The following is a 54,842-nucleotide window of genomic DNA, read 5'->3' as shown; positions in this document are numbered from 1 at the left end:
CTGGAACACCAGCGCGTCGCACCAGAACAGCTTGTCCAGCTCCGCCCGCACATCCGGGGCGAAGCCGCCGGTCTCGCTGGCGTGCGCCTCCTCCTGCTGCTGCTTGAAATAGTCCGGGTCCAGCGCGCCGGTGAAGTTGGCGCGGTCGGAACGCGGATTCCAGCCCATGGCGTAGAGGTCGGAGACCAGCAGCTCGTGTCCGGCCTCGGTCAGGCAGCGCCGGGCGACATCGGTCAGCGCGCCGTTGAAGCTGCGCGGCTCGGGATGGGCATGGACGATCAGGATCTTCATGGCGGCCCCCTCGGTGTCCTGGGCAACAGGATGCGGCCTCGCTTCCTTGAAGAGAATGGCGTATAATCTTCAATGGCTTTGAAGGAAGCGATACAGAATGCGCGGCAGCGATTTCGCCGAGCTGAAGGCCTTCGCCGCGGTGGCGGAGGCGGCCAGCTTCTCCCGCGCCGCCCGGCATCTCGGCGTCTCGCCCTCGGCCCTCAGCCAGACTTTGCGCGGGCTGGAGGAACGGTTGGGCGTCCGCCTCCTGAACCGCACCACCCGCAGCGTCGGCCCGACCGAGGCGGGCGAGCGCCTGTTGGACCGGCTGCGGCCGCTCTTCGCCGAGTTCGATCAGGCGGTGCAGGAGGTGAACCGCTTCCGCGACACGCCGGCCGGGCGGCTGCGGATCAACGTGCCACGCCTCGCCGCCAGCCATTTCGTTGGGCCGATGCTGGGTCGGTTCCATAAGGAACATCCGGGCGTCGAGCTGGAGGTGGTGGTCGACGACACCATCACCGACATCGTCGCCAGCCGCTTCGACGCCGGCATCCGGCTGGGCGAGACGCTGGAGCGCGACATGGTGGCGGTGCCGCTGACCAGCGAGATGGAGCTGGCGGCGGTGGCGACGCCGGAGTATCTGGCCGCGCACGGCGTGCCGGAGACGCCGGCCGACCTCGGCCGTCACCGCTGCATCCGCTTCCGCTGGCCCGGAGGCGGCGACCTCTACCGCTGGGAGTTCGAGTGCGATGGCCGCGGTTTCGACGTGGCGGTCGAGGGCCCGCTGGTGGTCAACGACACCAGCCTGATGCTGCAGGCGGCGCTGGGCGGCGTCGGCATCGCCTATATGCTCGACTGCCAGGTCCGGCCCGATGTCGAGGCAGGGCGGCTGCAGCGCGTCCTGCAGGACTGGTCGCCGCGCTTCCCGGGCTTCCACCTCTATCACCCCAGCCGCCGGCAGATGCCGCCGGCGCTGCGCGCCTTCATCGAGGCGCTGCGCCGCCCGCAATAGGACGGCCATCCGCACGCCGGGATGGCGGCCCGATCCGGCAAACCCCGGCGACGTCAGCGCTCGGGATAGGGCGTGCCGTCCTTGTGCAGGAACCGGCCGTCGCTGCTGGGGCTCATCATGTCGATATCGGAGCACGTGATCACGTCGGCGGGAGAACGCGAGCCGACCTCGAGGTAGACCGCCGTCGTGCCGGACCGGTTGATCATGTGATGGCCGTTGCCCGAGTTCTTGGCGAAGGCCGCGCAATCGCCGGCCCGCAGCACCGTCTCGCCGTCATCCTCGATCAGCGTCAGCTCGCCTTCGAGCACATAGACGAACTCGTCCTCGGCCGAATGCCAGTGGCGCTGGCTCGACCAGTTGCCCGGCGGCAGGCGCATCAGATTGACCCCGAAATCGGTCAGACCGCCGGCATTGCCCAGCCGCTGCCGCACGCGCTCCGCACAGGGCGCGTCGAAGGGCGGCGGATACCCCGTGCCCTTGTGTTCCGGTACGGCGGCGATGTCGATCTTGGGCATGGCGGTCCCTCCCTACGGGTGCGGACCAGCATAGCCCGCTGCACGGCCGGCGGAACCCTCAGGCGGCCCCGCGGCGGCGGTTGGCCGAGGAGGCGATGGCGATCCCGCCCAGCACCACCAGGCCGCCGAGGATCTCGCGCGGGCCCACCGTCTCGTGCAGCACCAGGACGCCCAGCAGCACGGTCCAGACCGGGGTGAGATAGGCGTTCATCGACCCCAGCGTCGGTCCGGCCAGGCGCAGGATCTGCATGTACAGCGCGATCGGCACGGCGGTGGAGAAGACGCCGAAGGCCGCCAGCTCCAGCCCGTGCGCCGGCACCGCGGCGAAGGCGGAGGGGCCGGTGACGGCCAGCACCGCGGCCATGCTCGGCAGGCCGGAGAAGGCCTGCTGCCCCAGCGCCAGCCGCACCGGCTGCGGGGACGGGATGCTGCGGACATAGAGCACGCCGAAGGCATAGCTGGCGGCCGTCGCCGCCATCGCCAGCGGGCCGAACAGCCCGGCTGGACTGTCGGCGAAGGCCGCGGGGCCGAGCAGGATGGCCATGCCGGCGAATCCGACCAGCACGCCGGCGCCGCGCCGCCCGGTCAGCCTCTGGTCGGGGAAGATCAGATGCGCCAGCACCGCCACCATCAGCGGGCTCGACGCCGCGATCAGCGCCGCCAGCCCGGCCTCGGTGTCGGCCAGGGCGTAGGCGGTCAGCGTGTTCGGGACGATGCCCTGCAGGACGCCCAGCACCATCCAGTCGCGCCATTCCCGGCCGCGCGGCAGGATGCTTTGGCCGCGGGCCAGCAGCCACAGCGCCAGCAGCCCGCCGCCCATCACCCCGCGGATGGCGGCCAGCGGCAGCGGGGCGAAGTCCGTGCCCAGCACCTTCATCAGCAGATAGGCGGTGGCCCAGAGGAAGGAGCACAGCAGCAGCAGGCCCAGCAGCGGGGCGCTGCCGGAGGCCTTGGCGGCGACATCGGCGGACGAGCTCATCCGCGCCCGTCCGGCGTCGGCCTGGTGTCGAGTTCGATCATGCGTCGCTTCCTCCCGCTGGGCCGGCAAGGTGGCGGAAATCCGGTTCCGCGGGAAGAGGCTGGCTTCGTGGTGATCAGGCGGTGCGGCGGCTCAGGCCATCAGGCGGCCGACGGCGTCGCGGTCCTCCGCGCCTCGTAGGCCTTGCCCCAATGCGACATGGCGGTGACGGCGTCGTTCAGGGTCAGGCCGAACTCGGTCACCGAATACTCCACCCGCGGCGGCACCTCGGCGAAGACCTCGCGGCGGATGATGCCGTCGGCCTCCATCTCGCGCAGCTGCAACGTCAGGATCCGCTCGCTGATGCCGGGCAGCAGCCGCCTCAGCTCGCCGAATCGGCGCGGGCCGAGATGCAGCTCCCACAGGATATCGGTCTTCCACTTGCCGCCGATCACCGCCAGGGCGGTGCTCCAGCCGCAGCCGTCGCTTCGATGAGCCTTCATTTCCGTAATACTTACATCGGTGTGCGTGACTGATTTCATTGTAAGTACTTGATGAGGATCAAGTCGAGCGTAGATTTCGGGCCGATCTTTCATCCGGAGATTGCACATGAAGCCTGAGATTTCCGTCATCGGCACGGGGCGGATGGGATCCGCCCTGGTGCGCGTTCTGCTGCAGCAGGGCTATCCGATCCGGGTCTGGAACCGCACGGCGGAACGGGCGGTGCCCCTGCTGGCGCTCGGGGCACAGGCGGCGCAGACGGTGGCGGCCGCGGCGGACGCCGCGCGGATCGTCATCGTCAACGTCTCGGACTATGCCGCTGGCGACCGGCTGCTGCGGACGGCGGAGGTCGAGGCGGCGCTGCGCGGCCGGCTGCTGCTGCAGCTGACCTCCGGCTCGCCGGGCCAGGCGCGGGAGGCGGCTTCCTGGGCCGCGCGGCACGGCATCGACTATCTCGACGGCGCGATCATGGCGACGCCGAACTTCATCGGCGAGCCGGGCGCGACCATCCTCTATTCCGGCCCGGCGGTGCTGTTCGAGCGGCACCGGCCGGTCCTCCAGGCGCTCGGCGGCAACCCGCAGCATGTCGGCGAGGATCCCGGCCATGCCTCGGCGCTCGACGCCGCCCTCCTGGTGCAGATGTGGGGCGCGCTGTTCGGTGCCCTGCAGGGCATCGCGGTGTGCGGGGCGGAGGGGATCCCGCTCGCCGCCTACGAGGCGCAGATGCCGGCGTTCAAGCCGGTGGTCGACCTGGCCGTGGCCGATCTCGTCGGCCGCGTCCGGCGAGGCCGCCTCGCCGGCGACGAGGCGACGCTGGCCTCGGTCGGGGCGCATCACGCCGCCTTCCGGCAGCTGCTCGAGCTGTATCGCGAGCGCGGCCTGGACCGCACCGTGCCGGACGCCTTCGACCGGGTGTTCCGGGCGGCGATCGCGGCCGGCCATGCGGAGGACGATTTCGCCGTGCTCAGCCGGTATGTAGGCTAGGGCCAGGGAGGCCGAGGCCATGGACGATCGAGAGGAACGGACACGGGTCGCGTCCTGCGCGTGCGGCGGCCTGCGGGTGACGCTCGCGGGCCGGCCGCTGGGCGTCTATGCCTGCTGCTGTCTGGAATGCCAGCGGGCCACGGGCAGCGCCTTCGCGGTCCGGGCCCGGTTCGCGGAGGCCGCGATCGTGTCGGTCGAGGGGGAGCAACGGCAGTGGCGCCGCGGCAGCGAGGCCGGCCGCTGGCTCGAGCATGTCTTCTGCCCGACCTGCGGCGGCCTGGTGTTCATGCGCGCCGAAGGCCTGCCCGGCGCGATCTCGGTGTCGGTCGGCTGCCTCGCCGATCCGGGCTTCGAGCCGCCCGCACGGGCCTATTGGACGTCCCGGAAGCCGGGGTGGTGCACGCTGTCCGGGGTCAGCGAGATCGCCCGGCAATAGGCGGGGTCACTGGCCGGGGCAATCGGGTGAACGAATAATACCAGCGGCTCGAAACATTGACCCGTCATGGCGAGCCCCGAAGGGGCGTGGCCATCCAGTGGCACTGGCCCCCTGGATGGCCACGGCGCTGCGCGCCTCGCCATGACGGGGGAAGTAGCCAGCCAAGATGGTTCTGTCTCTTCGCCGGATCGCCCTAGCCGCCCGCCGCTCAGCCCTCCAGCAGCGGTGCCACGGCGACGCTGCGGCCGCTGTCTATGCTGTCCAGCGCCGCCACGCCGCACAGCACCGCCAGCGCCCCGGCGCGGGCGTCGGCGCGCAGGCCCAGCGGGTCCGGCAGCCCGGGTCGGAACAGCATCGCCTGCATCTTCGGGTCGCCACCCCAGTGGCCGCCATGCTCCTGCGGCACCCAGATGTGCTCGACCGCCCCGAAGTTGCGCATCAGCAGGATCTCGTCGGCCGGCGGCACGGTCCAGGCCTGGCGCTCGTACTGCCGCACCTCGATCCGGCCCCTGGTGCCGTTGAAGGCCAGGTGATGGCCCTCGATCGGCATGAAGGTGTTGAGCGAGTAGGAGACCTGGACGCCGTTGCGGTAGCGCAGCGCCGCGCTCATCGTGTCCGGGATGTCGATGTCCTCGCGGAACACGCAGGCGTCGCGGACATAGCCGTCCTCGCGCGACGGGTCCTCGTACAGCATGGTCAGCCAGGCATCGGCCGAGACGTCGAAATGGAAATCGCACTCATCGGCATGCGGGCAGGTCTTACAGCGCGGCCCGCGGAACGGGCCCTTGCGCCCGTAATGGCGCAGCTCGCCGCGGGCGAACACCTCCTCGGGCTCCGAGGCGAGATACCAGTTCAGCAGGTCGAAATGGTGCGTCGCCTTGTGCACGAACAGGCTACCGGAGTTGCGGCGATAGGCGTGCCAGCGGCGGAAATAGTCGGCGCCATGCTGGACGTCGAGATACCAGTGGAAGTCGACCGAGACGACGTCGCCGATGGCGCCGTCCAGCAGCAGCTGCTTGATCCGCTGCGAGGTCGGCGCGTAGCGGTAGTTGAAGGTGACGTCAACCCGGCGGCCGGTCCGTGCCTCGGCGGCCAGGATGCGGCGGCACTTCTCCGCCGTGGTCGTCATCGGCTTCTCGGTGATGGCATCGACCCCGGCCTCCAGCGCCGTGACGATGTGCTCGTCATGCGCGCTGTCGCGGCTGCACACGATCAGCCGGTCCGGCCGGGTCTCGCGCAGCATGGCGCCGAGATCGGTGAAGACCGGCGCCTCGACGCCGATCGCCGCCCGCGCCCGCTCCAGCCGCAGCGGGTTCTGGTCGCACAGCCCCACCATCTCGACCACGTCGCCGACCTGGGCCAGCAGCTCCCGCCCCCAGGTCCCGGCGCCGCGATGGCCGGTTCCGACCAGCGCGACCCTCGTCTTGCCTTCGCCCATCTCCGCCTCCAACCCCCGTTACAGGGTGCAATGCGTCTTATACCGCTCGACGCAGGTCCTCAGCACCTCGTCGCCGGGGCGCTTCCACCAGGTCTCGGCCGAGAAGATCTCGACCTCCTGCGGCCCGATGAAGCCGGCGGCCTCGATCGCGGCGCGGATGCCGCGCAGGTCGATCACCCCGTCGCCCATCATGCCGCGGTCCAGCAGCAGATCCTTGGTCGGCACCAGCCAGTCGCAGATGTGATGCGCCAGGATACGGCCGCCGGCCCCGGCCCGGGCGATCTGCGGCATCAGCTCCGGGTCCCACCAGACATGATAGACGTCGATGGCGACGCCGATGCCGCCGCCCAGCAGGTCGCAGATGTCCAGTGCCTGCTTCAGCGTGTTCACGCAGGCGCGGTCGGCCGCATACATTGGGTGCAGCGGCTCGATCGCCAGCGGGATGCCGCAGGCCCGGGCGTGCGGCAGGATGGCGGCGATGCCGTCGGCCACCATCTGCCGGGCGGCGGCGATGTCGCGCGACCCGGGCGGCAGGCCGCCCACCACCAGCACCAGGCAGTCGGCCCCCAGCTCTGCCGCCTCGTCGACCGCGCGCTTGTTGTCGTCGATCGCGGCCTGGCGCGCCTCCGGGTCGCCGGCCGGGAACATGCCGCCACGGCATAGGCCGGTGACCTGGAAGGCGTTGTCGCGGACGATCCGCGCCGCCTCGGCGAGGCCGATCTTCTGCACCTGGTCGCGCCAGGGGGCGATCGCGGTGATGCCGTGGCCCAGGCAGGCCTCGGCCGCCTGGCGCATGTCCCATTGCTGGCGGACGGTGGCGAGGTTGATGGACAGGCCCCCAATAGGCGTACCGGTGGCCATGGCTCAGATCTCCGTCGGTCCGTCGGCCATGGCCGACCAGTCTGGGGTGAGGGCGGTGCCCAGGCCGCGCGCGGCCAGCACCGAGCCGATGGACAGCCGCCCGCCGCGGATCGCCAGACGGGCGCGGCCGCCGGCCTCGGCGTAGAGGTCGGGGTGGGCGGACAAGAAGGCTCGCTGCTCCGCTGCCGGGGCGCCGGCCATGCCGTCGACATAGTGGTGGCCGTTGCGCTCGACATGGCCGGCGCCGCCCAGCGCGGCCAGCACCAGGTCCTGCTGCAGGGCGACGCCGCCCTGGGTGGTCAGGTCCTCGGCCGACAGGAAGTAGCGGCCGCCGTCCTCGGCGCTCCATTTGGCGATCCGGGCCCGGTTCAGCAGCGCCCGGTGAAAGCCCTTGCAGGATTTCGACGACACGCCGCGATAGCCCAGGGCCCGGGCGCGCGGGAACACGCCGATATCGGCGTCCGACTCGTCGATCTCGACCGGGATGCGCTCGGCCAATGCGTGGATCGGCTCGGCCAGCGCCCGGGCGCGGGCGATCGGCTGCTCCAGGAACAGCACGGCGGCGCGCAGCCGGGCGAGGGCGGGATCGGCCCTGAGGCGGTCCCAGAACTCGGCCACCGGCCCGGCCTCGGCGAAGGTCTCGTTGCCGTCCAGCGTGACGCGATAGTCCGGCAGCCGGTCCAGCACGGCGGCGATCCGGCGCAGCCGGTCCAGGTCGGCATCGGCCTGGCCGCTCAGCTTCAGCTTGAAATGGGTGTGGCCATAGGCGGCGATCGCTTGTTCCAGGCTCTGAGGCAGCCCGTCATCGAGGTGATCGGCGATCTCGGCAGTGGTGACCGGGTCGGCCAGGCCGACCGTGTGCCGGGCGTGGATATGGTCGTCCGGCGACAGCCCGGCCAGGAAACGGTCCAGATCGAAATCATCCAGGTCCGGCGCGGTGGCGGCGGTCAGGCCGACCCGGTTGGTCCGTACCGCCGTGACCGCGTCGATCCCCTCGATCCGGCACAGCGCGTCGATCGCGGCGCGGTCGAACAGGGCGAGGCCGAAGGAGGCGATCAGCCCGCCCAGCCCTTCCGCCGCGCAGGCGGCGTGCTGCCGCTCCTCGATCGCGGCGCTCAGGGCGAAGGCCGGGGCGGGCCGCTCCTCGAGATAGAAGGGCCGGGCAAGGGCAAGCGACCGGCGCAACTGGTCGAAGTTCTGCCGCTCGGTCAGGGCCGGATCCTTGTCGAACCATTTCGGCACCATCAGCTCGGCCGCCTGGCCCTCGGCCCGGCGGCCGTCCGCCGTCTCAACCGTCAGCCGCAGGAAGGCCTGCGGCGCGCCGGTGACGGTGGCGGCGCCGAAGCGGAAGGGCAGCCGGAACCGCACCGGCCGCTCGTAGAGCCGCGCCTCGACGACGCGCAGGCGGGGAGCGCTCACGGCAGCCTCATTCCACCCCACCCAGCGCCAGCACCTTGCGCATCCGGTGCACCGCCAGGTCCGGGTCGCGCAGCACGCGGGCGGCGTCGGCCAGGCGGAACAGCTCGGCCAGATGCGGCAGCGACCGTGTGCTCTGCTGGCCGCCGATCATCAGGAAGTGGTCCTGCAGCCCGTTCAGATAGGCCAGGAACACGACCCCCGTCTTGTAGAAGCGGGTCGGCGCCTTGAAGATGTGGCGGCTCAGCGGCACGGTCGGCGCCAGGATCTCGTGGAACCCGGCCTCGTCCCCGGCGGTCAGCCGCGCCAGACCGGCCGAGGCGGCAGGGGCGATGGCGTCGAAGATGCCGAGCAGCGCGTCGGAATAGCCCTGGTCGTCGCCCGCGATCAGCTCGGCATAGTTGAAGTCGTCGCCGGTGTACATGCGCACGTCCGCCGGCAGCCGGCGGCGCATCGCGATCTCCTTCTCCTTCGACAGCAGCGAGATCTTGATGCCGTCGACCTTGGCGGCGTTGTGGCGGATCACGGCGAGGCAGGTGTCCATCGCCCGGTCGTGGTCGGCGTCGCCCCAATAGCCGGCCAGCGCCGGGTCGAACATCTCGCCCAGCCAGTGCAGGATCACCGGCTGCTTCACCTGAGACAGGATCCGGCCATAGACGCGGACATAGTCGTCCGGCCCCTTGGCCGCGGCGGCCAGCGCCCGGCTGGCCATCAGGATCACCCTTCCGCCCAGCGCCTCCACCGCCTCGATCTGCTGCTCATAGGCGGCGATCACGTCGGCGATGGTCACGCCGGGGCCCGGCGGCAGGTGGTCGGTGCCGGCGCCGCAGGCGATCACGGCCCCCGGCCGCTCCTTCGCCCCGGCCAGGGCCCGGCCGATCAGCGCCTTCGCTGTCGACCAGTCGAGGCCCATGCCGCGCTGGGCGGTGTCCATCGCCTCGGCGACGCCGAGGCCGAGGTCCCAGAGATAGTGGCGGAAGGCGATGGTGCGGTCCCAGTCGACCGCGGCGTCGAGCCAGGGATCGTTGTCGGCCAGCGGATCGGCCACGACATGCGCCGCGGCATAGGCGACGCGGTTGAAGGCCGGGGCGCTGCCCGGCGCCGGGATCGGCAGCGGCGCGCTGCGGATGCTGTAGGTCTCGAGACCGCCGCCGGCGCGGGGGAGGGTGAGGGACGGCACGGCTCAGCCCTCCACCGCCGGCAGGTCGATCCAGCGCCGTTCGGCCCAGCTGCGGAGGCCGGCCTCGGCCAGCTGCACGCCCTTCACGCCCTGCCACAGGTCGTATTTCCACGGCGTGCCGGCGACAACGTGGCGGATGAAATCCTCCCACTGCGCCTTGAAGCCGTTGTCGTAGACGACGTTGTCCGGAACCTCGTCCCACTGGTCGAAGAAGTTCATCGTCTGCGGCTGGTCCGGGTTCCACACCGGGCGCGGCGTGTTCACCCGGTGCTGAGTCCAACAGCGGGTCAGCCCGGCAACGGCCGAGCCGTGGGTGCCGTCGACCTGGAAGGTGACCAGGTCGTCGCGCCGCACCCGGACAGCCCAGGAGGAGTTGATATGGGCGATGACGCCGCCTTCGAGCTGGAAGGTGGCGTAGGCGGCGTCGTCGGCATCGGCCGCGTAGCGCTTGCCGGCCTCGTCCACCCGCTCCGGAATATGTGTGGCGCCGAGGCAGCTGACCGACTTCACCTCGCCGAACAGGTTGTCCAGCACGTAGCGCCAGTGGCACAGCATATCGAGGATGACGCCGCCGCCATCGCCCTTGCGGTAGTTCCAGCTCGGCCGCTGCGCCGGCTGCCAGTCGCCCTCGAACACCCAGTAACCGAACTCGCCGCGGACCGAGAGGATGCGGCCGAAGAAGCCGGCATCGCGCAGCATGCGGATCTTCTGCAGCCCGGGCAGGTACAGCTTGTCCTGGACCACGCCGTGGCGGATGCCGAGGGCCGTCGCGTGCCGGGCCAGCTTGGTGGCCACCTCCAGCGTCTCGGCGATCGGCTTCTCGCAATAGACATGCTTGCCGGCATCGATGGCGCGGGTCAGCAGCTCGGCCCGCATTTGGGTCGAGCCGGCGTCGAAGAACACCGTGTCGTCGGGATTGGCGAGCGCGCGGTCGAGATCCGTGCCCCAGCGGGCGATGCCGTGGCGCTTGGCCAGGGCCTCGATCTTCTCGGCGTTGCGGCCGATCAGGATCGGGTCGGGCAGCACGCGGTCGCCATTGGGCAGCGGCACGCCGCCCTGGTCGCGGATGGCGCAGATCGAGCGCACCAGATGCTGGTTGTAGCCCATGCGGCCGGTGACGCCGTGCATGATGATGCCGAGGCGCTGGGTGGCCATGCCGGTCTTCCCTCCCGTTGCGGCACGGGCGTCGATCCCGGGCCTTGATTGTAACCAACTGGTTACTAGCGGATCACGGATCGGCCCTGTCCGTCAAGGGGTCGGCGAAGGGATCAGGGGCGCAGGGAAGCGAGGATCATATGGGCGATGTGCTCGCCCCAATCGGCCAGGGCCTTGGGCTCGGTCAGCTCGCGCCGGAAGATGGTCGACAGGGTGTAGCGGTTCGACAGGTAGAAGGCGCCGAGCGAGGCGATGCTGACATAGACCTTGACCGGGTCGGCATCGGCCCGGAACACGCCCTTGGCCGCGCCGCGCTTGAGCAGCTCGGAGATCACGGCGACCAGCGGCGAATGCAGGTCGAAGATGCGGGCGGAACGCTTCAGGTGCCGCGCCTTCATCAGGTTCTCGGTCTGCAAGAGGCTCAGGAATTCCGGGTGGTCGATGAAATAGCGCCAGGTGAACAGCGCCAGCTCGCGGATGCCGTCGACCGGGTCGTGGTCGGCGAGGTGCAGCTTGCTCTCGGCCGAGCGGATGGCGACATAGGCGCCCTCCAGCACCGCCAGATACAGCGCCTCCTTGTCCCCGAAATAGTGGTACAACATGCGCTTGTTGGCGCCGGCGCGCTTGGCGATTTCGTTGATCCGGGCGCCGCTGTAGCCCTTCTCGGTGAACTCCTTCACCGCGGCGGCGAGGATCGCGGCGCTGGTGCGTTCCGGGTCGCGCACGGCCTTGGCGGCGGGGCGTTTCGGCTTCTCGACGATCAGAGTGTCGGCAGTCTCGTCGCTGATGCTCACGGTTGGGCGGGCCTCGATTGCGGTCGGGGCGGCCGTGCCGCACCACCGGTGTTCGTGTTGACAGCCATCATCGCATCGATCAAGCTTGTAACCAACTGGTTATAACTTCACCTCCAGACGACGCATCGGAGGACGACGATTCGGCCGGGCGACCGGCCGCCCAGTGTCACGGTCCCTCGCGAAGAAGGGCACCAGCGCAAGGAGGAAACGAATGGCGACGCTGCGCATGAACCGCAGGCAGATTCTCGGATGGGGCGGAACCGCGGCCGGCCTGGCGCTGGCCGGCGCTCCGGGCCCCCTCTGGGCCCAGGACAAGCGCATCCGCATGTTCTGGTGGGGCTCCAAGGAGCGCGCCGACCGCACCAACAAGGTCAACAAGCTGTACGAAGCCGCCCACCCCGGCACCACCATCAACGGTGAGACGCTGGGCTGGCCCGACTACTGGCCACGCCTCGCCACCCAGACCGCGGGCCGCAACGCGCCCGACGTGATCCAGATGGACTACCGCTACATCGTCGAATATGCGCGGCGCGGCGCTCTGCTGCCGCTCGACGAGTACATGCCGTCGGTCCTGACGATCGAGGATTTCGGCAAGCCTGCAATCGATTGCGGCCGGGTCGAGGGCAAGCTCTACGGCATCAATCTCGGCAACAACTCGACCGCCATCGTCTACGACATCGACACGCTGCAGCAGATCGGCGCCGAGGAGCCGAAATGGGACTGGAGCTGGTCGCAATGGGGCGACTGGTCGCTCAAGGTCGCCCAGGCCTCCAAGCGCGACGGGTTCTGGGGCATCGGCGACTGCGGCGGCATCGAGCCGGCGCTCGACTGCTGGCTGCGGCAGAAGGGGAAGGCGCTTTACACCGCCGAAGGCAAGCCCGGCTTCGATGCGGAGGTGATGACCGAGTGGTTCAGCTTCTGGCACGAGCTGCGCCAGAAGAAGGCGATCCCGCCGGCCGACGTGCAGGCGCTGGACAAGCAGTCGCCGGAGACCAGCATGCTGGCGCTCGGCCATTCCGCCGCGATCATCACCAACTCGAACCAGCTGGTCGCGCATCAGGTGCTGAGCAAGACCAAGCTGAAGATGACGATGCAGCCGAGCGGCGGTCCGGGGGCCAAGCCCGGGCAGTATCTGAAGCCGTCGATGCTGTTCAGCATCTCGGCCCGCAGCCAGAACGCCGAGGAGGCGGTGCGCGTCGCCAATTTCTACGTGACCGACGTCGAGGCCGGGAAGGTGCTCGGGGTCGAGCGCGGCGTGCCGGCGTCGAAGGCGCTGCGCGAGGCGGTGGCGCCGACGCTCGACGAGCTCAGCCGGGCGATGCTCGACTACGTCACCTTCATCACCGACAAGGTCGGCGACCTGCCGCCGTCGCCGCCGAAGGGGGCGGGCGAAATCAACTTCCTGCTCAAGCGGGTCAACGAACAGGTCGGATTCGAGCAGGCGACGCCGGCGGACGGCGCCAAGCAGTTCGTCGACGAAGCCAACAGCATCCTCGAGCGCGGGTGACGACATGACTGTTGCGGTGCAGGCTTCGGGACGAGCGGCAGGGGTGCGGCGGGCGCGGCGGATGACCTCCCGCGCCCTGTCGGGCTACCTGTTCCTGACGCCCTGGCTGATCGGCTTCATCGGCCTGACCGCCGGGCCGATCCTGGTCTCGCTCTACCTGTCCTTCACCGATTTCGACCTGCTGCAGGCTCCGAACTGGGTCGGGGCGGCGAACTACGTCCGGATCGCCACCAACGATCCGAAGTTCCTGTCCTCGATGCAGGTCACCTTCCTGTTCGTGCTGTTCGCGGTGCCCTTGAAGCTGGCCTTCGCGCTCGCCGTGGCGATGATGCTGAACAAGGGCATCGCGGGCCTGCCGGTATACCGCGCCCTGTTCTACCTGCCGTCGCTGCTGGGCGCGAGCGTCGCCATCGCCGTGCTGTGGCGGCAGCTCTTCGCCGGCAACGGGCTGGTCAACCAGTTCCTGAGCCTGTTCGGCATCCACGGGCCGAGCTGGATCTCCAACCCGGACTACGCGCTGTCGACGCTCGTCGTCCTCAGCATCTGGCAATTCGGGTCGCCGATGATCATCTTCCTCGCCGGCCTCAGGCAGATCCCGCGCGACCTGTACGAGGCGGCGGCGATCGACGGCGCCAGGCCCTGGCACCGGTTCTGGCGCATCACCCTGCCGCTCCTGACCCCGGTCGTGTTCTTCAACGCCGTGATCCAGACGATCGAGGCGTTCAAGGCCTTCACCCCGGCCTTCATCATCAGCGAAGGCACGGGCGGGCCGATCGACTCCACCCTGTTCTACACCTTGTACCTGTACCAGGAAGCCTTCAGCAACTTCCGCATGGGCTACGCCTCGGCGCTGGCCTGGGTGCTGGTCGTGATCATCGCGCTGTTCACCGCCTTCTCCTTCCTGTCGGCGCGCTATTGGGTGCATTACGATGACTGACCTCGTCCTCAGCAGCCCCACCCGCCGCCCGCTGTCGCGGTCGCTCCTGATCCATGTGGCCCTCTGCGCCGCCTCGCTGGCGATGCTGTATCCGCTGCTGTGGATGCTCGCCAGCTCGTTCAAGGAGGATGCGCAGATCTTCTCCTCGGCCTCGCTGTGGCCGGAGAGCTTCAGCCTCGACGCCTATGTCCGGGGCTGGAGCGGGCTCGACATCAGCTTCGGCCAGTTCTTCTGGAACTCGGCCGTGATCTCGGTGCTGTCGGTGATCGGCAACGTCTTCGCCTGCTCGCTGACCGCCTTCGCCTTTGCCCGGCTGCGCTTCCCGGGCCGCAACTTCTGGTTCGCGCTGATGCTGGGCACGCTGATGCTGCCCTATCACGTGACCTTGATCCCGCAATACGTGCTGTTCCTGAACCTGGAGTGGGTCGACACCTTCCTGCCACTGGTGGTGCCGAAGTACCTGGCCTCCGACGCCTTCTTCATCTTCCTGATGGTGCAGTTCTTCCGCGGCATCCCGCGCGAGCTGGACGAGGCGGCGATGATGGATGGCTGCAAGCCCTGGACGATTTACTGGAAGATCATCCTGCCGCTGTCGAAACCGGTCCTGGCCACGGCGGCGATCTTCTCCTTCATCTGGACCTGGGACGACTTCTTCGCCCCCCTGATCTATCTGAACGACATGGGGTCCTACACGGTCCAGCTCGGCCTCCGGAACTTCGTCGATTCGACCGGCAAGTCGGACTGGAGCGCGCTGTTCGCCATGTCCGTCCTGACCCTGCTGCCGGTGTTCTTCTTCTTCCTGTTTTTCCAGCGCCTTCTGATCGAGGGCGTCGCCACCACCGGACTCAAACGCTGAACCGGGACCCCGAATGACCATCCGCTTCGCCGCCATCGGCATCAACCACAACCACATCTTCGGCCAGGTCGAGGCGCTGCTCGGCGCCGGGGGCGAGTTCGTCGCCTTCCACGCGCCGGAGGAGGATTTGGCCGGCCCGTTCCAGGACCGCTACCCGCAGGCAAAGCGCGTCTCCGACCCGCGCGCGATCCTGGAGGACCCGTCGATCCAGCTCGTCACCTCGGCCGGTATACCGGCCGACCGGGCGCCGCTCGGCATCGCCGTGATGCGGGCCGGCAAGGACTATCTCTCCGACAAGCCGGGCATGACTTCGCTGGAGCAGCTGGCCGAGGTGCGGCGGGTGCAGGCCGAGACCGGGCGGATCTATTCGATCTGCTACTCCGAGCATTTCCAGACCCGGTCGACCGTCAAGGCGGGCGAGCTGGTCCAGGCCGGGGCCATCGGCAAGGTCATCAACACGGTCGGCCTCGGGCCGCACCGGCTCAACAGCAAGCAGCGGCCCGACTGGTTCTTCAAGCGCGCCCGCTACGGCGGCATCCTGACCGACATCGCCTCGCACCAGTTCGAGCAGTTCCTGTTCTTCGCCGGCACGCTCGACGTCGAGGTCGCCTCGGCCGCGGTCGCCAACCGGGCCAACCCGGGAACGCCGGAGCTGCAGGATTTCGGCGAGGCGCTGCTGCGCAGCCCGGACGCCACCGGCTATATCCGGATCGACTGGTTCACGCCGGACGGGCTGCCGACCTGGGGCGACGGGCGGCTGACCATCCTCGGCACGGAGGGCTATATCGAGCTGCGCAAATATGTCGACCCGACCGGCCAGCCCGGCACGGACCATCTGATCCTGGTCGATCGGAAGGGCATGCAGCGGATCGACTGCAGCAACGTCGAGCTGCCCTTCGGCCGGCAGCTGGTCGCCGACGTGCTGAACCGGACGGAGACAGCGATGAGCCAGGAGCACTGTTTCAAGGCGATGGAGCTGGCGCTGACGGCGCAGGCGATGGCGGAATCGACCGCCGGGCGGAGGGCGTAAGAATGGCGGTCCGTAACGTTGCCGTGATCGGCCTGGGCGTCGGCCGCGGCCATATCGCCGAAGGCTATGCCGCCCATCCCGACAAGTTCCGGGTCGAGGCGATCTGCGACCTGAACCCGGAGCGCCTGGCCGAGATCGGCGACGAGTTCAACATCCCGGTGCGGACCACCCGCTTCGACGAGATCCTGCGCATGCCGGAGATCGAGGTGGTCGACATCTGCACCCCGCCGACGGTGCATATCGGCCAGATCCTGGCGGCGCTCGAGGCCGGCAAGCAGGTGATCTGCGAGAAGCCGCTGGTCGGGTCGCTGGCCGATCTCGACCGGGTGGTCGAGGCCGAGGCGGCGGCGCCCGGCCGGGTGATGCCGATCTTCCAGTACCGCTACGGCGACGGGCTGCAGAAGGCCAAGCGCATCGTCGAGGCAGGGATCGCCGGCAAGCCGTATCTGGCCACGGTGGAGACCGCCTGGAACCGCGGCGCCAAATACTATTCTGTGCCCTGGCGCGGCCGGCTGGACACCGAGCTGGGCGGCGTGCTGCTGACCCACGCCATCCATTCGCATGACATCATGACCTGGATGCTGGGGCCGGTGGCCTCGGTCTACTGCCGCACCGCGACCCGAGTGAACCCGATCGAGGTCGAGGACTGCGCCGTGGCCAGCGTGGTGATGCAGAGCGGCGCCCTGGTCTCGCTCGCCGCCACCCTCGGCTCGCAGGTCGAGATCAGCCGGCTGCGCTTCTGCTTCGAGAATGTCACCTTCGAGAGCGGCCTCAAGCCCTATGCTCCGGGTGACGCGCCGTGGCAGATCACCCCGGCCTCGCCCGAGATCGCGCAGCGGATCGAAGGCGCGCTGGCGGATTGGGAGCCGGTGCCGTCGCGCTTCGCCGGCCAGCTCGGCCGCTACCACAAGGCGCTGGAGACCGGCGGCCCGCTGCCGGTGACACTGGACGATGCGCGGCGGTCGCTGGAATTGGCGACGGCGCTGTTCCATTCTGCGGAGACCGGCCGGCCGGTCGAGCTGCCGATCGGCCGGGATCACCCCAAATACGCCGACTGGCGTCCGCAACCGAAGGCCTCCGCCGCATGAGCCTGCATCCGGATCGTCTGTTCTCGCCGGACCCGACCCAGCGGGCCATCGCCCGGCGCCTCTACGCCGAGGTCGCCGGCCTGCCGCTGATCAGCCCGCACGGCCACACCGACCCGGCCTGGTACGCCAAGGACGAGCCGTTCCCCGACCCGGCCTCGCTGCTGATCATCCCGGACCACTATATCTTCCGCATGCTCTACAGCCAGGGCGTGCGGCTGGACGATCTCGGCGTGCCGCGGCGTGACGGCGGGCCGGTCGAGACCGATCCGCGGGCGATCTGGCGGCGCTTCGCCGAGCATTGGCATCTGTTCCGCGGCACCCCGACCCGGATGTGGCTCGACCACACCTTCGAGACGCTGTTCGGGGTGGAAGAGCGGCTGACGCCGGCCAGCGCCGACCGGATCTATGACCGCATCGCGGAGCGGCTGGCCCGGCCGGAGTTCCGGCCGCGGGCGCTGTTCGAGCGTTTCAATATCGAGGTCATCGCCACCACGGAATCGCCGCTCGACCCGCTCGACCACCACCGGGCGATCCGCGACAGCGGCTGGAAGGGCAGGGTGGTCACCGCCTTCCGGCCCGACCCGGTGGTGGACCCGGAGTTCGACGGGTTCCGCGAGGGGCTGGAGCGGCTGGGCCAGATCACCGGCGAGGACACGTTGTCCTGGCGCGGCTATCTCGCCGCCCTGGCGCAGCGGCGTGCCTACTTCAAGAGCATGGGCGCGACCTCGACCGACCACGGCCACCCGACCGCGGCGACCGCGGATCTCGATCCCGTGCCGGCGGTGACGCTGTTCGAGAAGATCGTCTCCGGCCGGTTCGAGCCGAAGGATGCCGAGCTGTTCCGGGCCCAGATGCTGACCGAGATGGCGCGGATGAGCCTCGAAGACGGCCTGGTCATGCAGATCCATCCCGGCTCCTTCCGCAACCACAACACGGCGCTGCACCAAGAGTTCGGCCGAGACAAGGGCGCCGACATCCCGACCCGGACCGACTATGTCCACGCGCTGAAGCCGCTGCTCGACCGCTTCGGCAACGAACGGGACCTGACGGTGATCCTGTTCACCCTGGACGAGAGCACCTATGCGCGCGAGCTGGCGCCGCTGGCCGGGCACTATCCCTGCCTGCGGCTCGGGCCGCCCTGGTGGTTCTTCGACAGCCCGGAGGGGATGCTGCGCTTCCGCGAGCTGGCGACCGAGACGGCCGGCTTCTACAACACCGTCGGCTTCAACGACGACACCCGCGCCTTCCCATCGATCCCGGCCCGGCACGACGTGGCCCGGCGGATCGACTGCCGTTACCTAGCCCAGCTGGTCGCCGAGCACCGTCTGGACGAGGACGAGGCGGCGGAAGTCGCGGTCGACCTGGCCTACCGGCTGCCGAAGGCGGCGTACAAGCTGTGAGGGCGGCGGGCCCGGCAGGATCAGCCGGGCCCGGCCCAGGTCTCCTGCAGGTGCCGCCACAGCACCGTGTCGTCCCGCACCTCCAGGAGGGCGGTCGACCGCCGGAGGCTCTCGACGCCGCGAGCGCTCTGCCACTCGTCATAGGTGCACAGGCGGAACCCGCCGGGCAGGGCGACGCGCACGGCCGAATTCCGGATCTCGATCCGGAATGGCGCGGCCGGGTCGGCGTGCGCGCCGCGCGCTTGGCGCAGCCAGCCGACCACCGCGGCGCGGTCCAGCACCGCGCCGTCCGGGGCGATCAGCGTGAAGTCGGAGGGCCAGACCGGTTCGACCCCGGCGAACTCCGCCGGATCGGCGGCGGCGTCGCCCAGCCAGCGCTCGAAGAAGCGGTGCAGCCGTTCGATCTCGTCGAGACAGCGGTCGCCGATCGGGTCGTTCATCTCAGGGCCTCAGTCGATGGGTTTGATTGACATTTGTCCGATAAAGGTCCGGAGTCGGAACGTACCCGTGCACGCAGTCCGTCGAGAACAGGCATTCAAATCATGAATTTTCAGCCCGGCCGAAGCGAAGACGTTCCGGTCGTGGTCCCTGCGGAACTGCATCCCGCCCCCCGGGATCGTCGCATCGAGATATCGGCCCAGATCCTGGCCGGGCTGGCCCTGCTCGGCAGCCTGTGGTTCGGCCTGTTGGCCGCCCTGCTGGCGGGCCTGTTGATCCACGAGCTGGTACATGCCGTGGCGCCGGCGTTCCGCCGCTTCGGCGCCCTGCACAAGACCGGCCGCATCATCGCCCTCGGCCTGCTGACGGCCGTGCTGAGCCTGGCCGTGATCTTCGGGATCGTCGAGCTGATCTCGGTTCTCACCGATCGGCCGGAGGGGCTGGTCGCCGTGATGCGCAAGATGGCCGAAGCGGTGGAGCGGGCGAGCCAGCAGCTGCCGCCCTGGATCGTCGCCTACATTCCGAACAGCGGCCACGACCTCGACACCATGCTGGCGCAGTCCCTGCGCGACCACGCGCGGGACCTGCTGCGGATCACCACCGATGTCGGGCGAGTCCTGGTGCATATCATCATCGGCTTGGTGATCGGCGGCATGATTGCCATCGCCGATCTGACGGAACGGCCAGGCCGCGGCCCGCTCGCCCGGTCGCTGGCGGAGCGGGCCCGCCTCCTGGCCCTGTCGTTCCGCCGCGTCGTCTTCGCCCAGGTGCGGATCTCCGCCCTGAACACGGCGCTGACGGCGATCTACCTGGTTGGCGTCCTGCCCCTGTTCGGCGTCCATCTGCCGCTGACCAAGACCATGATCGCGGTCACCTTCGTCTGCGGCCTGCTGCCGGTGATCGGCAACCTGATCTCGAACACCGTCATCACGATCATCAGCCTGAGCCTGTCGGTCTATGTCGCCGCGGCGTCGCTGGCCTTCCTGATCATCATCCACAAGCTGGAATACTTCATCAACGCGAAGATCGTCGGCACCCAGATCCACGCCAAGGCCTGGGAGATCCTGATCGCGATGCTGCTGATGGAGGCGGCATTCGGCGTGCCGGGCGTGATCGCGGCGCCGGTCTTCTACGCCTATCTCAAGGTCGAGCTGGGGCGGAGCAGGCTGATCTGAGGCGGAAGGACGTTCCGCCCCTCGTCATGGCGAGCCCCGCAGGGGCGTGGTCATCCAGGATGGTCGGGCCTGCTCCGGCTGCGGGACTGGATGGCCACGCTTCGCTCGCCATGACGCTGTTGGGGGCGGCCCCGGCTACATCGGCGGCACCAGCCCGTCCTTGCCGACCTGGACCGCGTGCGAGACCAGCGACCCGTCGGCGGCTTTGACCGCCATGACGATGACATGGGCGCCCTTGGCCAGCATGGCGCGGCTGCCGGGCTCATAGGTCACCACCGGCACGTCGGGGGGCACCACCAGCCTGGTCTCGACGCCCTGGTAGCGCAGCGTCACCACCCGTCCCTCGGTGCCCTCGACATCGCCGGCGGTGGCGTTGGTCATGGTGCTGCCGGGCTGCAGGTCGAACGGACGCTGGCCCTCGCCGACGCCGCGCATGCTCTCCGGAAACACCTGCACTTCCAGGGCGCGCAGGCTGCCGTCGGGCTGCGGCATGGCCGCGCTGCCGATATAGCTGCCGGGCTTGATGTCCTGGATGCCGGCCGGGGCGATCGCCCGCACCGTCGCATCGTCGGCCAGGGTGACGGTCGCGGTACCGCCGCCGCGGGCGGCGATGGTCAGCACCGGGCCGTCGACCGCTTCGATCGTGCCGCGGATGCGCTGCTGCGGCGGGGCCTGGGCCGCGGCCGGAAGGGCCGAGAAAAGGGCCAACAGAGCCAGGCTGGCGATCGCGCTGCGCATCATGGCGAATCCTCGTGCGTCGACATCCCCCTTGGAAGCGATACGCCCGGACCCGTCCGGCGGTTACATGAATTCCGTCTCAGGACCGACGGCCGGCCTGCCATTCCTTCCGTGCCAGGGCGATCAACAGCGCGTCGTCGACGGTGTCGGAGGGCGGCAGCCCCTCGGCGCGGCGGAAGGCGTCGGCGGAAGCGTAGCCCAGTGCCGCCAGCAGGCGCAGCGCCGCCGCGGCCTTGGCCGCCTCCGACCGGGCGCTGAGGAACAGGACGGCGTGGCGGGGCGCGTCCTTTTCCTCCGCCAGCGCGCGGGCGAACCAGATCACCGCCTCGATCTCGTCGCGGGTGACGCCGCGGCCGGTCTCGTAGACGATGCCCAGCTCGCGCTGGGCCTCGGCATGGCCCTTCTCGGCGGCGACGCGGAACCAGCGCAGGGCCTCGGCATCGTCCTGCGCCACGCCGCGCCCGGCCTTGAAGTGGCTGCCCAGGTGATAGGCGGCCCTCGCATCGCCCTGATCGGCGGCGAGACGGTACAGGCGCAGCGCCTTGACGTGGTTCTGCGCCAGGCCGCGGCCCTCTTCATACATCCGGCCGAGATTGACCTGGGCATAGGCGTAGCCCTGATCGGCCGACCGGCGATACCAGCGCGCCGCCTCGGCCTCGTCCTTGGCGACGCCGCGGCCCTGCTGGTGCATCCAGGCGAGGCTGGCCTCGGCCCGGGCAGAGCCCTGGTCGGCGGCCAGACGGTAGAGGCGCACCGCCTCAACATCGTCCTGCGCCACGCCCTGGCCGTCGCGGTAGAGATCGCCCAGCTCGATCTGCGCCCGCGCCAGGCCCTGATCAGCGGCGAGGCGATAGAGGCGGGCGGCCTCGGCCAGGTCCTTGGCCACGCCGCTGCCGCTCTCATACAGCCAAGCGAGGCTGCTCTGGGCGTGGTCATAGCCCTGCTCTGCCGCCAGCTGGTACCACCGCGCGGCCTCGGCATCGTCCTCGGCCACACCCTGGCCGGTGTCGTACAGGATACCGACGGCGTTCTGGGCCTCGGCATAGCCCTGCTTGGCGGCGAGGCGGTACCAGCGCATTGCCTTACCATCGTCCTCGAGCACGCCGCGGCCGCGGTCGTACATGGCGCCGAGCTCGGCCTGCGCCCGCGCATAGCCCCGCGCCGCCGCCCGGCGGTACCAGCGCACCGCCTCGGCCGGGTCCTCGGCCACGCCGCGGCCGCCGTCAACCATGAAGGCCAAGTTGGTCTGCGCCCGGGCCAGCCCCTGGTCGGCCGCCAAGCGATAGAGGCGCACGGCCTCGGCCTTGTCCATCGCCACGCCGCGCCCGGCCTCGTACATCCAGCCCAGATCGGTGCGGGCCGAAGCATCTCCCTGGTCGGCGGCCAGGCGGTAGAGGCGCACCGCCTCGGCGTCGTCCTGCGGCACGCCGCGGCCGGAATAGTACAGATCCGCCAGAAGGCGCTGGCCGACGGCATATCCGGCCCCGGCCGCGCGGCCATACCAATAGGCTGCGGCGGCATAGTCCACGGGGCCGCCGCGGCCGTTCTCGCACATGTAGCCGAGGCTGGCCTGGGCCGGCGTATAGCCTTGCTCCGCGGCCAGGCGGTACAGGCGCACCGCCTCGGCCTCGCTGCGCTCGACGCCGCGCCCGTCCTGATACATGTAGCCGAGATAGGTCTGGCCGCGGTCGAGGCCCTGGGCCGCCGACAGCCGATACCAGCGCACGGCCTCGGCATCGTCCCGCGCGACCCCGGCGCCGTCGCGATACATGTCGCCGAGATAGGCCTGGGCCCTGGCATGGCCCTGCTCGGCCGCCAGCCGGTACCAGCGCGCTGCCTCGGAAAGATCCCGCTCCACGCCGTCTCCGGCCTCGTAGCGGACGCCGAGCCGGAGCTGGGCCTGGGCACTCCCGGATTCGGCGGCCAGCCGCAGGCTGCGCAGCAGCACTTCCTCCGGCCCTGCCGATCTGATGACGACGATATCGGTGAGATCCGCCGGCCCAGCCGAAACGAGGGGCGACGGGGAGGCCAGGGCGGCCGGCGACGCCAGCAGAAGCCCCAGCACGAAACCATGAATGCGCATACGAAATGACGGTGCGAGAAATCCCCCTTGTTCACCCCATCCTCATCGAAACCGGCCTCGCTGTCGATGCCGATCGTTCCGGGGCCGGTTGATTTCAAGCGAACCGCGGTCAGCCCTTCGACGCGCTTTCCTGCCAGCGGGCCATCAGCGTGTTGGACGGCAGGCTCTCGTCGACCAGCTTCTTCGCCGTCTCGACCCCGGCCACCGGCAGGCCCTTCGGGTCCAGGAGGCCGATCTGCACCAGGACCGACGCCTGGTCCCAGTAGATGTGCTCGTTGTACAGCTTGTCGCCGCGGAAGCGGACGATCGCGACCAGCGGGATTTCGACATAACGCCCGGTCGGCGGGATGCCGGGCAGCATCCAGTCGATCTCGATGTCGTGGGTGAAGCAGAACAGCATCTCATCGACCAGCCGGTCGACACCGATGGTGCGGCTGATCGGGATCAGCTTGGTGTCCTTCGGCGTCTTCGGGATGAAATGGTTGGTGTAGAAGCGGTACAGGTCGTCCTGGCCGACCCCGCCGGTCATGGTCGGAATGTGGTTGACGTAAGGCTCGGCCACCATCGTCGTCATGGTGGCGCGGGCGTCGCGGGTGGCGAACTCCAGCTCCGTGTGTCGCTCCCACAGCCCCGACAGGTCGTAATGCGGCCCCATCACCCGGCGGAACAGGGCCAGGCTGCGGGAATGGGCCATCAGTGCGGCCGGCTTGTCGAAGGCCGCCCGCTCCGGCACGTTGAAGCCGTGATCGGCGCCCGGATAGAGGAAGAGCTGGACGTCCTCGCGGCCCTCGAAGGCGGCGGCGATCGCGTCCCGGGTCTGCGGCGGCAGGTGGCGGTCCTTCTCCGGGAAGTGGAACACCATCGGGCAGCGGATCGCATCGGCCTCGCCCAGCAGCGGCTCCAGCCCCGTGCCGTAATAGCTGACCGCGGCGTCGACATGGCTGCGCGCGGCGACCAGATAGGCCAGCCGGCCGCCCAGGCAGAAGCCCAGCGCGCCGACCTTGCCGCGACATTCCGGCAGCCGGCGCAGCGTCGCCAAGGCGGCGCCGCAATCGGCGACGGCGCGGTCGACATCGAAGCGGCCCAGGAGCTCGCGGGCGCGGGCCACCTCGGCTTCGCCGTAGCCGAGCTCGACCCGCGGCTCCAACCGCCAGAACAGGTCCGGCGCCAGCACCACATAGCCTTCCTCGGCATAGAGGTCGGCGACCGCCCGGATATGCGCGTTGACGCCGAAGATCTCCTGCAGCAGCAGGATGCCTGGGCCGAATCCGCTGGCCGGCACCGCGAGATAGCCCTGGAACCGGCCGCCATCATCGGCCGTGATGTCGATCCATCTGCTGGTCATTGCTGATCCTCGCTCCGGAAGCGGCCAGCCGTCCCGGCCCGCAGGCATGGGGGGCTGCGTCGGCCGCGGTTATACTTTAAACTTAAAACAGATCGGGTGGCCACCGGCCGTGTTCAGGACCAAAGAAGAATGATCGACGCAGAGACCGCGGTGACCGACCGGCCCAAGGATCATCGCCTCGAATTGCGGCTGTGGCTGCGGCTCCTGACCTGCACCACCATGATCGAGCGCGAGGTCCGGCGGCGCTTGGCCGAGAGCTTCGATACCACCCTGCCGCGCTTCGACCTGATGGCCCAGCTGTACAAGATGCGCGAAGGGCTGACGCTGGGCGAGCTGAGCCAGCGGCTGATGGTGTCGAACGGCAACATGACCGGGCTGGTCGAGCGGCTGGTCGAAGGCGGGCTGCTGGCGCGCGCGCAGTCGCCGGAGGACCGGCGCAAGCACGTCATCCGCCTGACCGAAGAGGGTGAGCGCCAGTTCGCGGCGATGGCGGCGGCGCATGGCGACTGGGTGGCCGAGATGACGGCGGGGCTCGCGACCGAGGAGATCGAGCGGCTGATGGATCTCCTCGGCCGCACCAAGACCTCGGTCGCCGAAGCCACCCGGCCGCGCGGGCGGGGCCGGGCGGAGTAGAACCCCTCCGCCCGGCGGTCTCTCAGGTGGCGCGGGCCAGGCGCGGCGCCACAGCCAGGTTGACCACCACCGCGACCGCGATGTTGATCGCCAGCGCCAGCAGCCCGGCATAGACCGTGACGGTGGTGCCGCCGATGGTCAGCGCCTGCAGCGGCTTCAGCCCGTTCTGCCAGACGATCCAGCTGCCGCCGAAGAAGCCGGCCGCCCAGCCGGCCAGCAGCGCCGGCGCCCGGAACCAGCCGACATAGAGCCCGAACACCAGCGCCGGCAGGGTCTGCAGGATCCAGACGCCGCCGAGCAGCTGCAGGTCGAGCGCGAACTGCGTCGGCAGGAAGACGATCACCAAGAGGGCGCCGACCTTGACCACCAGCGAGGTGATCTTGGCCACCTGCGCCTCGCCGGCATGGCTGACGCCGGGCGCGACATAGGCTTTCCAGAAGTTGCGGGTGAACAGGTTGGCGGCGCCGATGCTCATCACCGCCGCCGGCACCAGGGCGCCGATGGCGATGGCGGCGAAGGCGAAGCCGGCGAACCAGCTGGGGAACAGCGTCTGGAACAGCGCCGGCACCACGTCGTTCGGGCTGGCGATCTGCAGATGCGCGGCATGGCCCATATAGCCGAGCAGGGCGAGGAGGCCGAGCAGCAGCGTATAGGCCGGCAATAGCGCCGCGTTCTTGCGGATGGTGTTGGCGCTGGCCGAGGCGAAGATGCCGGTCAGGGTGTGTGGGTACATGAAGGCGGCGAGGGCCGACCCGAAGGCCAGCGAGGCATAGGCCACCATCTGGCTGTCGCCGAGGAGGAGCCCGCCCGACCCCTTGGCCTGGAACGCCTGGTCGGCCGCCTGGAACACGCTGGCGTAGCCGCCCAGCTCCCACGGGATCAGCGCCACCGCGGCCAGCACCGCGATGTAGATCATGATGTCCTTGACGAAGGCGATCAGCGCCGGGGCGCGCAGGCCGGCGGAATAGGTATAGAGCGCCAGGATGACGAAGGCGATGGTCAGCGGCAGCTCGCCGGTCAGGCCCAGCGCCTTGATAACCGCGGCCATGCCGACCAGCTGCAGCGCGATATAGGGCATGACGGCGAGGACGCCGGTGATGGCGACCGCCAGCTCCAGCCCGCGCGAGCCGTACTGGCCGTAGACCACGTCGCCGGCGGTGACGTAGCCCCGCTCCTTGGCGCGGTGCCACAGCTTCGGCATCACCAGGAAGACGAAGGGGTAGACGATGATGGTGTAGGGCAGGGCGAAGAAGCCGTAGGCGCCGACGGCATAGACCAGGGCCGGCACCGCGATCACGGTGTAGGCGGTGTAGAAGTCGCCGCCGACCAGGAACCAGGTGATCCAGGTGCCGAAGCGGCGGCCGCCCAGCCCCCATTCGTCGATATGGGCCAGCGTCTCGCCCCGCTTCCAGCGGGCGGCGGCGAAGCCCATGACGGTGACGAGGACGAAGAAGAAGGCGAAGACGGCGAGGGCGACGACATCCAGCTCAGTCGTCATGGCGCACGCTCCGATAGGCGATCCAGATGATCAGCGCGGTCAGCGGCACCCAGGCGAACTGATACCAGTAGAAGAACGGGAAGCCGAGGATCTCCGGCTCCCGCGCATTGTAGAACGGCACCCACAGGAGCCCGATATAGGGCAGGAGCAGCAGCCACAGGGCGGGCCGCCGTGAACGCTCAGACATGGCAAATCCTTCCGTCGCGGGCCCGGATTTCTCCGGGTCCGATTCGCCGGTCAACCTGCCATCGTCCCCGGAGATGTTAACCCGAATAACGGCATGGCGGCATTGCCGGTAGACGAACCTGGTCCGGTCCTGAAGGGAGCCGTGGGCGAGGCGCGGGTTACCGGCTGGTCGAGAGCAACAGCTTCCCTGCGAACAGGCCCATCAGACCGGCGAAGACGTAGTCCAGGACGCGCATGACCCGCCGATTCGTCCTGCAGGCCGCCATGAATCGCTCCGCGCTGAGGATGATCACCCCGCACACCAAGGCCCCGACGGCGATGAAGAGCAGGCTCAGGAACAGCGTCTTTCCGGACGCCTGCGGATCGTCCGGGCCGACGAATTGCGGCAGGAAGGTCAGGAAGAACATCACGATCTTCGGGTTGAGCAGGTTGATCGCAACCCCACCGAGATAGGCGCTGAGAGCGCTGTTCCCGCCGTTGTCTTGTTCCGTCGTCGGAAGCGTCGCGCCATGCCGGATCGCCTGCAGACCCAGCCACAGCAGGTAGCCGCAGCCGACGATCTTCAAGACCATGAAGACCGCGGCCGATGATGCGAGGAGCGCCGAGAGGCCGAGCGCGGCCAGCAGGGCATGGCACAGAAGGCCGGTGAGGGCTCCAAGCAGAGCCAGAAAACCGAGGCGCCGCCCGCCCCGGGCCGTGCGTCCGAGGAAGAACGCCATGTCCGGCCCCGGGGTGATCGCAAGCATGGCGCTCGCGGCGACAAAGCCAAGAAGGATGGGGAGAGACGGCAGGATTTCCAACAGAGCCCCCATGGTGGGCAATGGGCGGGACCGGATCTGCGGCGACCACGATGACGCGACGGGTCACGTGCCACAAGCGGTCGGATCAGCCGCTGCTTCTCTCGTCGGCCGGTGCGGCCTATTCAGCGCCGGCCGGGGCGCCCTGGTTCGGGGGCGCCTGCTCGACCAGCAGGCGCCCAAGGATCCGGCCGAGAAAGCGCTGCAAGTCGTCCATCACGGTGTAGAACACCGGCACATAGACGAGGCTGAGCGCGGTCGAGGAGACGAGGCCGCCGATCACCGCGATCGCCATCGGCGCGCGGGATTCGGCATCGGCGCCGATGCCGAGCGCGATCGGCAGCATGCCCGCGGCCATGGCGATCGAGGTCATGACGATCGGCCGGGCCCGCTTGGCCGCGGCGTCGAGCAGGGCGGATGCGCGGTCCAGGCCGCGCCGCTGCGCCAGGATCGCGTATTCGACCAGCAGGATCGAGTTCTTGGCGGCGATGCCGAGCAGCATCAGCAGGCCGATGAAGGCCGAGATCGCCATGGCATGGCCGGTGATCAGGAGGAATCCGAGCGCGCCGCCGATCGACAGCGGCAGGGCGACCAGGATGGTGACCGGCTGGATGAAGCCGCGGAACAGCAGCACCAGCGTCACATACATCAGGAACACGCCGGCGGTGACGGCCATGGCGAAGCCGCGCATCAGCTCCTGCATCCGCTCCTGGTCGCCGCGCTTCAGCTCGGTAACGCCGGCCGGCAGATGCTGCATGGTCGGCAGCTGCGCGATCCGCTGCGTCGCCTCGCCCAGCGGGATGCCTGCCAGCTCCGCCTCGATCGTGGCGCTGCGGCTGCGGTCGACCCGGGTGATGCTGTTCGGCCCGGCGCCGTAAGCGATGTCGGCGACGGCGCCCAGCGGCACGGTCGCGTTGCCGCCCTTGACCGGCAGGTCGGCGATCACCGCGGGGTCGTCGAGCGCATCGTCGTTCAGGGTGACGAGGATCGAGATCTGCCGGTCGCCGAGATTGTATTTCGGCAGGTTCTGGTCGATGTCACCGACGGTGGCGACGCTGACGGTCGAGGCGATGGTCTGCGGCGTCACCCCGGCCTCCGCCGCCCGGGCGGTGTCGGGGGTGACGATGATCTCCGGCCGCGCGATCGTCTCGGTCGAGACCACATTGGCCAGACCCGGCACGCCGCGCATCTCGCGCAGCAGCGATGCGCTCGCCGCCTGCAGCGCCGCCTGGTCGTCGCCGGCCAGGGTGACCGAGACCTTGGCGCCGGACTGGCCGTCGGCGCCGAACTGGACCCGGATGCCGGGGATATCCTGCAGTAAAGTCCGGGCGCGGGCCTCGAACTCCTGCTGCGAGACGCTTCGCTCGCCGCGCGGGACGAGGTTCACCGTCAGCGTGGCGGAGCGCACCTCGCCCGTGGCCTTGCTGCCCGGCCCCTGGCCGGAGGTGGTGGCGCTGCCGATCGCGGCGAAGACGCTCGCCACCTCCGGCTCCGTCTTCAGCCGGCGCGAGATCTTCACCACCGCCGCATCGGTCTCGGCCAGGGTCGCGCCCGGCGGCAGCTCGACCTTGGCGATCGAGCGGCCGCGGTCAGTCGCAGGCATGAATTCGGTCTGCAGCTGCGAGGCCAGAGCAAGCGAGCCGACGAAGAAGGCGATACCGAGGCCGAGCGTGATCCAGCGGTGCCGCAGTGCCAGCCGAAGCAGCCAGAGATAGGTCGGGACCCAGCGCGGCGTGTCCTCCTCATGCCCGCCGGCGCGGATCAGATAGGCGCCCATCAGCGGCGTCAGCATGCGCGCGACGATGAGGGAGAAGGCGACCGAGACGCAGGTCGCGACCGCGAAATCCTTGAAGATCTGCCCGGGGATGCCGGGCATGAAGGCGACCGGCAGGAACACCGCGATGATGGTGCCAGTGGTGGCGACGACGGCGAGGCCGATCTCGTCCGCCGCCTCCATCGCGGCCTCGAAGGCGCGCTTGCCGCTCTGCCGCATGTGCCGGACGATGTTCTCGATCTCGACGATCGCGTCGTCGACCAGGATGCCGACGACGAGCGACAGTGCCAGCAGCGTGATGGTGTTGAGCGAGATGTCGAACAGCGCCATCACCGCGAAGGTCGGGATCAGCGACAGCGGCAGCGCGACCGAGGAGACGAGGGTCGCCCGGATGTCGCGCAGGAACAGCCAGACCACGCCCATGGCCAGCAGGGCGCCGAGCCACAACGCCTCCAGCGCCGCGTCGTAGCTTTCGAGGACGAAGCCGGAGGAGGAGGTCACCTCCTGGAAGCGGAGGTCGGGGCGCGCGGCGCCGATCTCGGCGACCTTGGCGCGCACCGCCTCGGTGACGTCGATCTCGCTCGACCCGACGCTGCGGTAGACGCTGAAGGCGACGACCTCGCGGCCGTCCAGCCGGGCGCGCTGGCGCGGCGTGTCCCAGCTGTCCTCGACCGTGCCGAGGTCGCCGAGCCGGACCTCGCGGCCGTCGGACAGCGGGATCCGGGCCTCGGCCAAGCCCGCGACCGAGCCGGCGCTGCCGAGGGTGCGAATCGACTGCTCCCGCTCGCTGCGCCCGACCCGGCCGCCCGGCTGGTTGACATTGGTCTCGGCCAGGGTCTGGCTGACCTCGCCGGCGGTGACGCCCAGCGCGCGCAGCCGGTCGGGGTCGAGCCGCACCCGGATCATCCGGTCGACGCCGCCGGACCGCTCGATCTTGGATACGCCGTCGACGCCGAGCAGCGCCTTGGCGATGTCGTTGTCGACGGCCCAGCTCAGCTGGTCCGGGCTCATCGCCGGAGCGTCGACCACGAAGGTGACGACCGAATTGCCGGTGGCGTCGATCCGCTCCACCACCGGCGTCCGGGCGGCGGCGGGCAGGTCGGCCTCGATACTCGACACTGCATTGCGCACATCATTGGTGGCACGGTCGATATCGGTGCCGAACTTGAACTCGATGGTGGTGACCGAGCTGCCTTCGCTGACCGTGGAGGAGATGTCGTCGACATTGTCGATGCCGGCGACGGCGTTCTCGACGATCTGCGTGACCTGGGTTTCCATCTCGCTCGGCGCCGCGCCGGTCTGGGTCACCGTGACCGTCACCATCGGCAGGTCGATGTCCGGCATGTTGTTGCTGCGCAGCTGGGCGAATCCGAAGATCCCGCCCGCGGCCAGCACCAGGAACAAAACGATGGTCGGGACCGGGTTGCGGATCGACCAGGAGGAGATCGCGTTCATCGGGCGGACTCCGCCACCGTTTCGGCCTTGGCCGCGGCAATGCGGACGCGGCTGCCGTCGTCGAGGAAGCCGGCGCCGGCGGTGACGACCGGTTCGCCTTCGGACAGGCCATCCTCGATCGCCACCCGGCCATTGCTGCGGCTGCCGGTGCGCACGGCGCGCAGCCGCGCGATGCCATCGGCGTCGACCGTGAAGACCCGCGGCTGGCCCTCGCGCCACACCAGCGCCGCCTCCGGCACGGTCAGGACGCTGCCGTCGTCTGCGGTGATCGCCACGCGCGCGAACATGCCGGGCTTCAGCGCGCTTCCGGCCGGCAGGTCGGCATAGACGGTGCCCAGCCGGGTGGTGGCGTCGACCTTCTCCGCCGCCGCCCGCACCGCCGCCTGCGTCACACTCCCGGCGGCATCGGTCACCGTCACCGCCTGGCCCGGCCGGATCGCGACAAGATCCCGTTCCGGCACCAGGGCCTGGACCTCAAGGCGGCCGTCGCGGATCAGATGGACGAGTTCGGTGCCGCTCTGCACCACGGTGCCCAGCACGGCCGGCTTCTCCGAGACGAGGCCGGCGACGGGGGCGGTGATGCGGGTCTGATCCAGCTGCACCTGCAGCCGCTGCAGCGCGGCCTGGGCCTGGGCCAGCGACGCGCGGCTGGTCCGCACCGTGGCGGCGTTCTGGTCTGCCGTCTCCTGGCTGATCGCCTTGGCCGCCAGCATGCGGCGGGAGCGGGCGTCGACCTGCTCGGCATTGTCCAGCGTCGCCCGGGCCTGGTCGATCGCCGCCTGCTGCTCAGCGATCTGCGCCTGCAGCGAGCGGTCGTCCAGCCGGGCCAGGAGCTGCCCTTTTTCGACGCGGTCGCCCTCCTGGACCGGGATCTCGACGATGGCGAGGCCGCTCAGCTCGGCGCTGACCGTCAGCTCCTGCCAGGCGGCGACGCTGCCGGTCGCTGAGACGGTCCGGGTCAAGCGTTCGGCCCGCGCCGGCTCGACGCCCACGGTCAGGGCCACCGGGGCCTTCACCGCTTCCGAGGCGGAAGCCTCTTCGGCTGGCTTCGGGTCGCGGCAGGCTGCGAGCGCGAAGAGGGCAAACGGAAGGAGGCAGAGCAGGGCGGGACGTCGGTGTCGTGGCATCGGCAATGGTCTTCGAAGACACCCGGGCGTGCGGCCGGCGATTGGGCCGCGACCCTAAGGCGAAGCCATTGCTGTGGTTGGTCCGCTGATTGCCGAATGCGAACGGACCGGCGCGTTTCGTGTCGGAACATTGCCGACGCGGGACCGGCAATGTTTCGTTGCAAAATCGGTCGCCGATCCAGCGACGCCGTCTATGTCTTCAGCCGATATCCGGTCTTGAAGATCCAGGCCACGACCGCCAGGCAGATCGCCAGGAACGCCAGGGTCATGGCGAGGCTCAGGGCGACGCTCACATCGGGGATGCCGTAGAAGCTCCAGCGGAAGCCGCTGATCAGGTAGACCACGGGGTTGAACAGCGCGACCGTCTGCCAGAAGGGCGGCAGCATGGAGATGGAGTAGAAGCTGCCGCCGAGGAAGGTCAGCGGCGTGATGATCAGCAGCGGCACCAGCTGCAGCTTCTCGAACCCGTCGGCCCAGATGCCGATGATGAAGCCGAACAGGCTGAAGGTGACGGCCGTGAGCACAAGGAACAGCAGCATCCAGACGGGATGGGCGATCTGCAGCGGCACGAACAGCCCCGCCGTCGCCAGGATGATCAGGCCGAGGATGATCGACTTGGTCGCGGCCGCCCCGACATAGGCGACCACGATCTCGAAATAGGACGCGGGCGCCGACAGCAGCTCGTAGATCGTGCCGATGAATTTCGGGAAGTAGATGCCGATCGAGGCGTTGGAGATGCTCTGCGTCAGCAGCGACAGCATGATCAGCCCGGGGACGATGAAGGCGCCGTAGCTGACCCCGTGGATTTGCTCGATGCGCGAGCCCAGCGCCGCGCCGAAGACGACGAAGTACAGTGAGGTCGAGATCACCGGGGACAGGATGCTCTGCAGCAGGGTGCGCCCGGTGCGCGCCATCTCGGACAGGTAGATCGCGCGGATCGCGTAGAGGTTCATCGCCGTTCGCTCACCAGCTTGACGAAGATCTCCTCCAGCGAGCTCTGGCTCGTCCGGAGGTCCTTGAACCGGATCCCGGCGTCGCTGACCGCCTGCAGCACCGCGGTGATCCCGGTCCGCTCGCCCTGCGTGTCGTAGGTGTAGATCAGCTCGCTGCCATCGGCCGACAGGGTGAGCTGGTGCGCGGCGAGCTCGGCGGGGATGCTGTCGAGCGGGCTCTGCAGCTGCAGCGCCAGCTCTTTCTTGCCGAGCTTGCGCATCAGCTCGGCCTTCTCCTCCACCAGGATGATCTCGCCCTTGCTGATCACCCCGATCCGGTCGGCCATCTCCTCGGCCTCCTCGATGTAGTGGGTGGTCAGGATGATGGTCACGCCGGTCTCCCGCAACGCGCGGACCAGCCGCCACATGTCCTGCCGCAGCTCGACATCGACTCCCGCCGTGGGCTCGTCGAGGAACAGGATCTGCGGTTCGTGCGCCAGCGCCTTGGCGATCAGCACCCGGCGCTTCATGCCGCCGGACAGCGTCATGATCTTGCTGTCCTTCTTGTCCCACAGCGACAGGTCCTTCAGCACCTTCTCGATATGGGCCGGGTTCGCCGGCTTGCCGAACAGACCCCGGCTGAAGCTGGCAGTGGCCCAGACGGTGGTGAAGGCGTCCGTCGTCAGCTCCTGCGGGACGAGGCCGATCCTGGACCGGGTCGCGCGGAAGTCGGTCACGATGTCGTGGCCGTCCACCGTCACGGTCCCACCGCCTGGCCGGACGATGCCGCAGATGATGTTGATCAGCGTCGTCTTGCCGGCGCCGTTGGGGCCTAGCAGGGCGAAGATTTCGCCGCGGCGGATCTCCAGGTTGACGGCCTTCAGGGCCTGGAAGCCGGAGGCGTAGGCCTTCGAGAGATTCGAGACGGTGATGATCGGCGGCATGGCGACGACGATACCCGATGCGGAGGTGATTCGATGCGGCTTCGTGAGCCGGGTGGGCGGCAGTCATAGCCAGACGGGGCGATGGCGGGCTGTGCGCCTGCGCACAGGAAGACTGCGGGAACGCGGCCTTCCGGGCTGCGGAGCCATTCCTTATGTCGACTCCCGCAACCTGACAGGAGACGAACCATGGGTGCTCCCTCCCCCGATCTCTCCAATCTGTGGCTCGCGCGCGCCTTCAATGCGCAGGACGTCGAAGCGGCGGCCGCGCTCTACCACCCCGAGGCCTCGATCGTGCAGGTGAACGAGGTCCACGGCGGCACGACGATCGCGCGCGGCGCCGACGCGATCCGGGCGACGATGGCGGCTTACATCGGCATGAAGCCTCACATGGATGTCGTGACCCACCATGTCACCATCGCCGGCGACTTCGCGATGACGCGCTCGCAGTGGCGGATCACCGGCCAGGACAGGGACGGCAGTCCGATCGAAGTCCATCATCACGGGATGGAGGTTCACCGCAAAGGTGAGGACGGCAGCTGGTACTTCTTCATCGATCACCCGTTCGGCGCCGATGCGAGCTGGGCGGTCGAGCGCCCGCCGCGGACGGATTGAGCGACGCCGTCGGAGCCGAACACGCCGATCGACTCCACCACCGATCAGCCGCCGGTCCGCTCGTCGCTGGTCACGGCACCGTCGACGAGGTGGATGCGCCGGTCCATCCGCGTCGCCAGGTCGACGTCGTGGGTCACTGCCACCACGGTCTTGCCGCGCTCGCGCACCAGCCCCGAGAGGATGGCGAAGACCTGCTCCGAGCTGTGGGAGTCGAGGCTGCCGGTCGGCTCGTCGGCCAGCAGCAGCGGCGGGTCGTTGGCCAGCGCCCGCGCCACCGCCACGCGCTGGCGCTGGCCGCCGGACAGCTGGTCCGGCCGCTTGTCGCGATGGTCGGCGAGGCCGAGCGAGTCGAGTAGCGCCTCGGCGCGCTCCCGCATCTGCCGGGCGGAGAGGCGGCCCATCTTGCGCATCGGGATCTCGATATTCTCCGTGGCCGTGAATTCCGGCAGCAGGAAGTGGAACTGAAAGACGAAGCCGATCGCTTGCAGCCGCAGCCGGGCGCGGCCGCGCTCGTCCAGCGCCGCCGCGTCCTGCCCGGCGATGCGCAGCTCCCCCTCGGTCTGCCGGTCCAGCAGGCCGAGCAGGTAGAGCAGCGAGGACTTGCCGGAGCCGGACGGGCCGGTGACGGCGACGAGCTCCCGCTCGCCGATGGTCAGCGACACGTCCTTGACCAGCGTCACCGGCACCGTCTCCGGCAGCACCCGGGTGAGGCCTCTGGCTTCGATCAGCTTTCCTGGATTCTGAGCGCTCATGTCGCCCCCCGGATGATGTCGACCGGGTTCAGCTTCGCCGCCTGGCGGGCGGGCAGGTAGCCGGCGATGCCGGCCGCGGCCAGGGCGAAGCCGGCGGCGATCAAATAGTGCCACGGGCTCCAGGTCAGCGGCAGATGCGTGATCTCGCGCCCTACCGCGGCGCCGGACAGGCGCAGCTCGATCTTCGACAGGGCGAAGCACAGGCCGAAGCCGAGCACCCAGCCGACCAGCGAGCCGGCGAGGCCGAGCGTCAGCCCCTCCAGCAGGAACAGCCGGCGCATGTCCCGCGCCTCGAAGCCGAGCGACTTCAGGATGGCGATGTCGCGCGCCTTCTCATGGGTGATGGTCGAGATGATGTTGAAGATGCCGAAGCCGGCCACCAGCAGGATGGCGCCGACCACCGTGTACATGATGATGTTGCGTATGACGAAGGCCTCCAGCAACGACTCGTTCGCCTCCTGCCAGGCCACCGCCTTATAGCCGATCTGCGCCTCCACCCGCTTGGCCACCCCCGGCGCGGCCTGCGGGTCGTCGAGGCGCAGCCGGATCTCGTTGATGGCGTTCGGCCGCTCGCTCAGGACCTGCGCGATCTTCAGCAGGACATAGCCCTCGCCCTCGTCGCGGGCGGTGACGCCGGTGTGGAAGAGGCCGACGATCTTGACCGCGCGGCTCTGGCCGGTGGCGGAGACGAGGGTGACGGTGGTGCCGAGATCGGCCCCGAGCCGCTTCGCCAGGCTGTCCCCGACGACGATGTTGTTGCCGCCGGCGATCAGCGAATCGAAGCTGCCCTGGCGGAAATCCTGGGCGATGGAGGAGACCCGGGCTTCCTGCCGCGGCTCGATGCCGAAGATGGTGATGCCGATGTCCCGCCCGCCATAGCGCACCACGCCCTGGGTCTTCAGGGTCGTCGACATCAGGCCCGGGACCCAGGCGGCCAGAGCCGCCACCGCGGCGGTCGGGTTCAGGATGCCGCGCCGGTCGTCCCGGGGCCTGAGGCCGGCGATCGCGACCGCGTCGAAGGCGTCCTCCGCCGGCTGCCGTGCCGCCGTCCGCCGCTCGTCGGTGATCTGGACATGCGGCATGGTGTCGATCAGCTGGGCGACGAAATCGTCCTCGCCGCCCTGCATCAGCGCGGCCATGGCGATCGAGAAGCCGACGCCCAGCGCCGTGCCGAGGATCGCGACCAGGGTCTGCCGGCCGCGGCCGATGATATGGGTGACGGCGAGGTCGAGCAGAAGGCGCATGGCTCAGCCTCCCTCCGGCGCCACCCGGGCGCCGTCGGCCAGGGTCTCGGGGAAGGGGGTGATCACGCGGTCGCCCTCGGCCAGGCCGGACAGCACCTCGAAATCCCGGATGCCGCGAATGCCGATCTCGAGCGTCCGGCGCCGGGCCCGGTTGTCTGAATCGACCGTGAAGACGGCGGTCCCGTTCACCGCTTCAGTGGGGATCAGCAGGGCGTTCGGCACCGTGCGGTTGATGATGTTGACGTCGACCGTCATGCCGATCCGGACCGGCGTGTCGTCCGGCAGGGCCAGGCGCACGCGATAGGTCTTGGCCACCGGGTCGCCCTTCGGCGTGATGCTGTCGACCGTGGCCGGCAGCGCCTGGCCGGGGAAGGCGTCGGAGCGTAAGAGCGCCTTCTGCCCGACCGTGACCTGGGGGATGTCCTCCTCGTTGACGTCGGCAATGACCCAGAGCGGCTTCGGCTCGCCGACCCAGAACAGGATGGTGCCGGGGTCGACGATCTCGCCGACCTCGCCATCCTTGCGCAGCACCTGACCGCGCATTGGCGAGCGCAGCACGTAGGTCTCCAGCTTCGCGGTCTGGCCGGCGATCAGCGCCTCCAGCTGTGCGAGCTCGCTGCGCGCCTGATCGAGGTCCCGGATGCTGGCGACGTTGCGGCCGGCCAGCACCAGCTGCCGCTCGTGCTCGGCCGCCGCCAGCTTCTGCCGCGCCTTCAGCTCGGCCAACGTCGCCTCGGCCTCGCGGCTGTCCAGCCGGGCCAGCTCCGCACCGAGCTCGATCGGTTTGCCCTCGCAGTCGCACAGCGACACGATGCGCTCGCGGATCAGCGGCGTCACCTTGGCCCATACGCGCGGCTCGATCACACCGGTGGCGTAGACGATCTGCGCCGCCTCGCCGCGCTGCGGCGCCACGGTCGCGACCGGGGCAGGACGGGCGAACAGCCAGTAGGCGCCGCCGGCGATCAGCACGAGCACTAGGGCGACGGCCAGGATGCGGACGGTCTTCAACTCCGGCTCCCCACGACGTGAGTCGGTGAGAATATATATACGAAACAGTATCGTTTCGATATATGGTTCCGAAGAGAGTTCGGAGAGCTCGATGTGACGACGGCGAAGATCCTGGACCGGCGGGCGCCGGGGCGACCGCGCAGCCGGGCGGCGGAAGAGGCGATCCTGAAGGCGGCGCTGGAGCTGTTCCTGGACCATGGGGTCGAGGGGGCAAGCATCGAGCGCATCGCCCGGCGCGCCGGGGTCGGCAAGACCACGATCTACCGGCGCTGGTCCTCGAAGGAGGCGCTGCTGGCCCAGGCGATCGGCCGGGTGCGCGAAGATGCCGAGCGCGACATGGGCGTGACCGATTTCCGGGATTATGCCGACCTGCCGCTGGGCCCGACGCTGCGCCGGATGATGGAGGCCGGCGCCGATCTGATGGCAAGCCCGGAGAACCGTAAGCTGCTGGCCCGGCTGATCGGCTCGGTGCAGAGCCATCCGCGGCTGCTGGCGATCTATTGGGAGACCTATCTGCGGCCGCGACGCGAGGCCTTCGGCGTCCTGCTGGAGCGGGCGAAGGAGCGGGGCGAGCTGCCGGCTTCGGCCGACACCGGGCTGCTGCAGGACATGCTCGGCGGCGCCATGCTGCACCGGCTGCTGATCGACCCGGCACAGCCGACGGCGGAGGATCTGCGCGCCTATCTCGGCCGGCTGCTGCACCAGCTCGGGCTGGCCGACCCGGCATAGGGATTCAGGCCAGGTACTCGCCCGCGGTCAGGACGGTGGCGGCGATGGCCACCGGCCGTCTCGGCTCGCTGCTGATCCTGATCGCGATTCGGCCCGCCCTGTCGAAATCGACGCTCGTGACCGTGCCGCCGCCGCTGAGATAATAGGGCCACAGCCCCAGGGCCGCGTTCGACTTGATCAGCGCCTGGTCGGCTGTGCTGAAGGCGGCCGTCGAGTCGGATCGGACATCGATCTCCGACACCACGCTCAGCCCCGCCAGGAAGCGCGGCATCGTGCCGTCCGGCCCGAAGGTCGAGTCCCAGGTCACATCGGAGCCGCCGGGCCAGGGCAGGCCGCTCCTGGTGGCGTAGGCCAGGGCGAGGGCGGAGGACACGTACCAGTCCCCCGGTGTCGGCGCGAAGGTCAGGGCATGGGCGAAGGACAGGTCGGCGGAGACATCGCCGGAGGCGAACTGCGCACTCGGCCCGGCGGCCGTCGGGCTCTCCGTCCACAGGCCCCAGAAGCCGGGCTCCGGCACGGCCGTGCTGGTGAAGGGGAAGGCCAGGGACGGGGCGGCTTCGAGTTGCTTCAGCAGGCCGGCACAGCCGATGCTCCAGTCGGGCGGCTTCGACCCCCAGGCGGCGAGCCGTCGCTTGGCCGTGGCGACCGGGTCGAGCGGGTTCGTCCCCGCGATCAGCGCGTCGATCAGCGCGGAATAGGCCGTAAAGAATTGGGTGCCCGAGGCGGCGTAGATCGGCGAGCCGAGCGGAATCGCGTCGAACAGCGACCACAGCGCCTGGTCGTCGTCGGTCGGCAGCATCAGGGCCGGCTGCATCACGCGGCCCCTCGGGGCGGCCTGCCCGAGCGCCGAGAGCTCGGCCGCGGCGAAGCGGGCCTGCAGTTCGTCGAACGAGGTCATGGAATCCCTCGCATATTCGGATCGGGGCTCCGGCGGATGGGCGGAGCCGCCGCGGCGCCATGCCGACGCCGCGGCGGCCCGTCCCGACCGATGCCGCGCGTCAGCGGTCCGGATAGAAGGTGCGGGCCAGCACCTTCGCGGCGGCCGCCTCATGGCCGAGATACATGCTGGCGGCCAGCACGTTGCAGCCGATCACGACCGGCGCGTTCGGCCCGCTCGTGATCTTGACCTGCATCTCGCCGGAGGCGTCGAAGGAGACGCTGGTGGACGAGCTGCTGCCGTCGCTGCCGCTGTAGAACGGCCAAAGCCCCTTGCTCGAGTTCTGCTTGATCTCGGTCTGCTCGAGCGAGCTGTAGGAGGCCGAGGACGTGACCACGACCTCCATCTGGTCCGCGATCAGCAGATTCGCGGTGAAGCGCTGCATGTTTCCCTGCGGCCCGAAGGTCTTGTCCCAGTTGATCGGGCTGGCCGGGTTCCAGGGCGCCGCGTTCGGGCTGTTGTAGGCGAGGCCGAGCGCCGAGGAGCTGTACCAGTCGCCCGGTGTGGCGTTGAAGGGCAGCACATGCGCGAAGCTGGCCGACAGCGACACGGCGCTGGAGGCGAATTTCTGGCTCAGCGTCGATTCCGAGCTGCTGCCGCCCCACAGGCCGAAGAAGCCGCTGTCGGAGCCGCCGGTCCAGGTCTTGGAGACGTCGGTGTTCCAGTCGCCGGCCGACACGCTGAAGGCCCGGCTGGGCGCCTTCTTCAGCAGCGCCAGCATCTTCTGGTAGCCGGGCACGAAGGTGACCGAGTCCGTGCCCGCCGGCTTGTAGGGCAGGACGTTCATCTGGGCCGCGAAGATCGGGTCCAGCATGGCGGCTGCCAGCGCCGAAGCGCCGGAGACGGCGACGGCGGAGCAGGTGCCGTTGTACAGCGCCCAGTTGCGGAAGTTCATCGGCCCGGGCTTCACCTGGCCGTTCTTCAGCGCCGCCTGATAGGCGTTGAAGCAGGCCTCGCCGATGGTGGACTGGAAGTTGTTCGGCGCCGCCTGCAGCGCCGACATCACCGCCTGGTAGTCGGCCAGAAACTGGTTGCCGCCGGAGACGGTGGTGTTCTGCGTCAGCGATGCCGGCGGGATGGCGTTGAGGTAGTTCCACAGCAGCTCGTCGCCCTCCTGTCCGCCGACCAGCGGCGGTGACGGCTGGATCAGTTGAAACGGATCGCTGGGCGAATAGCCGAGACCCTGCGCCAGGGCATTGTAGAAGCCGGCCTGCAGGTCGACGAAATTCTTCGTGTTTGCCATGGTTTTCGTCCTTAAAATTCATAAAAACGGGATGGAGAATAAACTGAGAGCAAGACATCGGAGTTTGATGGATCGCGATTATCTGTATGCGATCGGATTTTCGAAGATGAGTTCGAGCAACCCCGGCCGGCCGTGACGGCACGGCTGGAGAGCCTCATATCCTGGAAGGACAGAACCAGTTTCGGATTAGGGTTAGAGGTAAAATCACATATTAGTGTATTCATCTGCTAATCGATTTCGGGAATGTCGCCGAAATCGAGGTGGATTCTACATCCTTCGACAAGTGAGTCAACGGATTCTTGGAATCGCAAATATTTCTTTCGATTTTAGATGAATGCTGTGACTGGCGGTTCACAATGCGGCCCGGCGATCCGGCAGATGGGCAAACACGATCTTGCTGCCAAGATGTTTCAAGCTTAAAGTATCTCGCAGGAGGTCGCCATGCCCGAACCGGACGGACTGACGGGTAAGCATGCACTGGTCACCGGCGGCGGCAGCGGCATCGGCGCCGCGGTGGCGGCGGCGCTGGCGGCCCGGGGTGCCACCGTGACCGTGCTGGGCCGCACCGAATCCCGGCTGGCCGAAACCGTCGCCGCCGGCCGGGCCCGCGCCTATGCCGTGGCCGATGTGACGAAGCCGGATCAGCTGGAATCCGCCGTCGCGCGGCTGGCCGCGGATCACGGCCCCGTCGAGATCCTGGTCAACAATGCCGGGGCTGCGGAGAGCGCGCCCTTCGCCCGCACCGACCGGGCGCTGTGGGACCGGATGATCGGCCTCAATCTCGGCGCGGTCTACGAGGCGACGCGGCTGGTGCTGCCGGGCATGGCCGAGCGCGGCTGGGGCCGGGTGATCAACATCGCCAGCATCGCCGGGCTGACCGGCTATCCCTATGTCGCCGCCTATTGCGCCGCCAAGCACGGCGTGGTCGGACTGACCCGGGCTCTGGCGCGCGAGGTCGCGGCCAGGGGTGTCACCGTCAACGCCGTCTGCCCCGGCTATACCGACACCGATCTGGTGCGCGGCGCCGTCGCCCGGATCGAGGGCAAGACCGGCCGCAGCCCGGACGAGATCCGGGCCGAGCTGATCCGGGGCAACCCGCAGGGCCGCCTGGTGCGGCCGGAGGAGGTGGCGGCCGCCGTCGCCTGGCTGGCCGGGCCGGAGGCCGCGAGCGTCAACGGCATCGCCCTGCCGATCGCCGGCGGCGAGGCCATGTGAGGCCGCAATGACCCAATTCACCATCGCCCCGCCGCTCTCCGCCTACCGCGCCCGGCACGTCCTGTGGTCGGTCGAGGGCAAGGTCGCGACCGTCACCCTGAACCGGCCGGAGCGGAAGAACCCGCTGACCTTCGACAGCTATGCCGAGCTGCTGGCTCTGTTCCGCGCTCTGGCCGCCGACGACGCGATCAAGGCGGCGGTGGTGACCGGGGCCGGCGGCAATTTCTGCTCCGGCGGCGACGTGTTCGAGATCATCGCGCCGCTGCTGGACCGCGACATGGCCGGGCTGCTGGAGTTCACCCGCATGACCGGCGACCTGGTCAAGGCGATGCGCGCCTGCCCGCAGCCGATCGTGGCCGCGGTCGACGGCGTCTGCGCCGGGGCCGGCGCGATCCTCGCCATGGCGTCGGACCTGCGCCTCGGCACCGCGCGCAGCCGCACCGCCTTCCTGTTCACCCGCGTCGGCCTGGCCGGCTGCGACATGGGGGCCTGCGCCATCCTGCCCCGCATCATCGGCCAGGGCCGGGCGTCGGAGCTGCTCTACACCGGCCGCAGCATGGACGGGGCGGAGGCGGAGCGCTGGGGCTTCCTCAACCGGCTGGTCGAGCCGGAGGCCCTGCTGGAGGAGGCCATGGCGCTGGCGCGGTCGCTGGCCGACGGCCCCACCTTCGCCCACGCCATGACCAAGCGGATGCTGCATCTGGAATGGGACATGGGCGTCGACCAGGCGATCGACGCCGAAGCCCAGGCCCAGGCGGTCTGCATGCAGACCCGGGACTTCCGCCGCGCCTACGAGGCCTTCGCCGCCAAGACCAAGCCGGTGTTCGAGGGGAACTGATGCCCGACCGCAGCTTCCTCGACTGGCCCTTCTTCGAGGACCGCCATCGCGAAGTGGCGGCGGCGCTCGACGACTGGGCCGGGCGGACGCTGCCGGGGCTGGTCGACCATCATGACGTCGACGGCTCCTGCCGCCGCCTGGTCGCGGCGCTGGGCCAGGCCGGCTGGCTGCGCCACGCCGTCCCGGCCAGCCATGGCGGCGCGTCGGAGCGGCTGGACGTCCGCAGCCTGTGCCTGATCCGCGAGACCCTGGCCCGGCACGACGGGCTGGCCGATTTCGCCTTCGCCATGCAGGGGCTGGGCACCGGCCCGGTCACCCTGTTCGGCACCAACGCCCTGAAGGACCGGGTCCTGCCGCCGGTGCGCGACGGCCGCGCCATCGCCGCCTTCGCCTTGTCCGAGCCCGAGGCCGGATCCGATGTCGCGGCCACTGGCACGACGGCGGTGCCGGACGGGCCGGATGCGGTGCGGATCGAGGGCGAGAAGACCTTCATCTCCAATGGCGGCATCGCCGACCACTATGTCGTCTTCGCCCGCACCGGCGAGGCGCAGGGCGCCCGCGGCCTCTCCGCCTTCCTGGTGCCGGCCGACGCGCCCGGGCTGAGTGTGGCGGAGCGGATCGAAGTGATCGCGCCGCACCCGCTGGCCACGCTGCGCTTCGAGGGCTGCCGCGTGCCGCTGTCCGACCGCATCGGCGGGGCGGGGGAGGGGTTCAAGGTGGCGATGGCGACGCTTGACGTGTTTCGCCCCACCGTCGGCGCCGCGGCGCTGGGCTTCGCCCGTCGGGCGCTGGACGAGGCGCTGGGCCGCGCCCGCGGCCGCAAGATGTTCGGCGGGTCGCTGGGCGACCTGCAGCTCAGCCAGGCGGCGCTGGCCGAGATGGCGACCGAGATCGACGCCAGCGCCCTGCTGATCTACCGCGCCGCCTGGGCCAAGGACCGCGGCGCCGCGCGGGTCACGCGCGAGGCGGCGATGGCCAAGATGCATGCGACCGAGGCGGCGCAGCGCGTGATCGACCGCGCCGTGCAGCTGTTCGGCGGCCTCGGCGTCACCCGCGGCGTGAAGGTCGAGGAGCTGTATCGCGAGATCCGGGCGCTCCGCATCTACGAGGGCGCCACCGAAGTCCAGAAGATCGTCATCGCCCGCCAGCTGCTGGCGGAAACGGAATGACGGCTGAAGAAACGGGAGAGGCGAGATGGAGACGAAGAGCGCGCATGTCGACAGCTTCGCCCGCGACAACCTTCCGCCGCGGGACCAATGGCCGGAGTTCCGCTTCACCCTGCCGTCACTGCAGTATCCGCCGCGGCTGAACTGCATCGCCGAGCTGCTGGACCGGCATGTCGCCGAGGGGCATGGCGACCGGCCCTGCCTGATCGCGCCGGGGATCGAATGGTCCTATGCCGATCTGCTGGATCGGGTGAACCGCATCGCCCGGGTGCTGGTGCGGGATGCCAGGCTAGTGCCGGGGAACCGGGTGCTGCTGCGCTCGGCCAACAACCCGATGATGGTCGCCTGCACCCTGGCCGCGTTGAAGGCCGGGGCGGTGGTGGTGGCGACCATGCCGCTGCTGCGGCCCAAGGAGCTGGCCTTCATGATCGAGAAGGCCCAGGTGCGCCTGGCCCTCTGCGACGCCCGGCTGCTGCCGGACCTGGAGACGGCGCGGGCCCAGGCGCCGGCGCTGCAGACGATCCTCACCTTCGGCGGCGGGACCGAGGCCGACCTCGAATCCCGCATGGCGACGGTTCCGGCCGAGTTCGCGCCGGTCGACACGGCGGCGGAGGACATCTGCCTGATCGGCTTCACCTCCGGCACCACCGGGGTGCCGAAGGGGACGATGCACAACCACCGCGACATTCTGGCGATCTGCGACGCCTATTCCGGCCAGGTGCTGCAGCCGAACGAGTCGGACCGCTTCATCGGCAGCCCGCCTCTGGCCTTCACTTTCGGGCTCGGCGGCCTCGTGCTGTTCCCGATGCGCGCCGGCGCTTCCAGCGTGCTGCTGGAGCGGGCGTCGCCGCCCGAGCTTTTGGACGGCATCGAGCGCTTCCGCCCGACCATCTGCTTCACCGCGCCCACCGCCTACCGCGCCATGCTGGCACAGAAGCCGGGGCGCGACCTGTCCAGCCTGCGCCGCTGCGTCTCGGCCGGCGAGGCGCTGCCGGCCGCCACCTTCGCGGCCTGGCGCGACGCCACCGGGGTCGAGATCACGGAAGGCATCGGCGCCACCGAGATGCTGCACATCTTCATCGCCTCCCTTCCCGGCGCGGTGCGGCCGGGCGCCACCGGCACGGTGGTGCCGGGCTATGAGGCGAAGATCGTCGACGCCGATTTCAACGAGCTGCCGGACGGCGAGGCCGGGTTCCTGGCCGTGCGCGGCCCGACCGGCTGCCGCTACCTCGCCGACGATCGCCAGCGCGTCTACGTCCGGAACGGCTGGAACGTCACCGGCGACACCTATATCCGCGATGCCGACGGTTATTTCTGGTACCAGGCGCGGTCGGACGACATGATCGTCTCCGCCGGCTACAACATCGCCGGGCCGGAGGTGGAGAACGCGCTCCTCACCCACCCGGCGGTGCAGGAATGTGGCGTGGTCGGCGCGCCGGACCCGGACCGCGGGCAGATCGTGAAGGCTTATGTCGTGCTGAAGCCCGGCGTCCCGGCCACGGCCGAAACGCGAAAAGCCCTGCAGGACCATGTGAAGGCGGAGATCGCGCCCTACAAATATCCCCGGGCGATCGAATTCCTCGACCGCCTGCCGCGCACCGAGACCGGCAAGCTGCAGCGCTTCCAGCTGCGCCGCCTGGCCGCCGAAGCCCAGGCGAAAGCCTCGTGACCGTGCTCCGCCCCGCCCGCGCCCGGCCGCTCGCCGCCGCCGACCTGCCGAAGGCGGCCTTCACCGCGGCGCAGCCGATCCGGTTCGAGCATTGCGACCCGGCCGGCATCGTCTTCTTCGGCCGCTATTTCAGCATGATGCAGATTGCGGTGGAGGAATGGTTCGCGGCGGAGCTCGGCCTGGACTACCACGGCATCATCCGCGACCGGCGGGTCGGGCTCGGCTATGCCCGGGCCGAATGCGACTATCTGAAGCCGGCGCGGATGGGCGACGTGCTCGGCCTGACCGTGCTGGTCGAGGCGGTCGGCCGCAGCTCGATCGGCCTCGTCCTCCACGGCCACCGCGACGGCGCGCCGGTACTGGCCGGGCGGCTGGTGCTGGTGACCACGGATCTCGACGAGGCGGCGGCGATCCCGATCCCGGCGGACATTCGGGCGGCGGTGGAATCCTATCAGCGGAGATGCGCGACGTGACGATGATCGGTCGACCGGAAATCGCCGGGCGGGCAGGGGCGGGCGGCCTGGTGACGCTGCAGCCGGAAGGCTGGCCGGCGCCGAAGGGCTATGCCAACGGGATGATGGGCCGCGGGCCCGTGGTCTTCGTCGGTGGCCAGATCGGCTGGGACGCGGAGGGCCGTTTCGCCGAGGGGCTGGTCGAACAGGTGGCGCAGGCGCTGCGCAACATCCTGGCGGTGCTGGCCGAGGCCGGGGCGGGGCCGCAGCACATCGCCCGGCTGACCTGGTACGTCACCGATATGGAGGCCTACCGCGCCAGCCTGAAGCCGCTCGGCCGCGCCTATCGCGAGGTGATGGGCGCGCATTACCCCGCCATGGCGGTGATGCGGGTGGTCGAGCTGGTGGAGCCGGAGGCGCTGGTCGAGATCGAGGCCACCGCCGTGCTGCCGGAGTGAGGGCATGACCACCCTCCGCTACGACGACCCGGAGTGGTGCGAGCGGGAATACAACCCGCGGGTCACCGTGCCCGACCTCCCGGCGGTGTTCGGCCGCTGGCTCGACACCGCCGCGGCCACAAGGGCGCGGGTGCCGCACCAGGCCGGCATCGCCTATGGCGCGGACCCGCGCGAGACGCTGGACCTGTTCCGCGCCGACCGGCCGCGCGGCGCCGTGGTGTTCATCCATGGCGGCTACTGGCGCGCCTCGTCCAAGGACGAGGTGTCCTGGGCCGCGGCGGCGCTGGTCCCTGCCGGCTTCACCACGCTGGTGCTGAACTATCCGCTGTGCCCGCAGACGACGGTCGTCGGCATCGCCGAAAGCTGCCGCCGCGCTATCGCCTTCGCCTGGGCGCAGCTTCTGGATGAGGCCGAGCGGCGCTGCCTGATCGTCGGCGGCCATTCCGGCGGCGGCTACCTGACCGCTTCGATGCTGGCGACGGACTGGACGGCGCGCGGCCTGCCGGCGGCGCCTTTCGCCGGCGGCGTCTCGATCTCCGGCGTGTTCGACCTGCGGCCGCTCCTGCGCACCAGCATGAACGAGTTGATCCGTCTGACGCCCGAGCAGGCGCAGGCCTGGAGCCTGCACGAGACGCCGGAACCGCGGCCGGGCGCGCCGCTGGAGCTGCTGGTCGGCGGCGACGAGACGGCGGAGTTCCACCGCCAATCGGCGCTGATGGCGGCGGCTTGGCCGAACCTCGCCCGCACGCCGATCCGGGTCCCCGGCCGCCACCATTTCGACGTCGTGGAGGAGATCGGCCGCCCCCGCACCCCGGTGTCCGACGCGGTGCTGCGGCTGGCGCGGTGACGGGCCGGCTCAGCCGCCAGGCGGCGAGACGTGGCGGCCGAGCACCCCTTCGACATAGAGCTTGGCCACCAGGGCGTAGATCAGGACCGTCAGCGGCGTGGCCAGAAACACGCCCAGCGGGCCGAACACCACCCCCATGGCGACGATCGAGAACAGCGTCAACGTCATCGGCAGGGAGACCAGCCGGCGCTCGATCAGCGGCGTCACCAGGTTGCTCTCGACCTGCTGAATCAGCAGGAACAGGATCAAGACCCAGAACATGGTCGCGGGGCCCTGGGCGGAGGCGACGAGCAGGGCGAGGACGGCGCCGGCGATAGGCCCGACGAAGGGCACGAATTCGGCGATCCCGGCGATCAGGCCGAGCGCCGCCGCCGAGGGGACGCCCAGCAGCCACAGCCCCAGCCCGGACAGGGTGCCGATCAGCGCCATCGCCAGGACCTGTCCCTTCAGCCATTGGCGAAGGGCGGCGCCGCAATGGTCCAGCACCGCCTCCGCCCAGGCCCGTCCCGACCGCGGCAGCAGGCGGAGAAAACCCCGACGGTAGAGGCTCGGCTCCACGGCCAGGTACACGCCGCCGACCACCGCGAGCACCATCTCGGCAAGGAAGCCCGCCAGGGCCATCGTGGCACCGCCGACGTTGCGCAGCACGCCGCCCACGATGTCCGACGGCTCGAAATCCTCGATCAGGCGCACCATCGCCCGCCCCCAGCGATGGTCCTCGAGCAGGTCCCGCGTCCGGGCCCAGGCTTCGGGAACCATCCGGGTCAGGTGATCGAACTGGCCGGCGATCTCCGCGCCGAACAGCCAGAAGCTGCCGATGGCGGCCAGGAGGATCAGGCCGATGGCGGCGCCCAAACCGACGGCGATCGGGGCGCCCGTCGACCGCGCTATCCAGTCTGCCAGCCCGCGCAGCAGCAGCGCCAGGAGGACCGAGGCGAAGACGAGGAGAAGGATGTCCGCGATCCGCCAGACGAGCAGCGCGAGGGCGACGACGGCGACGGCGCTGAGGGTGGCGACGGCGGCGCGAAGGGCAATGCCCGCCACGTCGGGCGGCATGGCGATCCAGCTCCTGCAGCGGAGACGCAGATCCTGCCTGAGCAACGGCGCGGCGGACGGAACGTTCCGCCGGGGCCCTCAGCCGATCATGTCAGGAAGCGGTCCTCCTGCCCCGGCACCGGCAGCATGCAGGTGTCGCGCCGACCGAACAGGCGGAAGCGGTTGCGCGCCAGCAGGCCGTAGAGCCATTCGCGCCAGGCGAAGGGCAGCATCCGCAGCGCGGCCGCCAGCGACCAGGGGAAGCCGAGGCCGAGCGCGGTCCGGATGACGCTTTCGGATCTGAGCCAGGCGACGCCGTCGGCCAGCAGGATGTTGGTCTCGTACTCCTCGGGGTCGAGCCCGTAATGGATGTAGAGCGCCCGCCCGGTCGGGGATTGCGCGGGCAGCAGCCGGAACCGCTTGGCCCGGTCGTGCCGCAGGATGAACCGGGCCCAGCCGGAGCACAGGACGCAGTAACCGTCGAAGATGACGATCGGCCGGTCGTCCGGGAATCGCGGCACCGCCGGATCCTGCCGCCAGCTATAGGGATCGCGTTCGATCATGCCGCTCCGGCCCGCCTCGTTGCCGCCGGACGGAAAGCCTAGGACATCGGCGGAACCGGCGCCATGGCGCCGGGCTGCGACGGATTGGCTGGCCCTTCGAGATCGTCAGCGAAGCAGATCGCCACCCAAATATCGGGGAATGGGATAGACAATCCCATCGGTACCTTCGGAATCGATACCGACGTCCGCATGTTCCCAGAACAGGGCTCTTAGCGAGTCTCGATCCGGGATCGGATTGGGGCCTGCAAGTTCCGCGAACGCTTCCTCCGGCAGGAAAACGGCATATCCGATCACCAGGTACCGGTCAGACAGGCCGACCCGTCGGGCTGCAGCTCGGATTTGATCCGATGTGAAGCTCTCGCCGCTGCCGTAATCCTTCTGCAACTGCGGCCAAGCTTCTCGGGCCCAACGCCGAGCGGCGGAGCGAAGCCGGGCAGACTGGAAGAAGTGCCAGAACATGTCAGTATTCTCTCAGATCCCGGCAGGCGAGGCGAGGGCGTCCGCTCAGAAGCTTCCAGTCGGTACTTGGAAAGCCGCGAAGCCTTTCCGGCAATGAAGAGTAGGGAGGAACGCATGGCGATGTCGCTGGCCGACCATTTCCGCCAGATGGCCCGCAACAACGCCTGGGCCAATGCCCGGATGCACGCGGCCTGCCTCAGGCTGACGCCGGAGGAGTTCGCGGCCCCGCGCACCGGCTTCTTCCCGTCGCTACGGCGGACGCTGAACCACATCCTCGTCGTCGATCGCGCCTATCTGGCCGATCTCAAGGGCACCGGCCGGCAGCACGGCGTCGACCTGGTCCCCTATCCCGACGCGGTCGACCTGGCCGCGGCCCAGGCCGAGACCGATCGCGAGCTGGTCCGCTTCTGCGACGGGCTCGACGCCGCCGGCCTCGACCGGGTGGTGCCGATCGACCGCCGCGACGGCATCGCCTATCGCGAGACGGTCACGGCCATCCTGTCCCATCTGTTCCAGCACCAGATCCATCATCGCGGCCAGGCCCACGCCATGCTGTCCGGCACGCGGGTGGCCCCGCCGCAGCTGGACGAATTCTTTCTCGCCTCCGACGCGCCGCGGCGGGAGGCGGAGTTGAAACGGCTGGGGCTGGACCGGCGGTAGGGGCGGTTCAGGTGCCCTTGTCCCGCCCCAGCTGCGCCTCGACCAGCGCCTCGGCGGCCCAGACGATCGCCTGGCCGGGGCCGTCCCGGCCGCGCAGGGTCTGGCTGATCGCATAGGCGCCTTCGACCAGCAGCACCAGCCCGTCGGCCAGCGCCTTCGGGTCGGGCGCGCCCAGCGCCTCGGCCAGCTGCAGCATTCGGCGGCGCAGCTCGCGCTTGTTCGCCTCGGCCACCCGCCGCCCGGGATGGCTCGGGTCGGGGAACTCGGTGGCGTCGTTGGTGAAGGGGCAGCCGCGATAGCCGGGGGCGGTGGTGCGGTCGGCGAGATATTCCATCAGCGCCCGCAGCTGCGCCCGTGGATCGCCCTCGTGCTTGGCGAAAGCCTTGTCCCACCGGCGCCAGTAATCGGCGTTGCGGTCCTCGAGATAGGCGACGACCAGATCGTCCTTCGACGGGAAGGCGCGATACAGGCTGATTTTGGCCACGCCCGCCTCCTTGGCGATGGCATCGACCCCGACCGCGCGGATACCCTGGCGATAGAACAGCTCGTCGGCGACCGCGAAGATCCGGTCGCGCGCCCGCTTCGGCGCGGCGCCGTCCGCCGTCGCCGCCTTCCGGACCGTCCTCGTCTCCGCCATCCTGCCACCTCTCGGGCTTGACATGTGACCGACCGGTTCGTACCACTGTCGGGCCGACGAACCGATCGGTTACATTTGGACCGGACCGGGGCTGTTGTCCAGTCGCAACGACCGGGCCCGATGCGGAAGAGGACCACCGATGACCACCCTCGTCGCCCGCTTCGTCTCGGGCCGGATGCATTTCGGCTGGGTCGCCGCCGCCGTCGCCTTCCTGGTCCTGCTCTCCGCCGCCGGTGTCCGGGCCACGCCCAGCGTGCTGATCGTGCCGCTGGAGCAGGCCTTCGGCTGGAGCCGTGACGCCATCTCCTTCGCCATCGGCGTGAACATCTTCCTCTACGGGCTGATGGGGCCCTTCGCCGCCGCGGCGATGCAGCGTTTCGGCATCCGCCCGGTCATCATCTTCGCCCTGGCGCTGCTGGCCGCCGCCGTGTCGGGCTCGACCCTGATCACGCAGGAATGGCAGCTGGTGCTGACCTGGGGCGTGCTGGTCGGCTTCGGCAGCGGCATCGCCGCCATGGTGTTCGGCGCCACCATCGTCAACCGCTGGTTCCAGGAACGGCGCGGGCTGGTCATGGGGCTGCTGACCGCCAGCACCGCCACCGGGTCGCTCGTGTTCCTGCCGATCCTGGCCGCGGTGGCGGAGGATCACGGCTGGCAGCCGGTGGCCTGGGTGGTGGCCGCCGTGGTGGCTGCGATGATTCCGCTGGTGGCCCTGCTGCTGCCCGAGCGGCCGCAGGATGTCGGCCTGTCGCGCTATGGCGAGGCGCCGGGCGCCGCGCCGGCCGCCGCCACCGGCAACCCGATCGTCACCGCCTTCCGCATCCTCGGCCGGGCGAGCAAGAAGCGCGACTTCTGGCTGCTGGCCGGCAGCTTCTTCGTCTGCGGCCTGACCACCAACGGGCTGATCGGCACTCATCTGATCGCCGCCTGCCTCGATCAGGGGATCCCGGTGACCACCGGCGCCGCGCTGCTGGCGGCCATGGGCATCTTCGACCTGATCGGCACCACCGCCTCGGGCTGGCTGTCCGACCGCTATTCCAGCCGCTGGCTGCTGTTCTGGTATTACGGTCTGCGCGGCCTGTCGCTGATCTACCTGCCCTTCTCCGGCTTCAGCTTCTACGGCCTGTCGGTCTTCGCCGTGTTCTACGGGCTCGACTGGATCGCGACGGTGCCGCCGACCCTCAAGCTGACAAACGACGCCTTCGGCAAGGACGACGCGCCGGTGGTGTTCGGCTGGATCGCCGCGGCGCACCAGGTCGGCGCCGCCACCGCCGCCTTCGGCGCCGGGGTGATCCGGACCGCCATGGACGGTTATCTCGCCGCCTTCCTGATCGCCGGCGTGATCTGCGTCGGCACCGCCTTCATGGTGCTGGCGATCGGCCGGGGCTCGCGCCCAGCCGCCGGCCGGCTGGCCCAAGCCGCCGCCTGAACGGGGGGCAAGGCCAGGTTCAGGCGACGCAGATGCCGGGAACGGCGACCTTCCGGAACAGATGAGGTGAGGCCACGGTGCTGGGGGGATAGTCTGCCAGCGCGTCCCGGAACGCCTTCTGGCTGAAGGCCGCCCGGAAATGCGACACGCTCTCCCACACCGCCTGGTTCAGGAAGGCGCTGCTGCCGGCGATGCCGCGATGCAGCTGGGTTGAGATGAAGCCGGGCTGCGTCTTCATGAAGGCCGCGTCCTTGGCCCAGGCCGCCAGCAGGGCATCGGCCTCCTCGGGCGCGACGCTGAAGCTGTTGATCAGGATGACGGGGCCGTCCTTGTCGGCCAACTGCTGCGCCAGAGTCACATGGGCGTCGAGTTCGACGAACTTGGGCATGGTATGAATCCTTCTCAGGGAGAGGGGGCAGCGTCAGCGCGGTCGAGATGCTCGCGCAGACGGATGGCGACGCGCAGGGCCGTGGCGATCTCCTCCGCCGTCAGCCCGTTGCAGAGATCTTCGGCCCAGGGGCGCTGCCGGGCCATGGCGTCGGCGAAGGCCTGCCAGCCCTTGTCGGTCAGCACCAGCAGCTTGGCGCGGGCATGATGGGGGTTCGGCTCGAACCGGACGAAGCCTTCCTCGGCCAGCAGATCCGCCAGACGCTGCACGCCCTGCCGGGTCAGCCCCATGTTCCGGGCGATCGAGGCCACCGGCAGCGGCACCGGCGACGCGGCGATCGCGCCCAGCACCTGCCAGCGCGCTGAGGTCAGCCCGAGATCCGCGACCAGCCTGTCGCCGGCCGCGAGCAGCCGGCCGTTGAGCCGGAACGTCTCGATGATGAGTTCGGTGAGCTGATCGATCGGCTTCATGATGACAACATACTGTCACTATGGTGCTTAATTGTCAACATGCTGCGGCAGCTGACACGTCGTTTCGCTGAACCCAGCCACAGCGATCGCGGGGGTGGTCAGCCGGCGGCCGATCGGGGCAGTCTCTCCGGCAACGAGTCCAAATCTCGCGAGACCGGAGGCTTCATGGCGGATAATTGCGCCCAGGCGATCATCGACGCCTTCACCCGCAGCGGCGTGGACACCGCCTTCGGCATCCCCGGCGTGCACACGCTCGAGCTGTACCGCGCCCTCGGCCGCAACGGGCTGCGCCATGTCGCCGTGCGGCATGAGCAGGGCGCCGCCTTCATGGCCGACGGCTACGCCCGGGCCAGCGGCCGCCCCGCGATCTGCGTGCTGATCACCGGCCCCGGCCTGCTCAACGCCGCGACCGGCATCGGCCAGGCCTATTCCGACAGCGTGCCGATGGTGGTGCTGTCCACCGTCAACGCCCGCGCCGATCTCGGCCTTGGCCGGGGCGAGCTGCACGAAATGCGCAACCAACGCCTGGCGATGGAAGGGCTGGTCGCCTCCGCCCTCACCGTGGTCGACCCGTCCCAGGCCCGCGCCGTGGCCGATCTCAGCCTGGCGCGGATGACGCTGGGCCGGCCGCGGCCGGTCTATATCGAGCTGCCGCTCGATGTCGCCACGGCGGAGGCAGCGGAGGATACGGGCGCGCTGCCGCCCCTGCCGCTGCCGGCGCCCAACCCGGCGGCGCTGGCGCAGGCGGCGGAATTGCTGCGCGGGGCGAAGCGGCCGATGATCCTGCTCGGCGGCGGCGCGGTCGGCGGCGCCGCCGCGGCCCGGCGCCTGGCGGAGAACCTGGGCGCGGTCGTCGCCTGCTCGATCGCCGGCAAGGGGATCGTGCCCGATGACGGGCCGCATTCGATCGGCGCCCGCATCGGCACCGCGGAGGGGCAGAAGCTGATCGCCGAGGCCGATGTCGTGCTCGCGGTCGGCACCGAGCTGTCGATGACCGACCGCTGGGCGCCGCTCCGAGTGCCGGGCGCGCTGATCCGGGTCGACATCGATCCCGACGTGCTGGTGCGCGACCGTCGGCCGGCGGTGCCGCTGCTCTGTGACGCGGCGCTGGCGCTGGAGGGGATGGCGGCGGATCTCGCCGACCTGCCCGGCCGCCCGGTCTGGGCCGGCGACCTCGAGCCGCTGCGCCGGGCCGCCGATGCGGCGGAGTTCGGCGACAAACCTAGCCATCTGACGTTCCTGTCTCGGCTGCGCAACGCGCTGCCGGACGATGCCGTGGTGGTCACCGACATGACCCAGATCGCCTATACCGCCAATGTCGTGTTCCCCGCGCGGCAGCCGCGCGGCTGGCTGCATCCGGTCGGCTTCGGCACGCTGGGCTACGCCCTGCCGGCGGCGGTCGGGGCCAAGCTGGCGCGGCCCGAGGCACAGGTGATGGCACTGGCCGGCGATTACGGACTCGGCTTCACCTGCCAGGAGCTGGGCACGGCCGCCGATCTCGGCCTCGGCCTGCCGGTCGTGGTCTGGAACAACCGCGGCCTCGGCCAGATCGCCTATGGCATGGACAAGGCGGGGATTGCCCGGCTGGGCGTCGACATCGACCCGCCGGCCTTCGACGCCATGGCCGCGACCTATGGCTGCGGCTATGCGGCGGTCGACGATCCGCGCCACCTGCCGCAGCGCCTGGCCGCCGCCTTCGATGACAAGCGGCCGACCCTGATCGAGGTCAAGGCGGCATAGTCCGGCAGCCCGGAACCTGCGTCCAGGCGGGACCATTGCCTGAGTCGACGGCCCGCGCTCCCATGGCCGTCCTTCTCACGATGGAGATTGTGGCATGCCCGAACGTCTCGACGGACGCAGGATCGCCGTGCTCGTCGCCAACGGCTTCGAGCAGGTGGAAATGACCGAGCCGGTCAAGGCCCTGAAGGACGCCGGGGCCCAGGTCGAGATCGTCAGCCCGGAGGCTTCGCAGGTAATCGCGCACAAACACCTCGACAAGGGCGACAGCTTCCCGGTCGACGTGACGCTCGACCGCGCGGCGCCCGAGGGCTATGACGGCCTCCTGATCCCCGGCGGCGTGCACAGCCCGGACCGGTTGCGCACCAATCCGAAGGCGCTCGACTTCGTCCGCGGCTTCTTCGATACCGGCAAGCCGGTGGCGGCGATCTGCCACGGACCGCAGCTGCTGATCAGCGCCGGGGTGGTCGAAGGCTGCGAGATGACCGGCTACAAGGCGATCCAGGTCGATCTCGAGAATGCCGGCGCCACGGTTTATGACCGCGAGGTGGTGGTCGATGAAGGCTTGGTCACCAGCCGGTCGCCGGACGACTTGCCGGCCTTCAACGCCAAGATGATCGAGGAGTTCGCCGAGGGCCGGCACAGCGGCCGGATGACGGCAAGCTGACGGCAAGCTGACGGTCAGCTCTGGCGCTCGCGGCGGATGGCGGCGAGGCGCGCGGCCACGGTGGGCTCGGCCAGCGCCTCGCCCGCCGTCTGGTCCAGCCGCCGGCGCCAGTTCGGGTATTCGTCGATCGTGCCCGGCAGGTTCGGCTGCTCCTCCAGCCCCAG

57 protein-coding genes (2 of these 57 cut by a window edge) are annotated in these 54,842 nt (G+C 69.7%); 24 read left to right on the top strand and 33 right to left on the bottom strand.

Features of this window, described 5'->3' with window-relative positions:
• Positions 1-291, bottom strand: the 5' end (the start) of a protein-coding gene (locus KXR53_RS11550) for an NAD(P)H-dependent oxidoreductase (protein ID WP_437375286.1). Its footprint begins 426 nt before the window's first position; only the first 291 of its 717 coding nucleotides appear in the window; its start codon is at positions 289-291; the stop codon falls past the left edge of the window.
• A gap of 97 nt (positions 292-388) precedes the next feature.
• On the opposite strand from KXR53_RS11550, the gene KXR53_RS11545 reads away from it, so the two are divergent.
• Entirely contained in the window at positions 389-1,282 is an 894-nt protein-coding gene (locus KXR53_RS11545; protein ID WP_437375285.1) for a LysR family transcriptional regulator, read from the top strand.
• Positions 1,283-1,335: 53 nt separating this feature from the next.
• Here the strand turns inward: KXR53_RS11545 and KXR53_RS11540 are convergent, their stop codons facing one another.
• The 3 genes from KXR53_RS11540 to KXR53_RS11530 form a co-directional block, all read right to left on the bottom strand.
• A complete protein-coding gene (locus KXR53_RS11540) occupies positions 1,336-1,797 on the bottom strand; it encodes a cupin domain-containing protein (protein WP_437375284.1) in 462 nt (153 codons plus the stop codon).
• A gap of 58 nt (positions 1,798-1,855) precedes the next feature.
• Positions 1,856-2,776 carry a DMT family transporter gene (locus tag KXR53_RS11535; protein ID WP_437375283.1) on the bottom strand — a complete coding sequence of 307 codons (921 nt, stop codon included), beginning with the start codon at positions 2,774-2,776 and terminating at the stop codon, positions 1,856-1,858.
• Positions 2,777-2,916: 140 nt separating this feature from the next.
• The gene (locus tag KXR53_RS11530) at positions 2,917-3,258 is read right to left on the bottom strand and encodes a winged helix-turn-helix transcriptional regulator (RefSeq protein WP_437375282.1); all 342 of its coding nucleotides are present in this window, start codon (positions 3,256-3,258) and stop codon (positions 2,917-2,919) included.
• Between the two features lie 106 nt (positions 3,259-3,364).
• Between KXR53_RS11530 and KXR53_RS11525 the strand changes: the two genes are divergently transcribed.
• The gene (locus tag KXR53_RS11525) at positions 3,365-4,240 is read left to right on the top strand and encodes an NAD(P)-dependent oxidoreductase (protein ID WP_437375281.1); all 876 of its coding nucleotides are present in this window, start codon (positions 3,365-3,367) and stop codon (positions 4,238-4,240) included.
• A gap of 19 nt (positions 4,241-4,259) precedes the next feature.
• A complete protein-coding gene (locus tag KXR53_RS11520) occupies positions 4,260-4,676 on the top strand; it encodes a GFA family protein (RefSeq protein ID WP_437375280.1) in 417 nt (138 codons plus the stop codon).
• A 208-nt stretch (positions 4,677-4,884) separates the two neighbouring features.
• On the opposite strand, the gene KXR53_RS11515 is transcribed toward KXR53_RS11520, so the two are convergent.
• The 6 genes from KXR53_RS11515 to KXR53_RS11490 form a co-directional block, all read right to left on the bottom strand.
• Positions 4,885-6,114: a Gfo/Idh/MocA family protein gene (locus KXR53_RS11515; RefSeq protein WP_437375279.1), complete on the bottom strand. Its 1,230-nt coding sequence runs from the start codon at positions 6,112-6,114 to the stop codon at positions 4,885-4,887.
• Positions 6,115-6,132: 18 nt separating this feature from the next.
• Positions 6,133-6,975, bottom strand: a complete 843-nt coding sequence (locus tag KXR53_RS11510; RefSeq protein WP_437375278.1) for a sugar phosphate isomerase/epimerase family protein — start codon at positions 6,973-6,975, stop codon at positions 6,133-6,135.
• A 3-nt stretch (positions 6,976-6,978) separates the two neighbouring features.
• The gene (locus KXR53_RS11505) at positions 6,979-8,394 is read right to left on the bottom strand and encodes an enolase C-terminal domain-like protein (protein ID WP_437375277.1); all 1,416 of its coding nucleotides are present in this window, start codon (positions 8,392-8,394) and stop codon (positions 6,979-6,981) included.
• Positions 8,395-8,401: 7 nt separating this feature from the next.
• Positions 8,402-9,571, bottom strand: coding sequence for a dihydrodipicolinate synthase family protein (locus tag KXR53_RS11500; RefSeq protein WP_437375276.1), 1,170 nt, complete (start codon positions 9,569-9,571; stop codon positions 8,402-8,404).
• 3 nt (positions 9,572-9,574) lie between these two features.
• Entirely contained in the window at positions 9,575-10,726 is a 1,152-nt protein-coding gene (locus tag KXR53_RS11495) for a Gfo/Idh/MocA family protein (protein WP_437375275.1), read from the bottom strand.
• Positions 10,727-10,839: 113 nt separating this feature from the next.
• The gene (locus KXR53_RS11490; RefSeq protein ID WP_437375274.1) at positions 10,840-11,520 is read right to left on the bottom strand and encodes a TetR/AcrR family transcriptional regulator; all 681 of its coding nucleotides are present in this window, start codon (positions 11,518-11,520) and stop codon (positions 10,840-10,842) included.
• 211 nt (positions 11,521-11,731) lie between these two features.
• On the opposite strand from KXR53_RS11490, the gene KXR53_RS11485 reads away from it, so the two are divergent.
• The 6 genes from KXR53_RS11485 to uxaC all read left to right on the top strand — a co-directional run bounded on the left by KXR53_RS11485 (position 11,732) and on the right by uxaC (position 18,338).
• Complete coding sequence (locus KXR53_RS11485) at positions 11,732-13,027, top strand: ABC transporter substrate-binding protein (RefSeq protein ID WP_437375273.1); 1,296 nt, start codon at positions 11,732-11,734, stop codon at positions 13,025-13,027.
• Between the two features lie 61 nt (positions 13,028-13,088).
• Entirely contained in the window at positions 13,089-13,964 is an 876-nt protein-coding gene (locus KXR53_RS11480) for a carbohydrate ABC transporter permease (protein WP_437375272.1), read from the top strand.
• On the top strand, positions 13,957-14,820 hold the full coding sequence (locus KXR53_RS11475) for a carbohydrate ABC transporter permease (RefSeq protein WP_437375271.1): 864 nt from the start codon (positions 13,957-13,959) through the stop codon (positions 14,818-14,820). The genes KXR53_RS11480 and KXR53_RS11475 overlap by 8 nt, the downstream gene beginning before the upstream one ends.
• 13 nt (positions 14,821-14,833) lie before the next feature.
• Complete coding sequence (locus KXR53_RS11470) at positions 14,834-15,850, top strand: Gfo/Idh/MocA family protein (protein WP_437375270.1); 1,017 nt, start codon at positions 14,834-14,836, stop codon at positions 15,848-15,850.
• Positions 15,851-15,852: 2 nt separating this feature from the next.
• Positions 15,853-16,938, top strand: a complete 1,086-nt coding sequence (locus KXR53_RS11465) for a Gfo/Idh/MocA family protein (protein ID WP_437375269.1) — start codon at positions 15,853-15,855, stop codon at positions 16,936-16,938.
• On the top strand, positions 16,935-18,338 hold the full coding sequence (gene uxaC / locus KXR53_RS11460) for a glucuronate isomerase (protein WP_437375268.1): 1,404 nt from the start codon (positions 16,935-16,937) through the stop codon (positions 18,336-18,338). Before KXR53_RS11465 ends, uxaC begins: the two co-directional genes overlap by 4 nt.
• Before the next feature lie 20 nt (positions 18,339-18,358).
• Here the strand turns inward: uxaC and KXR53_RS11455 are convergent, their stop codons facing one another.
• The gene (locus KXR53_RS11455; protein WP_437375267.1) at positions 18,359-18,778 is read right to left on the bottom strand and encodes a hypothetical protein; all 420 of its coding nucleotides are present in this window, start codon (positions 18,776-18,778) and stop codon (positions 18,359-18,361) included.
• A gap of 141 nt (positions 18,779-18,919) precedes the next feature.
• Here KXR53_RS11455 and KXR53_RS11450 point away from each other — a divergent pair, with 141 nt between their 5' ends.
• On the top strand, positions 18,920-19,951 hold the full coding sequence (locus tag KXR53_RS11450) for an AI-2E family transporter (RefSeq protein ID WP_437375266.1): 1,032 nt from the start codon (positions 18,920-18,922) through the stop codon (positions 19,949-19,951).
• A 135-nt stretch (positions 19,952-20,086) separates the two neighbouring features.
• Here KXR53_RS11450 and KXR53_RS11445 read toward each other — a convergent pair whose 3' ends face one another.
• The 3 genes from KXR53_RS11445 to KXR53_RS11435 all read right to left on the bottom strand — a co-directional run bounded on the left by KXR53_RS11445 (position 20,087) and on the right by KXR53_RS11435 (position 24,117).
• The gene (locus KXR53_RS11445; RefSeq protein WP_437375265.1) at positions 20,087-20,692 is read right to left on the bottom strand and encodes a hypothetical protein; all 606 of its coding nucleotides are present in this window, start codon (positions 20,690-20,692) and stop codon (positions 20,087-20,089) included.
• Between the two features lie 76 nt (positions 20,693-20,768).
• Entirely contained in the window at positions 20,769-22,754 is a 1,986-nt protein-coding gene (locus tag KXR53_RS11440; RefSeq protein WP_437375264.1) for an SEL1-like repeat protein, read from the bottom strand.
• A 127-nt stretch (positions 22,755-22,881) separates the two neighbouring features.
• The gene (locus KXR53_RS11435; protein WP_437375263.1) at positions 22,882-24,117 is read right to left on the bottom strand and encodes a dienelactone hydrolase family protein; all 1,236 of its coding nucleotides are present in this window, start codon (positions 24,115-24,117) and stop codon (positions 22,882-22,884) included.
• A 129-nt stretch (positions 24,118-24,246) separates the two neighbouring features.
• Here KXR53_RS11435 and KXR53_RS11430 point away from each other — a divergent pair, with 129 nt between their 5' ends.
• Positions 24,247-24,750 carry a MarR family winged helix-turn-helix transcriptional regulator gene (locus tag KXR53_RS11430; protein ID WP_437375262.1) on the top strand — a complete coding sequence of 168 codons (504 nt, stop codon included), beginning with the start codon at positions 24,247-24,249 and terminating at the stop codon, positions 24,748-24,750.
• 22 nt (positions 24,751-24,772) lie between these two features.
• On the opposite strand, the gene mctP is transcribed toward KXR53_RS11430, so the two are convergent.
• The 7 genes from mctP to KXR53_RS11395 form a co-directional block, all read right to left on the bottom strand.
• A complete protein-coding gene (gene mctP / locus KXR53_RS11425; protein ID WP_437375261.1) occupies positions 24,773-26,248 on the bottom strand; it encodes a monocarboxylate uptake permease MctP in 1,476 nt (491 codons plus the stop codon).
• A complete protein-coding gene (locus tag KXR53_RS11420; protein WP_437375260.1) occupies positions 26,238-26,435 on the bottom strand; it encodes a DUF3311 domain-containing protein in 198 nt (65 codons plus the stop codon). The genes mctP and KXR53_RS11420 overlap by 11 nt, the downstream gene beginning before the upstream one ends.
• A gap of 157 nt (positions 26,436-26,592) precedes the next feature.
• Positions 26,593-27,234: a LysE family translocator gene (locus tag KXR53_RS11415; protein ID WP_437375259.1), complete on the bottom strand. Its 642-nt coding sequence runs from the start codon at positions 27,232-27,234 to the stop codon at positions 26,593-26,595.
• 118 nt (positions 27,235-27,352) lie between these two features.
• Positions 27,353-30,460, bottom strand: coding sequence for an efflux RND transporter permease subunit (locus KXR53_RS11410; RefSeq protein WP_437375258.1), 3,108 nt, complete (start codon positions 30,458-30,460; stop codon positions 27,353-27,355).
• Positions 30,457-31,464: an efflux RND transporter periplasmic adaptor subunit gene (locus tag KXR53_RS11405; RefSeq protein WP_437375257.1), complete on the bottom strand. Its 1,008-nt coding sequence runs from the start codon at positions 31,462-31,464 to the stop codon at positions 30,457-30,459. The genes KXR53_RS11410 and KXR53_RS11405 overlap by 4 nt, the downstream gene beginning before the upstream one ends.
• A 314-nt stretch (positions 31,465-31,778) precedes the next feature.
• Positions 31,779-32,540: an ABC transporter permease gene (locus KXR53_RS11400; RefSeq protein ID WP_437375256.1), complete on the bottom strand. Its 762-nt coding sequence runs from the start codon at positions 32,538-32,540 to the stop codon at positions 31,779-31,781.
• Positions 32,537-33,463: an ABC transporter ATP-binding protein gene (locus KXR53_RS11395; RefSeq protein WP_437375255.1), complete on the bottom strand. Its 927-nt coding sequence runs from the start codon at positions 33,461-33,463 to the stop codon at positions 32,537-32,539. Before KXR53_RS11395 ends, KXR53_RS11400 begins: the two co-directional genes overlap by 4 nt.
• Before the next feature lie 186 nt (positions 33,464-33,649).
• Between KXR53_RS11395 and KXR53_RS11390 the strand changes: the two genes are divergently transcribed.
• On the top strand, positions 33,650-34,075 hold the full coding sequence (locus KXR53_RS11390; protein WP_437375254.1) for a YybH family protein: 426 nt from the start codon (positions 33,650-33,652) through the stop codon (positions 34,073-34,075).
• A 44-nt stretch (positions 34,076-34,119) separates the two neighbouring features.
• Here the strand turns inward: KXR53_RS11390 and KXR53_RS11385 are convergent, their stop codons facing one another.
• The 3 genes from KXR53_RS11385 to KXR53_RS11375 are packed head-to-tail and all read right to left on the bottom strand — an operon-like array spanning position 34,120 to position 37,079.
• Positions 34,120-34,827, bottom strand: a complete 708-nt coding sequence (locus tag KXR53_RS11385; protein ID WP_437375253.1) for an ABC transporter ATP-binding protein — start codon at positions 34,825-34,827, stop codon at positions 34,120-34,122.
• Complete coding sequence (locus KXR53_RS11380) at positions 34,824-36,071, bottom strand: ABC transporter permease (RefSeq protein WP_437375252.1); 1,248 nt, start codon at positions 36,069-36,071, stop codon at positions 34,824-34,826. The genes KXR53_RS11385 and KXR53_RS11380 overlap by 4 nt, the downstream gene beginning before the upstream one ends.
• 3 nt (positions 36,072-36,074) lie before the next feature.
• Positions 36,075-37,079, bottom strand: a complete 1,005-nt coding sequence (locus tag KXR53_RS11375; protein ID WP_437375251.1) for an efflux RND transporter periplasmic adaptor subunit — start codon at positions 37,077-37,079, stop codon at positions 36,075-36,077.
• A gap of 93 nt (positions 37,080-37,172) precedes the next feature.
• Between KXR53_RS11375 and KXR53_RS11370 the strand changes: the two genes are divergently transcribed.
• Positions 37,173-37,808 carry a TetR/AcrR family transcriptional regulator gene (locus KXR53_RS11370; protein ID WP_437375250.1) on the top strand — a complete coding sequence of 212 codons (636 nt, stop codon included), beginning with the start codon at positions 37,173-37,175 and terminating at the stop codon, positions 37,806-37,808.
• Positions 37,809-37,812: 4 nt separating this feature from the next.
• Here KXR53_RS11370 and KXR53_RS11365 read toward each other — a convergent pair whose 3' ends face one another.
• Positions 37,813-38,706, bottom strand: a complete 894-nt coding sequence (locus tag KXR53_RS11365; RefSeq protein WP_437375249.1) for a hypothetical protein — start codon at positions 38,704-38,706, stop codon at positions 37,813-37,815.
• A 100-nt stretch (positions 38,707-38,806) separates the two neighbouring features.
• Positions 38,807-39,988 (bottom strand): hypothetical protein, encoded by a 1,182-nt coding sequence (locus tag KXR53_RS11360; RefSeq protein ID WP_437375248.1) that lies wholly within the window; start codon positions 39,986-39,988, stop codon positions 38,807-38,809.
• A 441-nt stretch (positions 39,989-40,429) separates the two neighbouring features.
• Here KXR53_RS11360 and KXR53_RS11355 point away from each other — a divergent pair, with 441 nt between their 5' ends.
• The 7 genes from KXR53_RS11355 to KXR53_RS11325 are packed head-to-tail and all read left to right on the top strand — an operon-like array spanning position 40,430 to position 46,633.
• Complete coding sequence (locus KXR53_RS11355) at positions 40,430-41,203, top strand: SDR family NAD(P)-dependent oxidoreductase (protein ID WP_437375247.1); 774 nt, start codon at positions 40,430-40,432, stop codon at positions 41,201-41,203.
• 7 nt (positions 41,204-41,210) lie between these two features.
• The gene (locus KXR53_RS11350) at positions 41,211-42,041 is read left to right on the top strand and encodes an enoyl-CoA hydratase family protein (RefSeq protein ID WP_437375246.1); all 831 of its coding nucleotides are present in this window, start codon (positions 41,211-41,213) and stop codon (positions 42,039-42,041) included.
• Positions 42,041-43,210, top strand: a complete 1,170-nt coding sequence (locus KXR53_RS11345; RefSeq protein ID WP_437375245.1) for an acyl-CoA dehydrogenase family protein — start codon at positions 42,041-42,043, stop codon at positions 43,208-43,210. Before KXR53_RS11350 ends, KXR53_RS11345 begins: the two co-directional genes overlap by 1 nt.
• A gap of 25 nt (positions 43,211-43,235) precedes the next feature.
• Positions 43,236-44,876, top strand: a complete 1,641-nt coding sequence (locus KXR53_RS11340) for a benzoate-CoA ligase family protein (protein ID WP_437375244.1) — start codon at positions 43,236-43,238, stop codon at positions 44,874-44,876.
• The gene (locus tag KXR53_RS11335) at positions 44,873-45,349 is read left to right on the top strand and encodes an acyl-CoA thioesterase (protein ID WP_437375243.1); all 477 of its coding nucleotides are present in this window, start codon (positions 44,873-44,875) and stop codon (positions 45,347-45,349) included. Before KXR53_RS11340 ends, KXR53_RS11335 begins: the two co-directional genes overlap by 4 nt.
• A 2-nt stretch (positions 45,350-45,351) precedes the next feature.
• Positions 45,352-45,786 (top strand): RidA family protein, encoded by a 435-nt coding sequence (locus KXR53_RS11330; RefSeq protein WP_437375354.1) that lies wholly within the window; start codon positions 45,352-45,354, stop codon positions 45,784-45,786.
• A gap of 4 nt (positions 45,787-45,790) precedes the next feature.
• Positions 45,791-46,633, top strand: coding sequence for an alpha/beta hydrolase (locus KXR53_RS11325; protein ID WP_437375242.1), 843 nt, complete (start codon positions 45,791-45,793; stop codon positions 46,631-46,633).
• Positions 46,634-46,642: 9 nt separating this feature from the next.
• Here KXR53_RS11325 and KXR53_RS11320 read toward each other — a convergent pair whose 3' ends face one another.
• From KXR53_RS11320 to KXR53_RS11310, 3 genes are all read right to left on the bottom strand, one after another.
• Positions 46,643-47,689 carry an AI-2E family transporter gene (locus tag KXR53_RS11320; RefSeq protein WP_437375241.1) on the bottom strand — a complete coding sequence of 349 codons (1,047 nt, stop codon included), beginning with the start codon at positions 47,687-47,689 and terminating at the stop codon, positions 46,643-46,645.
• Positions 47,690-47,775: 86 nt separating this feature from the next.
• The gene (locus KXR53_RS11315) at positions 47,776-48,231 is read right to left on the bottom strand and encodes a thiol-disulfide oxidoreductase DCC family protein (RefSeq protein WP_437375240.1); all 456 of its coding nucleotides are present in this window, start codon (positions 48,229-48,231) and stop codon (positions 47,776-47,778) included.
• A 105-nt stretch (positions 48,232-48,336) separates the two neighbouring features.
• Positions 48,337-48,690, bottom strand: coding sequence for a DUF6559 family protein (locus KXR53_RS11310; protein WP_437375239.1), 354 nt, complete (start codon positions 48,688-48,690; stop codon positions 48,337-48,339).
• Positions 48,691-48,804: 114 nt separating this feature from the next.
• On the opposite strand from KXR53_RS11310, the gene KXR53_RS11305 reads away from it, so the two are divergent.
• The gene (locus KXR53_RS11305; protein ID WP_437375238.1) at positions 48,805-49,350 is read left to right on the top strand and encodes a DinB family protein; all 546 of its coding nucleotides are present in this window, start codon (positions 48,805-48,807) and stop codon (positions 49,348-49,350) included.
• 7 nt (positions 49,351-49,357) lie between these two features.
• Here the strand turns inward: KXR53_RS11305 and KXR53_RS11300 are convergent, their stop codons facing one another.
• Positions 49,358-49,987, bottom strand: coding sequence for a TetR/AcrR family transcriptional regulator (locus KXR53_RS11300; protein WP_437375237.1), 630 nt, complete (start codon positions 49,985-49,987; stop codon positions 49,358-49,360).
• Between the two features lie 139 nt (positions 49,988-50,126).
• Here KXR53_RS11300 and KXR53_RS11295 point away from each other — a divergent pair, with 139 nt between their 5' ends.
• Positions 50,127-51,416: an MFS transporter gene (locus KXR53_RS11295; RefSeq protein WP_437375236.1), complete on the top strand. Its 1,290-nt coding sequence runs from the start codon at positions 50,127-50,129 to the stop codon at positions 51,414-51,416.
• A 19-nt stretch (positions 51,417-51,435) separates the two neighbouring features.
• Here the strand turns inward: KXR53_RS11295 and KXR53_RS11290 are convergent, their stop codons facing one another.
• Both KXR53_RS11290 and KXR53_RS11285 read right to left on the bottom strand, forming a co-directional pair.
• Positions 51,436-51,804, bottom strand: a complete 369-nt coding sequence (locus KXR53_RS11290; RefSeq protein WP_437375235.1) for an antibiotic biosynthesis monooxygenase family protein — start codon at positions 51,802-51,804, stop codon at positions 51,436-51,438.
• A 14-nt stretch (positions 51,805-51,818) separates the two neighbouring features.
• Entirely contained in the window at positions 51,819-52,274 is a 456-nt protein-coding gene (locus tag KXR53_RS11285) for a MarR family winged helix-turn-helix transcriptional regulator (protein ID WP_437375234.1), read from the bottom strand.
• A gap of 165 nt (positions 52,275-52,439) precedes the next feature.
• On the opposite strand from KXR53_RS11285, the gene KXR53_RS11280 reads away from it, so the two are divergent.
• Together KXR53_RS11280 and KXR53_RS11275 are read left to right on the top strand one after the other, a co-directional pair.
• Positions 52,440-54,014, top strand: a complete 1,575-nt coding sequence (locus KXR53_RS11280) for a 5-guanidino-2-oxopentanoate decarboxylase (RefSeq protein WP_437375233.1) — start codon at positions 52,440-52,442, stop codon at positions 54,012-54,014.
• Between the two features lie 94 nt (positions 54,015-54,108).
• The gene (locus KXR53_RS11275) at positions 54,109-54,678 is read left to right on the top strand and encodes a type 1 glutamine amidotransferase domain-containing protein (protein WP_437375232.1); all 570 of its coding nucleotides are present in this window, start codon (positions 54,109-54,111) and stop codon (positions 54,676-54,678) included.
• Positions 54,679-54,692: 14 nt separating this feature from the next.
• On the opposite strand, the gene malQ is transcribed toward KXR53_RS11275, so the two are convergent.
• On the bottom strand, positions 54,693-54,842 hold the end of the coding sequence (gene malQ / locus KXR53_RS11270; RefSeq protein WP_437375231.1) for a 4-alpha-glucanotransferase. Its footprint extends 1,872 nt past the window's final position; only the last 150 of its 2,022 coding nucleotides appear in the window; its start codon lies beyond the right edge, outside the window; it ends in the stop codon at positions 54,693-54,695.

The organism is Inquilinus limosus (assembly GCF_051487185.1).
Lineage (GTDB): Bacteria > Pseudomonadota > Alphaproteobacteria > DSM-16000 > Inquilinaceae > Inquilinus > Inquilinus limosus_F.
The sequence above is the reverse complement of the archived record's forward strand: the minus strand, read 5'-3'. Positions and strand labels throughout refer to the sequence as shown.

Bases quoted from the DNA above. Each gene is read 5' to 3' on its own strand.
- KXR53_RS11470 (WP_437375270.1), top strand. From the start codon at position 14,834: ATGACCATCCGCTTCGCCGCCATCGGCATCAACCACAACCACATCTTC.
- KXR53_RS11430 (WP_437375262.1), top strand. From the start codon at position 24,247: ATGATCGACGCAGAGACCGCGGTGACCGACCGGCCCAAGGATCATCGC.
- KXR53_RS11495 (WP_437375275.1), bottom strand. From the start codon at position 10,726: ATGGCCACCCAGCGCCTCGGCATCATCATGCACGGCGTCACCGGCCGC.
- KXR53_RS11395 (WP_437375255.1), bottom strand. From the start codon at position 33,463: ATGCCGCCGATCATCACCGTCTCGAATCTCTCGAAGGCCTACGCCTCC.
- KXR53_RS11285 (WP_437375234.1), bottom strand. From the start codon at position 52,274: ATGAAGCCGATCGATCAGCTCACCGAACTCATCATCGAGACGTTCCGG.
- KXR53_RS11300 (WP_437375237.1), bottom strand. From the start codon at position 49,987: ATGGCGGAGACGAGGACGGTCCGGAAGGCGGCGACGGCGGACGGCGCC.
- uxaC (WP_437375268.1), top strand. From the start codon at position 16,935: ATGAGCCTGCATCCGGATCGTCTGTTCTCGCCGGACCCGACCCAGCGG.
- KXR53_RS11365 (WP_437375249.1), bottom strand. From the start codon at position 38,706: ATGACCTCGTTCGACGAACTGCAGGCCCGCTTCGCCGCGGCCGAGCTC.
- KXR53_RS11385 (WP_437375253.1), bottom strand. From the start codon at position 34,827: ATGAGCGCTCAGAATCCAGGAAAGCTGATCGAAGCCAGAGGCCTCACC.
- KXR53_RS11510 (WP_437375278.1), bottom strand. From the start codon at position 6,975: ATGGCCACCGGTACGCCTATTGGGGGCCTGTCCATCAACCTCGCCACC.
- KXR53_RS11380 (WP_437375252.1), bottom strand. From the start codon at position 36,071: ATGCGCCTTCTGCTCGACCTCGCCGTCACCCATATCATCGGCCGCGGC.
- KXR53_RS11390 (WP_437375254.1), top strand. From the start codon at position 33,650: ATGGGTGCTCCCTCCCCCGATCTCTCCAATCTGTGGCTCGCGCGCGCC.
- KXR53_RS11360 (WP_437375248.1), bottom strand. From the start codon at position 39,988: ATGGCAAACACGAAGAATTTCGTCGACCTGCAGGCCGGCTTCTACAAT.
- KXR53_RS11305 (WP_437375238.1), top strand. From the start codon at position 48,805: ATGGCGATGTCGCTGGCCGACCATTTCCGCCAGATGGCCCGCAACAAC.
- KXR53_RS11485 (WP_437375273.1), top strand. From the start codon at position 11,732: ATGGCGACGCTGCGCATGAACCGCAGGCAGATTCTCGGATGGGGCGGA.
- KXR53_RS11515 (WP_437375279.1), bottom strand. From the start codon at position 6,114: ATGGGCGAAGGCAAGACGAGGGTCGCGCTGGTCGGAACCGGCCATCGC.
- KXR53_RS11345 (WP_437375245.1), top strand. From the start codon at position 42,041: ATGCCCGACCGCAGCTTCCTCGACTGGCCCTTCTTCGAGGACCGCCAT.
- KXR53_RS11475 (WP_437375271.1), top strand. From the start codon at position 13,957: ATGACTGACCTCGTCCTCAGCAGCCCCACCCGCCGCCCGCTGTCGCGG.
- KXR53_RS11530 (WP_437375282.1), bottom strand. From the start codon at position 3,258: ATGAAGGCTCATCGAAGCGACGGCTGCGGCTGGAGCACCGCCCTGGCG.
- KXR53_RS11545 (WP_437375285.1), top strand. From the start codon at position 389: ATGCGCGGCAGCGATTTCGCCGAGCTGAAGGCCTTCGCCGCGGTGGCG.
- KXR53_RS11520 (WP_437375280.1), top strand. From the start codon at position 4,260: ATGGACGATCGAGAGGAACGGACACGGGTCGCGTCCTGCGCGTGCGGC.
- mctP (WP_437375261.1), bottom strand. From the start codon at position 26,248: ATGACGACTGAGCTGGATGTCGTCGCCCTCGCCGTCTTCGCCTTCTTC.
- KXR53_RS11420 (WP_437375260.1), bottom strand. From the start codon at position 26,435: ATGTCTGAGCGTTCACGGCGGCCCGCCCTGTGGCTGCTGCTCCTGCCC.
- KXR53_RS11310 (WP_437375239.1), bottom strand. From the start codon at position 48,690: ATGTTCTGGCACTTCTTCCAGTCTGCCCGGCTTCGCTCCGCCGCTCGG.
- KXR53_RS11355 (WP_437375247.1), top strand. From the start codon at position 40,430: ATGCCCGAACCGGACGGACTGACGGGTAAGCATGCACTGGTCACCGGC.
- KXR53_RS11350 (WP_437375246.1), top strand. From the start codon at position 41,211: ATGACCCAATTCACCATCGCCCCGCCGCTCTCCGCCTACCGCGCCCGG.
- KXR53_RS11340 (WP_437375244.1), top strand. From the start codon at position 43,236: ATGGAGACGAAGAGCGCGCATGTCGACAGCTTCGCCCGCGACAACCTT.
- KXR53_RS11435 (WP_437375263.1), bottom strand. From the start codon at position 24,117: ATGACCAGCAGATGGATCGACATCACGGCCGATGATGGCGGCCGGTTC.
- KXR53_RS11535 (WP_437375283.1), bottom strand. From the start codon at position 2,776: ATGAGCTCGTCCGCCGATGTCGCCGCCAAGGCCTCCGGCAGCGCCCCG.
- KXR53_RS11330 (WP_437375354.1), top strand. From the start codon at position 45,352: ATGATCGGTCGACCGGAAATCGCCGGGCGGGCAGGGGCGGGCGGCCTG.
- KXR53_RS11445 (WP_437375265.1), bottom strand. From the start codon at position 20,692: ATGATGCGCAGCGCGATCGCCAGCCTGGCTCTGTTGGCCCTTTTCTCG.
- KXR53_RS11525 (WP_437375281.1), top strand. From the start codon at position 3,365: ATGAAGCCTGAGATTTCCGTCATCGGCACGGGGCGGATGGGATCCGCC.
- KXR53_RS11540 (WP_437375284.1), bottom strand. From the start codon at position 1,797: ATGCCCAAGATCGACATCGCCGCCGTACCGGAACACAAGGGCACGGGG.
- KXR53_RS11410 (WP_437375258.1), bottom strand. From the start codon at position 30,460: ATGAACGCGATCTCCTCCTGGTCGATCCGCAACCCGGTCCCGACCATC.
- KXR53_RS11320 (WP_437375241.1), bottom strand. From the start codon at position 47,689: ATGCCGCCCGACGTGGCGGGCATTGCCCTTCGCGCCGCCGTCGCCACC.
- KXR53_RS11325 (WP_437375242.1), top strand. From the start codon at position 45,791: ATGACCACCCTCCGCTACGACGACCCGGAGTGGTGCGAGCGGGAATAC.
- KXR53_RS11315 (WP_437375240.1), bottom strand. From the start codon at position 48,231: ATGATCGAACGCGATCCCTATAGCTGGCGGCAGGATCCGGCGGTGCCG.
- KXR53_RS11275 (WP_437375232.1), top strand. From the start codon at position 54,109: ATGCCCGAACGTCTCGACGGACGCAGGATCGCCGTGCTCGTCGCCAAC.
- KXR53_RS11290 (WP_437375235.1), bottom strand. From the start codon at position 51,804: ATGCCCAAGTTCGTCGAACTCGACGCCCATGTGACTCTGGCGCAGCAG.
- KXR53_RS11455 (WP_437375267.1), bottom strand. From the start codon at position 18,778: ATGAACGACCCGATCGGCGACCGCTGTCTCGACGAGATCGAACGGCTG.
- KXR53_RS11280 (WP_437375233.1), top strand. From the start codon at position 52,440: ATGGCGGATAATTGCGCCCAGGCGATCATCGACGCCTTCACCCGCAGC.
- KXR53_RS11465 (WP_437375269.1), top strand. From the start codon at position 15,853: ATGGCGGTCCGTAACGTTGCCGTGATCGGCCTGGGCGTCGGCCGCGGC.
- KXR53_RS11480 (WP_437375272.1), top strand. From the start codon at position 13,089: ATGACCTCCCGCGCCCTGTCGGGCTACCTGTTCCTGACGCCCTGGCTG.
- KXR53_RS11295 (WP_437375236.1), top strand. From the start codon at position 50,127: ATGACCACCCTCGTCGCCCGCTTCGTCTCGGGCCGGATGCATTTCGGC.
- KXR53_RS11400 (WP_437375256.1), bottom strand. From the start codon at position 32,540: ATGAACCTCTACGCGATCCGCGCGATCTACCTGTCCGAGATGGCGCGC.